General features: G+C 62.2%; 50 protein-coding genes (2 of these 50 cut by a window edge). 18 read left to right on the top strand and 32 right to left on the bottom strand.

The genetic code is table 11. From position 1 onward, the window contains the following. Both IHQ71_RS22940 and IHQ71_RS22935 read left to right on the top strand, forming a co-directional pair. Positions 1-3,533 carry the 3' portion of a hypothetical protein gene (locus tag IHQ71_RS22940; RefSeq protein WP_258158727.1) on the top strand. Its footprint begins 3,787 nt before the window's first position, so 3,533 of the gene's 7,320 nt are visible here — the last part of the coding sequence; the start codon falls outside the window, past its left edge; the stop codon is at positions 3,531-3,533. Between the two features lie 323 nt (positions 3,534-3,856). Next, complete coding sequence (locus IHQ71_RS22935; protein ID WP_258158726.1) at positions 3,857-4,792, top strand: hypothetical protein; 936 nt, start codon at positions 3,857-3,859, stop codon at positions 4,790-4,792. 260 nt (positions 4,793-5,052) lie between these two features. On the opposite strand, the gene IHQ71_RS22930 is transcribed toward IHQ71_RS22935, so the two are convergent. Then, positions 5,053-5,817, bottom strand: a complete 765-nt coding sequence (locus tag IHQ71_RS22930) for an HpcH/HpaI aldolase/citrate lyase family protein (RefSeq protein WP_258158725.1) — start codon at positions 5,815-5,817, stop codon at positions 5,053-5,055. Positions 5,818-5,947: 130 nt separating this feature from the next. Between IHQ71_RS22930 and IHQ71_RS22925 the strand changes: the two genes are divergently transcribed. The 7 genes from IHQ71_RS22925 to kynU all read left to right on the top strand — a co-directional run bounded on the left by IHQ71_RS22925 (position 5,948) and on the right by kynU (position 13,526). Beyond that, on the top strand, positions 5,948-7,033 hold the full coding sequence (locus IHQ71_RS22925) for an LLM class flavin-dependent oxidoreductase (RefSeq protein WP_258158724.1): 1,086 nt from the start codon (positions 5,948-5,950) through the stop codon (positions 7,031-7,033). Positions 7,034-7,077: 44 nt separating this feature from the next. Beyond that, on the top strand, positions 7,078-7,761 hold the full coding sequence (locus IHQ71_RS22920) for a GntR family transcriptional regulator (RefSeq protein WP_258162925.1): 684 nt from the start codon (positions 7,078-7,080) through the stop codon (positions 7,759-7,761). Positions 7,762-7,868: 107 nt separating this feature from the next. Continuing rightward, positions 7,869-9,170: a cysteine desulfurase-like protein gene (locus IHQ71_RS22915; RefSeq protein WP_258158723.1), complete on the top strand. Its 1,302-nt coding sequence runs from the start codon at positions 7,869-7,871 to the stop codon at positions 9,168-9,170. A gap of 3 nt (positions 9,171-9,173) precedes the next feature. Next, positions 9,174-10,382 carry a pyridoxal phosphate-dependent aminotransferase gene (locus IHQ71_RS22910; RefSeq protein ID WP_258158722.1) on the top strand — a complete coding sequence of 403 codons (1,209 nt, stop codon included), beginning with the start codon at positions 9,174-9,176 and terminating at the stop codon, positions 10,380-10,382. A 73-nt stretch (positions 10,383-10,455) separates the two neighbouring features. After that, the gene (locus IHQ71_RS22905) at positions 10,456-11,253 is read left to right on the top strand and encodes an ABC transporter substrate-binding protein (RefSeq protein WP_258158721.1); all 798 of its coding nucleotides are present in this window, start codon (positions 10,456-10,458) and stop codon (positions 11,251-11,253) included. A 198-nt stretch (positions 11,254-11,451) separates the two neighbouring features. Further along, a complete protein-coding gene (locus IHQ71_RS22900) occupies positions 11,452-12,126 on the top strand; it encodes an amino acid ABC transporter permease (protein ID WP_258158720.1) in 675 nt (224 codons plus the stop codon). A 152-nt stretch (positions 12,127-12,278) separates the two neighbouring features. Continuing rightward, positions 12,279-13,526, top strand: a complete 1,248-nt coding sequence (gene kynU, locus IHQ71_RS22895; protein ID WP_258158719.1) for a kynureninase — start codon at positions 12,279-12,281, stop codon at positions 13,524-13,526. A 10-nt stretch (positions 13,527-13,536) separates the two neighbouring features. On the opposite strand, the gene kynA is transcribed toward kynU, so the two are convergent. After that, positions 13,537-14,334, bottom strand: a complete 798-nt coding sequence (gene kynA / locus IHQ71_RS22890; RefSeq protein ID WP_258162924.1) for a tryptophan 2,3-dioxygenase — start codon at positions 14,332-14,334, stop codon at positions 13,537-13,539. A gap of 35 nt (positions 14,335-14,369) precedes the next feature. After that, positions 14,370-15,995, bottom strand: coding sequence for an AMP-binding protein (locus tag IHQ71_RS22885; protein WP_258158718.1), 1,626 nt, complete (start codon positions 15,993-15,995; stop codon positions 14,370-14,372). 231 nt (positions 15,996-16,226) lie between these two features. Between IHQ71_RS22885 and IHQ71_RS22880 the strand changes: the two genes are divergently transcribed. Together IHQ71_RS22880 and IHQ71_RS22875 are read left to right on the top strand one after the other, a co-directional pair. Then, positions 16,227-17,057: an alpha/beta hydrolase gene (locus IHQ71_RS22880; RefSeq protein WP_258158717.1), complete on the top strand. Its 831-nt coding sequence runs from the start codon at positions 16,227-16,229 to the stop codon at positions 17,055-17,057. A gap of 93 nt (positions 17,058-17,150) precedes the next feature. Then, positions 17,151-17,570, top strand: coding sequence for a thioesterase family protein (locus IHQ71_RS22875; protein WP_258158716.1), 420 nt, complete (start codon positions 17,151-17,153; stop codon positions 17,568-17,570). Between the two features lies 1 nt (position 17,571). On the opposite strand, the gene IHQ71_RS22870 is transcribed toward IHQ71_RS22875, so the two are convergent. From IHQ71_RS22870 to IHQ71_RS22830, 9 genes are all read right to left on the bottom strand, one after another. Further along, a complete protein-coding gene (locus IHQ71_RS22870; RefSeq protein WP_258158715.1) occupies positions 17,572-19,557 on the bottom strand; it encodes a 3-hydroxyacyl-CoA dehydrogenase NAD-binding domain-containing protein in 1,986 nt (661 codons plus the stop codon). A gap of 2 nt (positions 19,558-19,559) precedes the next feature. Continuing rightward, complete coding sequence (locus tag IHQ71_RS22865; RefSeq protein WP_258158714.1) at positions 19,560-19,958, bottom strand: RidA family protein; 399 nt, start codon at positions 19,956-19,958, stop codon at positions 19,560-19,562. Next, positions 19,936-20,364, bottom strand: a complete 429-nt coding sequence (locus IHQ71_RS22860; RefSeq protein ID WP_258158713.1) for a thioesterase family protein — start codon at positions 20,362-20,364, stop codon at positions 19,936-19,938. Before IHQ71_RS22860 ends, IHQ71_RS22865 begins: the two co-directional genes overlap by 23 nt. Positions 20,365-20,367: 3 nt before the next feature. Further along, positions 20,368-21,537: an acyl-CoA dehydrogenase family protein gene (locus IHQ71_RS22855; RefSeq protein ID WP_258158712.1), complete on the bottom strand. Its 1,170-nt coding sequence runs from the start codon at positions 21,535-21,537 to the stop codon at positions 20,368-20,370. Next, positions 21,537-22,388 (bottom strand): enoyl-CoA hydratase family protein, encoded by an 852-nt coding sequence (locus IHQ71_RS22850; RefSeq protein WP_258158711.1) that lies wholly within the window; start codon positions 22,386-22,388, stop codon positions 21,537-21,539. Before IHQ71_RS22850 ends, IHQ71_RS22855 begins: the two co-directional genes overlap by 1 nt. Further along, the gene (locus IHQ71_RS22845) at positions 22,385-23,170 is read right to left on the bottom strand and encodes an SDR family NAD(P)-dependent oxidoreductase (protein WP_258158710.1); all 786 of its coding nucleotides are present in this window, start codon (positions 23,168-23,170) and stop codon (positions 22,385-22,387) included. Before IHQ71_RS22845 ends, IHQ71_RS22850 begins: the two co-directional genes overlap by 4 nt. A gap of 3 nt (positions 23,171-23,173) precedes the next feature. Beyond that, positions 23,174-25,501, bottom strand: a complete 2,328-nt coding sequence (locus IHQ71_RS22840; RefSeq protein ID WP_258158709.1) for a bifunctional salicylyl-CoA 5-hydroxylase/oxidoreductase — start codon at positions 25,499-25,501, stop codon at positions 23,174-23,176. Positions 25,502-25,653: 152 nt separating this feature from the next. Beyond that, positions 25,654-26,175 (bottom strand): flavin reductase family protein, encoded by a 522-nt coding sequence (locus tag IHQ71_RS22835; protein WP_258158708.1) that lies wholly within the window; start codon positions 26,173-26,175, stop codon positions 25,654-25,656. Positions 26,176-26,273: 98 nt separating this feature from the next. Further along, positions 26,274-27,392, bottom strand: a complete 1,119-nt coding sequence (locus tag IHQ71_RS22830; protein WP_258158707.1) for an LLM class flavin-dependent oxidoreductase — start codon at positions 27,390-27,392, stop codon at positions 26,274-26,276. A gap of 118 nt (positions 27,393-27,510) precedes the next feature. On the opposite strand from IHQ71_RS22830, the gene IHQ71_RS22825 reads away from it, so the two are divergent. Continuing rightward, entirely contained in the window at positions 27,511-28,065 is a 555-nt protein-coding gene (locus IHQ71_RS22825) for a winged helix DNA-binding protein (protein WP_258158706.1), read from the top strand. A gap of 92 nt (positions 28,066-28,157) precedes the next feature. On the opposite strand, the gene IHQ71_RS22820 is transcribed toward IHQ71_RS22825, so the two are convergent. Genes IHQ71_RS22820 through IHQ71_RS22810 form a run of 3 tightly spaced genes read right to left on the bottom strand, consistent with a single transcriptional unit; the run spans position 28,158 to position 30,759 of the window. Beyond that, positions 28,158-29,396 (bottom strand): styrene monooxygenase/indole monooxygenase family protein, encoded by a 1,239-nt coding sequence (locus tag IHQ71_RS22820; protein ID WP_258158705.1) that lies wholly within the window; start codon positions 29,394-29,396, stop codon positions 28,158-28,160. A gap of 42 nt (positions 29,397-29,438) precedes the next feature. Beyond that, positions 29,439-30,224: an SDR family oxidoreductase gene (locus tag IHQ71_RS22815; protein ID WP_258158704.1), complete on the bottom strand. Its 786-nt coding sequence runs from the start codon at positions 30,222-30,224 to the stop codon at positions 29,439-29,441. 40 nt (positions 30,225-30,264) lie between these two features. After that, positions 30,265-30,759, bottom strand: coding sequence for a flavin reductase family protein (locus IHQ71_RS22810; RefSeq protein WP_258158703.1), 495 nt, complete (start codon positions 30,757-30,759; stop codon positions 30,265-30,267). A 189-nt stretch (positions 30,760-30,948) separates the two neighbouring features. Here IHQ71_RS22810 and IHQ71_RS22805 point away from each other — a divergent pair, with 189 nt between their 5' ends. Together IHQ71_RS22805 and IHQ71_RS22800 are read left to right on the top strand one after the other, a co-directional pair. Next, positions 30,949-31,929 carry a helix-turn-helix domain-containing protein gene (locus tag IHQ71_RS22805; protein ID WP_258158702.1) on the top strand — a complete coding sequence of 327 codons (981 nt, stop codon included), beginning with the start codon at positions 30,949-30,951 and terminating at the stop codon, positions 31,927-31,929. Between the two features lie 107 nt (positions 31,930-32,036). Beyond that, positions 32,037-32,384, top strand: a complete 348-nt coding sequence (locus IHQ71_RS22800) for a hypothetical protein (protein ID WP_258158701.1) — start codon at positions 32,037-32,039, stop codon at positions 32,382-32,384. Between the two features lie 10 nt (positions 32,385-32,394). On the opposite strand, the gene IHQ71_RS22795 is transcribed toward IHQ71_RS22800, so the two are convergent. The 5 genes from IHQ71_RS22795 to IHQ71_RS22775 all read right to left on the bottom strand — a co-directional run bounded on the left by IHQ71_RS22795 (position 32,395) and on the right by IHQ71_RS22775 (position 37,587). Beyond that, the gene (locus IHQ71_RS22795) at positions 32,395-33,228 is read right to left on the bottom strand and encodes an ABC transporter ATP-binding protein (RefSeq protein WP_258158700.1); all 834 of its coding nucleotides are present in this window, start codon (positions 33,226-33,228) and stop codon (positions 32,395-32,397) included. Beyond that, positions 33,225-34,088, bottom strand: a complete 864-nt coding sequence (locus IHQ71_RS22790) for an ABC transporter ATP-binding protein (RefSeq protein WP_258158699.1) — start codon at positions 34,086-34,088, stop codon at positions 33,225-33,227. The genes IHQ71_RS22795 and IHQ71_RS22790 overlap by 4 nt, the downstream gene beginning before the upstream one ends. Continuing rightward, positions 34,085-34,933: an ABC transporter permease gene (locus IHQ71_RS22785; RefSeq protein ID WP_258158698.1), complete on the bottom strand. Its 849-nt coding sequence runs from the start codon at positions 34,931-34,933 to the stop codon at positions 34,085-34,087. Before IHQ71_RS22785 ends, IHQ71_RS22790 begins: the two co-directional genes overlap by 4 nt. Then, positions 34,926-35,939, bottom strand: a complete 1,014-nt coding sequence (locus tag IHQ71_RS22780) for an ABC transporter permease (protein ID WP_258158697.1) — start codon at positions 35,937-35,939, stop codon at positions 34,926-34,928. Before IHQ71_RS22780 ends, IHQ71_RS22785 begins: the two co-directional genes overlap by 8 nt. Positions 35,940-36,051: 112 nt before the next feature. After that, the gene (locus tag IHQ71_RS22775; RefSeq protein ID WP_258158696.1) at positions 36,052-37,587 is read right to left on the bottom strand and encodes an ABC transporter substrate-binding protein; all 1,536 of its coding nucleotides are present in this window, start codon (positions 37,585-37,587) and stop codon (positions 36,052-36,054) included. A gap of 318 nt (positions 37,588-37,905) precedes the next feature. Between IHQ71_RS22775 and IHQ71_RS22770 the strand changes: the two genes are divergently transcribed. Beyond that, a complete protein-coding gene (locus IHQ71_RS22770; protein WP_258158695.1) occupies positions 37,906-40,059 on the top strand; it encodes an indolepyruvate ferredoxin oxidoreductase subunit alpha in 2,154 nt (717 codons plus the stop codon). Positions 40,060-40,069: 10 nt separating this feature from the next. Beyond that, positions 40,070-41,629: an indolepyruvate oxidoreductase subunit beta family protein gene (locus tag IHQ71_RS22765; RefSeq protein WP_258158694.1), complete on the top strand. Its 1,560-nt coding sequence runs from the start codon at positions 40,070-40,072 to the stop codon at positions 41,627-41,629. 14 nt (positions 41,630-41,643) lie between these two features. Here the strand turns inward: IHQ71_RS22765 and IHQ71_RS22760 are convergent, their stop codons facing one another. The 3 genes from IHQ71_RS22760 to IHQ71_RS22750 form a co-directional block, all read right to left on the bottom strand. Then, a complete protein-coding gene (locus tag IHQ71_RS22760; RefSeq protein ID WP_258158693.1) occupies positions 41,644-42,150 on the bottom strand; it encodes a MarR family winged helix-turn-helix transcriptional regulator in 507 nt (168 codons plus the stop codon). Positions 42,151-42,159: 9 nt separating this feature from the next. Then, a complete protein-coding gene (locus IHQ71_RS22755) occupies positions 42,160-43,749 on the bottom strand; it encodes an NAD(P)/FAD-dependent oxidoreductase (protein WP_258158692.1) in 1,590 nt (529 codons plus the stop codon). Between the two features lie 62 nt (positions 43,750-43,811). Next, positions 43,812-44,597: a cyclase family protein gene (locus IHQ71_RS22750; RefSeq protein WP_258158691.1), complete on the bottom strand. Its 786-nt coding sequence runs from the start codon at positions 44,595-44,597 to the stop codon at positions 43,812-43,814. A gap of 285 nt (positions 44,598-44,882) precedes the next feature. On the opposite strand from IHQ71_RS22750, the gene IHQ71_RS22745 reads away from it, so the two are divergent. Beyond that, positions 44,883-46,454, top strand: coding sequence for an NAD(P)/FAD-dependent oxidoreductase (locus tag IHQ71_RS22745; protein WP_258158690.1), 1,572 nt, complete (start codon positions 44,883-44,885; stop codon positions 46,452-46,454). 125 nt (positions 46,455-46,579) lie between these two features. Next, positions 46,580-47,035: a MarR family winged helix-turn-helix transcriptional regulator gene (locus tag IHQ71_RS22740; protein ID WP_258162923.1), complete on the top strand. Its 456-nt coding sequence runs from the start codon at positions 46,580-46,582 to the stop codon at positions 47,033-47,035. 30 nt (positions 47,036-47,065) lie between these two features. On the opposite strand, the gene IHQ71_RS22735 is transcribed toward IHQ71_RS22740, so the two are convergent. The 9 genes from IHQ71_RS22735 to IHQ71_RS22695 form a co-directional block, all read right to left on the bottom strand. Next, the gene (locus tag IHQ71_RS22735; RefSeq protein ID WP_258158689.1) at positions 47,066-48,325 is read right to left on the bottom strand and encodes an ABC transporter permease; all 1,260 of its coding nucleotides are present in this window, start codon (positions 48,323-48,325) and stop codon (positions 47,066-47,068) included. Further along, on the bottom strand, positions 48,322-49,011 hold the full coding sequence (locus IHQ71_RS22730) for an ABC transporter ATP-binding protein (protein ID WP_258158688.1): 690 nt from the start codon (positions 49,009-49,011) through the stop codon (positions 48,322-48,324). The genes IHQ71_RS22735 and IHQ71_RS22730 overlap by 4 nt, the downstream gene beginning before the upstream one ends. A 5-nt stretch (positions 49,012-49,016) precedes the next feature. Continuing rightward, entirely contained in the window at positions 49,017-49,484 is a 468-nt protein-coding gene (locus IHQ71_RS22725; RefSeq protein ID WP_374990051.1) for a hypothetical protein, read from the bottom strand. A gap of 88 nt (positions 49,485-49,572) precedes the next feature. Continuing rightward, on the bottom strand, positions 49,573-51,330 hold the full coding sequence (locus IHQ71_RS22720; protein ID WP_258158686.1) for an alkaline phosphatase: 1,758 nt from the start codon (positions 51,328-51,330) through the stop codon (positions 49,573-49,575). Between the two features lie 148 nt (positions 51,331-51,478). Continuing rightward, positions 51,479-52,984 carry a tripartite tricarboxylate transporter permease gene (locus IHQ71_RS22715; protein WP_258158685.1) on the bottom strand — a complete coding sequence of 502 codons (1,506 nt, stop codon included), beginning with the start codon at positions 52,982-52,984 and terminating at the stop codon, positions 51,479-51,481. 9 nt (positions 52,985-52,993) lie between these two features. Continuing rightward, positions 52,994-53,455 (bottom strand): tripartite tricarboxylate transporter TctB family protein, encoded by a 462-nt coding sequence (locus IHQ71_RS22710; protein ID WP_258158684.1) that lies wholly within the window; start codon positions 53,453-53,455, stop codon positions 52,994-52,996. Between the two features lie 113 nt (positions 53,456-53,568). After that, a complete protein-coding gene (locus tag IHQ71_RS22705; protein WP_258158683.1) occupies positions 53,569-54,543 on the bottom strand; it encodes a tripartite tricarboxylate transporter substrate binding protein BugD in 975 nt (324 codons plus the stop codon). Positions 54,544-54,744: 201 nt separating this feature from the next. Then, the gene (locus IHQ71_RS22700; RefSeq protein WP_258158682.1) at positions 54,745-56,103 is read right to left on the bottom strand and encodes a sigma-54 dependent transcriptional regulator; all 1,359 of its coding nucleotides are present in this window, start codon (positions 56,101-56,103) and stop codon (positions 54,745-54,747) included. Further along, positions 56,100-57,450 carry the 3' portion of an ATP-binding protein gene (locus IHQ71_RS22695; RefSeq protein ID WP_374989906.1) on the bottom strand. Its footprint extends 443 nt past the window's final position, so only the last 1,351 of its 1,794 coding nucleotides appear in the window; the start codon falls outside the window, past its right edge — the gene reads right to left on this strand; it ends in the stop codon at positions 56,100-56,102. Before IHQ71_RS22695 ends, IHQ71_RS22700 begins: the two co-directional genes overlap by 4 nt.

The raw sequence follows: 57,450 nt of genomic DNA, 5'->3' as shown, positions 1-57,450 counted from the left end.
GCAATGCGCTTGCGGTTCGAGCCTTGCTGGCGGGTTACCCCGAGGCGAAAGGGGGCGTCAAAAGCGATCTTGAGCCGATCACCCTGACGACGGCCTGGATGCGCGTCGATGGTCGAGAGGCCACGGAGCCAAATCTTGCCATTGAACACGTATTCTCCACTTCGGTGGGCAGAGCCTCAAGCACGCTTCACAGGCTTTATTTGACGGGAAAGCACGAGGTCAAAAGCCTCATCCGCTGGCCATCCGCCGGGCTTTCCCTGGCGGCGGGCGGGGGCGCCATCAATGACCTTTTCAACCCCAAATCGTCCATCAAGCCTGACGGCGTCGGAAAGCCGACAACTTTCAGCCATGACATCAGCATCGACGCGGCAGAGCAGGATCTTCTCCGGCACACGGTCACCGTGCATTTCAACCGGCACGAGATAGAAGCGCAACTACTCGCGGCGGGCGAAAAGAAGCTCATTCTTCGGAAGTCCGTGCAACTTCTCGTAACCGCATCTCACGAGCTGCGCGAAAAGGGTGACGACAAGTCGAACGGTGTACTTCGTCTGTCCTGGTCCTCGCTTGATACGGTGAATTTGACGACCCCCCAGCGATGGATCGAGGAAGCGTCCGAATTGGCTTTCGCTCCACGTTACGAACTCGGGAAATATCGAGCCACCAAGCTCGCCGACACCAAAGAAAAGGATGGGATGCTGAAACTGCGTCATGCCGTTTCCGGCTTCTTCGACGATTTGCTGATCGGGTGGTTGGAAAAGGGTGGCGGCGATGAAGCTGTCGTGGTGACGGGTGGTGCGATCATGCATTTCCCATGGGAGGACCGCGCCTTCGTCGCCGTGATCCCATGGATCGACAGTGACGCGGCCGCAGCCCTGCGGCTCGGCGACCTCACGCTTCAGTCAAAGCCTGGCCGCTGGCGGGTGGCGCTTGCCGACTTCTGGGGAGGCAGCGCGCTGCAGCAATCGGGCGCACTGGCCACGACTCCCTTGAAGCTGCGCATCGCCAGCGTGGATATTGGCAACACTTTGGGTGTAACAGCGTCGACACCATCCCTGCCGATGGAACAAGCCTTCTTCGAGAGGCTCGACCAAAATGGCAAGGTTGTTGCCATGGAGGGCGACGAGGACGAACTGCTCGCTGCCCCATTCTTCGTTCGCAGCATATTTGCCATCTACAATCTCTTGCAGACGATCGCATCGGAAAAAAGCGCCGCTTCCCAAGTCGCGGGAACGTTATTTGGCAATTTGTCTTCGGTCCCGGCTTCGCGCTTGCGCGTCGTTGTCAGCGATCCCGGCATTCCCGGGACGCCGGCGGTGGAGACTTTCGTGCCGGCCGATCTGATCGTGCTGTCGGCTGATCGCAAGTCCGAGACTGAATCCTATCGCATGATCGAGCGCACGGGCGCTGACCAGTTGTTCGAGTCGGCGAGTTCAGAAATCCGTGACCTCGCGCTCAATGAGGATCGGCAGGCTGGCGTGGCGATACGCATGGTCAGACTGCGGGAGGGGCCGGTCATGCATCTGGTGCCGTTGGAATCATCCGGCCTGTCATTTTCGGAAACTTTCTCCGGCGAACTTCTGCGAAAGGGCACGGACCTGTCGCCATCGGCGGCGCTGGGCTGGCCGTCCGCGCGCGGCGTCAATGGAATATCGGCCTTGGCACCGGTTCTTGGCGACGAGTTCCCCATCATGTCTTCGAATGCGGGCTTTTCAGCTCGAACCCAGAGTTTCGGCTGGCCAGCGCGCGCCTCCGCGCACAAGAAGGAATCGGACGACGCTCAGGATAGGGACGGCTACTATCTCTCGTTTTCGTCGCATGTCATCTATGACCGAGGCCAACTCCTCGGCTTCGATGGTCCGGCTGCGCGGCATCTGCTCGTGTCACCGGTGCGGCGGCGTCTGCCTGTCGAGGTCGCGCAAGCCGTGGCCCTCCAGAGTGAGGATGAACAGCCTACTGACAATGCGGGGCGCTTGAAGGCGGTGTTGCCGCCGGTCGTCACGCGCACCACGATCGGCAGGCGGCCGGGTGTGTTCGAAGTTCTGTCGGCAAGCGTGATCATTCCCGATATCGCGACGGCTTTCGACAGCGACAGGCCGCAGTTCGGACAGCCGGGCAATTCCTCGCCGGTGGCCTCCCATCAGCTTCGCAATCCCCGTTCACCGGTTCTACCCGCCGACGACATCGAAGACCTGACAAAGCCGATTACGCCAACCGCCCTGGCGCTGCGCCGGCGCACCTATCTCTCACTGGGCGATTTCGTCGATGTCGAGGCGGATGAAGAAGGTGAGCGATATCGTCGATTGAAGCCCTTTGGCCAGTTCAGCGGCAATGCGGACGTGTTCCGAATTTCTCAGGCGGCCAACGAATGGCGCGTGGTCGTGAGCCTGGCAAATGAGGAGCCCATTGGCAGCGCCTGGGGCGGCACGTTGGAATTCGAGCTGAAAGCCGTCTCGTCGAACGGAGGAACGATCGATCAACTTGGAGCCGTGCTTTGGCCCGGTGAAAAGCTGCCTTCCGTAAGACTCGAAATTGGTGGCAAGACATTTGACGGCCTTAAAGTGTCATTGCTCCCGGAAGACAAGGACGCCATCCAGAGAACAATTCGCGCCACGGCAAGTACGAGCCTGGCCGAAATCCGCGCGCTGCTTGTCGCAGCCAACGCTGATACGCCGATGCGGGTCGTGATCGAGTTCGATCCAGATCCCGTGGATTCCGTCAAGCTCCAAACCGGACCCAAGAAATATGTGTCCGTCCCGCTTCAACTTGCGCCGGGCGACCGGCGCGTTATGCCGGTTCTCAGCCAGACCATCGCCTTCGGTGATCCGTCCTACGACCGCCAACTCGCGAGCCTCGCCCAGCAGGACCTGCAGCGCATCGACGACAAGCCGCATCTACTGGTATGCGATCGGAAGGAGTACAATACATGGTCGGTGCTCTATCTCGCCGCCGGTGTGCTCGGTGCGGACGGCTCCTTTGACGGTGCGCAAGCTGGCTCGTTCAGTGTGCGCTTTTCGAGGCTCCCGGTGCCGGGAAGCGATGCCGACCAGCAACCGCAGCCATTGGTAATCGCAGGTCAGCCAAGTGAGAATAGCCAGTACAAGATTGAGTGGTGTAGCGCATACGAAGTCCCGCTTTCTCGCCTTGTTGCAAATAATGCCACCGCGCGATCACGCCCAGCCTTGCTGCCTGGGGAAAGGTTGGAGATCGCCACCACATTCGTCTCGAACGGAAAAACAACGATTTTCAGGTTGATTGCGGCAATCGTCGCGGGCGACGTGATTGCCCCTGCGCCATCCGTCTTCACGGTCCTGGAAGCCGCAGGCGACGGGGTCACAGTTCCTCTTCATGCGGCAGCGCCGCTCCCGCAAAGAGTGGAGTTTCCCGACTTGTTGAATGATCTCGCCAACGGGCATGTGCGACGTCAGGGGCTGTTCATCTGGCGATCGTCCCGGCCGAAGGCAGAGAAGAAGACCGGACGCGAGTTCGAACTGCTGAAGTTTGATCGCTCCGGTGGCGCGCAGTTGCCAGGATAGCCGGCTGGGCAATCTTTTGCTTGACCAACTCTGCCGCGACAGCGAGCCGCATTTGCGCGGACAAAACACGCCAACAAGAAAAGGCGAGCTGTAACGTGTAAAGAGCTTTGTATTTCGCGGCTGAACGCAACGATAGTTTCAGTAAGTAGACTCGATGCGCGGGCTTCGCCAACGCATGGTGTGCTGCGCTTCTGCCTTTCTCCAGCATATTGAGTTGTCAAGGCAGCTCATACGAGTAGAATTCAAGATAGTAACAATTCATATTGCGCTTTACAATCCCTCATTGTCCCTTTAACCTTCTTCATCAAGGCAGGGAGGATTTCATGGACAAGACGTTCAGTGTTGTTTTTGGGGGAATCTTAGCGGTTCTATTGCTGTTTCTGTATTCTGGCTCGACCATATACATGCTCAGTACGGTTGTCGGGACTTGCAGTGGTGTAGCCACTGGCTGCAGTGTGATTTTCGGGCCTGGCCTTACGTATATCACGGCAACCGTAGGCGGTTTGGTCTCCGCGCTGATAATCGCAACATTAGGCGCGTCCGACCCAGGTGGACAGGTCCGCGTTGGAAACTTTGAGCCCACTACAACGACAGCCGAATCTCGAACCAATATAGTTGTCATCGTCTATTTGTTTGCCTGGATGCTCACCGGCCTGGGTGCGCTCATTGTCGGTGTCATGATTTACTCAGGTGCAAGCGAAGTCCTTTCCACCATCGGATCGACTTGGTTGGGACTCGCGGTTTCCGCCGCTTACGCATATTTCGGCATACAGCCGAGTGACCGATCGGTTCGTGCCGCCCAGCGAGAATTTGGGATCACATCTGTAACGACCGATCTGGAGGCGCAGATTTCGGCTGGCAAGATTATTTTTGATCCTGGAAAAGAGGCGCAATTAAAGGGCGAACTGCTTGGTACCGCAGACGGAACGACAGCGACCGCCAAGCTTCAAAAGCTTGTGCTTGAGCTCTCGAAAACGTCCAATATCCGCATCAGTTCGATCGTACGCAGCGAAGGTCATCACGGCTCAGGCCGAGCGGCGGATATTGGCAACGAAGATATCGCAAAGACTTTGTTGCCGACTTTCGCGACAGATACAAAGGTAGTCGCGCTCGAGATTGACGAGATCATTTTCGACGCGACTGTGGCGAAGGAGACCGACGCCAACAAATGGAACTATGATCAAGGCGCCAAGCACAACTACGATGCCGCAACGCTCGCCCAGCACACGGATCATATCCATTTTGCAGTCAAAGCCTAGCAACTGGCGTTGTCTGCAACTACCCCGTTTCTCTTGGCCTCTGGCACAATTTGCCTATGATGCGGCGCCCGCCTTGCCGCCATGCGGACGAGGCGATCGGCGGCGAATCCGCTCGATCACCGGGCGTGGCGAGACTGCCAGCTATACAAGCATCGTACCGATTGGGCTCTATACGCGTAAAAATATGTGAACTTGCCGCGTTTTTCCCAGAGCCGCCGAATGTCTTGAACAGTGCGCCGAGCGAAGGCTCGCACGCCAAATCAATCTCGTGCGTTCCTTTGGGCTGCCTCCATGCCGGCGGCGACGCTGGCACCGAGGAACATCGTATCGCTGGCGAGGATGAAGAAACGGATGCCGGATTGCATCCAGATTCCGATATCGTCGGGTGATGGCCTGAAGATGCCCGACGTTCGGCCAGCGCGGACAGCAGCTTTTGCAATCGTCTCGATGGCCACGTTCAGCTTCTTGGCGCCAGCAGGTCCCATCGCATCGATCGACACGGAGAGATCGCCGGGGCCGATGAAGATCACATCGACGCCGTCGACGGCCGCAATCGCGTCGATATTGGCAAGCCCCTCGGCGGTTTCGACCTGGATTGCCAGCAGCAGCTTTTCGTTTGCCGACGCCAGATAATCCGGAATGCGATAGCCGTAGGCGGCCGCCCGGCCAGGCCCGACGCCGCGTGCTCCCACCGGCGGATAGCGCGTGGCCTGAACCGCTGCCCGCGCCTGCTCGGCGGTGGAGACGCGCGGCACCAGCACGCCGGCAGCCCCGGCATCGAGAGCAGCAGCAATGGACTCTGGTGCATGCCCCGGTACCCGCACCATCGCCGGCACGCTGTGCACGTCGGCGGCGCGTACCAGATCCTCGATGCGCTCGCGGCTGATCTGCGCATGCTCCCAATCGATGCAGATGAAATCGACGCCGGCGGCTGCCGTCACTTCAATCGCCACGGGATGCGGAATGGCTGCGAACGTGCCGACCGCGACCTCGCCACCGATAGATCTGCCTCGAAAATCCTGCATTCATTCCTCCACTGTCTTGCGCCGCCCAGATAAATTTAAGCTTGAAATATCCTGTCGGTGCAATACCAATATCGTGCTCAAATGATCAAACACGGAAAAACCGTGTAGCATGCATGGTAAGGGAGGCACGATGACACATCCGCTCAAGGGGGCGAACCGGCTGAAACTCGGCGTCTTCTCGGCCAATGCGGATGGCGGACTGGCCATCACCGATGTTCCCGAACGCTGGAAAGCCGGCTGGGACGACAACCTCACCGCCGCGCAGATTGCCGACCGTGCCGGGCTGGAATTCTTCCTGCCGATCGCCCGCTGGGCCGGCTTCGGCGGCAAGAACCATGTGCGTGAATGGTCGTTCGAGACCTTCACGTGGGCGGCCGCACTGGCCGCCGCGACCAAGCAAATCGGTCTTTTCATGACCGTGCACGTGCCGCTGGTCCACCCGCTCTATGCCGCCAAGGCACTGGCGACGGTCGATCATGTCAGCGGCGGCAGGGCCGGGCTCAACATCGTCTGCGGCTGGAACCCGAAGGAATTTGCGATGTTCGGCACGCCCTTGGTCGAGAAGGGCTACGACCAGGCCGCCGAATGGATCGAGATCATCGAGAAGGCTTATGCGTCCGACAATCCCTTCGATTTCGACGGCAGCTATTACAAGCTGAAGGACGTCGTCAGTCGGCCGGCAAGCGTCCAGACGCCGCGACCGGTGACGATGAACGCGGCCTTCGGCGGGCCGGGCCGCGATTTCGCCGCTGCCCATTGCGACTACCTGTTCACCACCTTCACCGATATCGATGCCGCCGGAAGCCATGTCGAGGATATCCGCACGCGCGCCGAAAAGGCCGGCCGCAATGTCGGGGTCTACACTGTGTGCCATGTGGTTTGCCGCGAGACGCAGGCCGAGGCGAATGACTATTACGAGCGCTATGCCGTCGAGATGGCCGACCATGCGGCCGTCGACATCCACATGGCAGGCAAGAAGGAATTTTCGCAGTCGCATGATGCGGACGCCTATGAGCGTTATCGCAAGCGCTTTGCCGGCGGCGCGGGCAGCTATCCGCTCGTCGGTACCCCGGAAAAGATCGTCGAGGACATGGCCGCCATATCAGCGAAGGGCTATGCCGGCATCGCGCTGTCCTTCGTCAATTACACGCAGGAACTGCCGTTCTTCTGCGGCCGGGTGCTGCCGTTGCTGCGCGAGGCCGGACTGCGCCAGTGAAGCGATAGAAGGACAGATGCAATGACAAATCGGGGAGAACGACCATATTGACCGAAACGGGACTGACAAAAGTCTCTTCGCGGGTGACGCTGCAGGACGGCGTCTACGAGCAGTTGCGCCATGCGCTGATGTGGGGCCTGTTCGAGCCTTCGCAGGTGACGACCATCTCGTCGCTGGCAGCGGAGTTCGGCACCAGCCACATGCCGGTACGTGAGGCACTTAGAAGACTGGCCGCCGAGAACGGGCTTGAGATTGCCCATAACGGCTCCGCACGCGTTCCGGCGGTCTCACGTGAACGGCTGGACGATCTCTGCCTCGTGCGCGCGACGCTGGAAGGGCTGGCCACCGAACTCGCGACAGCGCGCATGAGCCCGGATGACATCGAGCGCTGCAGGCAGTTGGCCATCGAGCACGAGGCGCTGGGCCATACCGGCAAGGTGCATGACATGCTGCGCAAGAACCACGAATTCCATTTCGCCATCTATGAGCTCTCGGGCTCGGAGACCTTGCCGCAATTGATCGCTACGCTCTGGCTGCGGTTTGGCCCCTACATGCGGCTTCTCTCGGATCTGGTCGCCCGGCAGCTCGATCAAGGCATTATCCACCCCTATTCGACCTATCACCACGAGTTGATCGACGCCTTTCGTGCCGGCGATGGGAAGCGTGCGGGCGCCCTGATGGTTGATGATATCGAGGCGACGCAAAAGCTGTTGCAGGGATTATGCTAAAAATAGTTGAACTTTAAAATATCTTGTGATCAAATAATCAAACTTGCCCGACAAGGGCTGAATGACCGACGCCAGAAGACGGGCCGGCGAGATTTGAGGGAGCGGATATGTCGGGGACTGAGCGGACGAGTGCGGGCGGCAACGGATTTCCGGTCGATGAGTTGCGCGCGCTGTTTCCCGCGCTGCGCAAGGCCAACGGTTTCATCTTTCTCGAAAATGCCGGTGGATCGCAGGTGCCGCAGTCGGTGGTCGATGCCGTCGCCAACCACCTGATCGACAACAACGTCCAGCGCATGGCGAAGTACGAGCACAGCCAGGGCGTCGACCGCAATCTCGAAGCGGCGCGCGAAAGCGTGGCTCTCCTCGTCAATGCCTATCGTCCGGAGGAAATCTCCTTCGGGCTCAATGCGACCTCGTTCATCCGGCTGGTGAGCCTCGGCATCGCCAAGCTGCTGGGCGAGCGCAACGAGATCATCATCACCGACATGGACCATGACGCCAACATCGCCACCTGGATGGCGCTCGAAGCCGATGGTGCCAAGATCGTCTGGTGGAAAATGCGCGAGGACGGCACGCTGCACACGGTCGATCTCGAGCCGCTGCTTAACGAGCGCACGCGCCTGGTGGCGGTTACGGTCACCGCCCATTCGATTGGCACCATCGTCGATGTCAAGACCGTCGGTCGCCTTGCCCACGCGGCCGGCGCCGAAGTGTTCCTCGATTCCGTCCACTTCGGTCCGCACGGGCTGATCGACGTGCAGGCATGGGATTGCGACTACCTCGTTTGCTCAGGCTACAAGAATTTCTCGCCGCATATGGGGTTCCTCTGGGGCCGCTATGATGCGCTCGTTAAGCTCCCGACTTTCAAGGAAGACTTCATTCCCGACGTTCCGCCCTACAAGATCGAGGTCGGCACGTTCACCTATGAAAACGTCGCGGGCATGAACGCGGCCGTGCACTATCTCGAAGACATCGGCCGGCGCTTCCTGGCCGGTAGCGGGCACAGCCGCCGCGAGGCGCTTGCCGCCGCCATGGGCGCCATCCGCGAATACGAACTGGTCCTGTCGCGCGAGATGATCCGTGTGCTCAAGCGGCACGGCGCCGATATCTATGGCATTTCGGACGAGGCCAAGCTTGCCGGCCGCGTGCCCACCATCTGCTTCAACGTTCCCGGTGTGACGCCGCAGCACATCGCCGCTGAAATGGGCAAGGCGCGGATCGGCGTGCGTGACGGCCATATGTTCGCGCCGCGCCTGATGAAGCGGCTGGGCCTGTCGATGGAGTCGGGCGCTCTGCGCGTGTCGCTGGTGCATTACAACAAGGTCGAGGAGATCGCCCGTTTCGACACCGTGCTTGGCGATATCATCGCGGCGGCGAAGGGCTCGCCCAAGCTGGCGAGGAGTGCCTGACCGATGTCACTGTTGCCATCAGACATCTCGACAGAAGCGATGCGGAAACGCTACGCGTTCGACGGCATTCGCGCCCAGGTCCGCGACCTGCGCACGGAGAACATTGCCGTCCTTGCTGCCCGCGCGCGTGAACTCGGCGATGTCATACCGCTCTGGTTCGGCGAAGGCGACATCGTAACCCCGGCTTTCATCCGTGATGCGGCAAAGGCGGCGATCGACGATGGCTTGACCTTCTATATTCCCAATATGCGCGGCTACGGCCCGCTGATCGAAGCGCTTGCGACCTATCAAAGCGGCATTCATGGCCGTTCGATCCCGGTGGAGCGCTCGACGATCGCGCCCGGCGGCATGCAGGCCCTCTATCTGGCGCTCAGCCTGCTGGTCGATGTCGGCACCAATGTCGTCTATGTCGCGCCGCAATGGCCCAACATCCACAACGCCATCCATCTGGTCGGTGGCGAGCCTCGACCCGTGCCGCTCGGTTTCGATACCGACTGGCGGCTGGATCTCGACAAACTGTTTGCCGCCTGCGACGCGCGGACCCGCGCCATCTTTCTCTCCACGCCCTCCAACCCGACGGGTTGGACCGCGAGCCGGGAGGAGATGCAGGCGCTTCTCGATTTCAGCCGACGGACTGGCATCTGGATCATTTCGGATGAGGTCTATAACAGGCTGTATTTCGACGGCGTGGCGGCGCCGTCGATTCTACAAATCGCCGAGGACGGCGACCGTGTGCTGGCGGTCAACAGCTTTTCCAAGGCCTGGGCGATGACCGGCTGGCGGATCGGCTGGCTGACGCATCCCTCGGGCGTCGCGGACCAACTCGCCGCGATGACGCAATATGCCAATAGCGGCACGCCGGGCATTGTCCAGGCGGCTGGCGCTGTGGCGCTCCGCGATGGCGAGCCGCTGGTCGCCGAGATTGTTGGCCGCATCAAGGCCGGCCTCGACCTCACCTATGACAGGCTTGCCGAAATTCCCGGCATCATCCTGCCCGAGAAGCCGCGCGGCGGCATGTATGCCTTCTTCGCGCTCGAGGGCCAACCGGATGCGCGCGACGCCTGCACCATGATTTTGGAGAAATCGCGGGTCGGGCTGGCGCCCGGTCACCTGTTCGGCGCATCATCGGGCGCGTTTCTGCGCATGTGTGTGTGCCGTGACATCGCCCAGATCGCCACGGCGCTCGACCGCATGGTCGACGCCTTGAAATGACGTGTCCGCCCACGCGGAACGGCAATACCTGCCGGGAAGGGACCCGGTAGTTAAAACCAGAGGGAGAATAAGAATGAGCCTTACCCGTCGCCACCTACTCGCCGTGACAGCCGCACTCGGCCTGTCCTGCACCGCCTTCGGCGCGCTTGCCGCCGATGTGCTTCAAGTCGGATCCTACCCCAACAACCCGCCGTTCGAATTCAAGAACGCGAGCGGTACCTTCGAAGGCTTCGAAGTCGATATCGTCAACGAAGCCGCCAAGCGCGCCGGCATGACAACCGAAATCGCCGATTATGGCTTCCAGGCGCTGTTCGCCGGCACGACCTCGGGCCGCATCGACGTGGCGATCTCCTCGATCACCATCACGCCGGAGCGCCTCGGTTCGCAGTCGTTCACTCAGCCCTACTACGACTCCGACATGGGTGTCGCCATCAAGGAAGACAGCCCGCTGAACGGCCTGGCCGACCTGAAGGGCAAGATCGTCGGTGTTCTCTCCGGTTCCACAGGTGAAAAGTGGGCCCAGGAACATCAGAAGGAATACGGATTTGCCGAGATCAAGGGCTATGATTCCCAGCAGAACGTGATGCTCGATCTCGGCGCAGGCCGCGTCGATGGCGTGGTCAGCGACATTCCGGGCATGGAATTCCTCTTCACCAAGATGAAGGGCTTCAAGGTCAAGGAACGCATCAAGACCGGCGAACAGTACGGCCTGATGATGACCAAGGACCATCCGAAGCTGCAGGCGCTTTCCGATGCCATCGGCTCGATGAAGAAGGACGGCACGCTGGCCGCGATCCACAAGAAGTGGTTCGGCAGCGACGCACCGGCCGGTTCCTCGACCGTCACCGAAATGCCGATCCCGAAGCCCTGATCCGGGGTCAGGTCGTTACAAGAATAAGGCTTTCGGCCGTCCCCGCACACAAGCGGGAACGGCCGGGATGCCACGCGATGGCCGCGGTCCTGAAGCAGATTTCAGTGCACTGAGGCGCATCCGCCAAATGCCCCATTTCCAATTCCGCTCATCTGCCCCTAAGCTCGGTGAGTTCTCCAGCCATACCGAGGCCCGGCCATGTCGTTGATCGATACGTTCTTCAATTATGAGGTGCTGTGGTCTGCCCTGCCCGCGCTGCTGAGAGGGTTCTGGAACACGCTGCTGCTCGGCGTCATGAGCATCGTGATCGGCGTTCCCGCCGGCATGTTTGTCGGCATTATCAGGCTTTACGCGCCAAAGCCGATACGTTTGCTGATGATCGGCTACATCGACATCATGCGCGCCATGCCGGTGCTGGTGATGCTCATTCTCATCTATTACGCGCTGCCGTTCCTCGGCATCCGGCTCTCGTCATGGGCGTCGGCCGTCATGGCATTCTCGATCGTCATGGCGGCCTATTCCGCCGAGGTCTTCCGGTCGGGCATCGAAGGCGTGCCGAAGGGCCAGTTCGAGGCGGCGGCGGCGCTCGGCCTGCCGTTTCTCCTGACGCTGCGCAAGGTCATCATGCCGCAAGCGATCCGGATCGTCATTCCGCCAACCACCAGCAACTGCGTATCGATGTTCAAGGACACGTCGTTGGCCTCGACGGTGGCGCTGCCGGAACTGCTGAAGGAAGCCACCAACGCCCAGGCGCTCTATGCAAATCCATCGCCGCTGATAGGTGCCGCGCTGGTCTACATCATCTTCCTCTGGCCGATGGTCCGGCTGGTGAGCATGCTTGAGAAGCGTTACAAGTCCGAAAATGCCCGTTGAGCGGAGGGACCGATCGCCATTCAGCTGATGCCGGTCTGCAAATCGCGATTTTCTGCGCTTCCGGTGCTCACGTACCTTAAGTCCGAAAATGCCCGTTAAGCGGCGGCTTCTGCTCCGCACGAAACAATCCTGGAATAATTGAGGACGCCTTCATGACAGTCATTCCCGATCTCGCAGCCGTCGAGGCGATGGATGCAAGCGACCCGCTGCGCGGCATGCGCGACCGCTTCATCCTGCCCGAGGGCGTAATCTATCTCGATGGCAATTCGCTCGGTGCCGCGTCCAAAGCCGCCTACGACGAGATCGACAAGGCCGCGCGGGAGGAATGGGGCCAGGATCTTATCCGCGCCTGGAACAAGGATGGCTGGTTCGAGATGCCGCTCGAGTTGGGCGACCGCATCGGCCGGCTGATCGGTGCGGCACCCGGTCAAACCGTGGTGGCGGACACGACGTCGATCAATATTTACAAGGGCCTGCATGCGGCCTTGGGCCTGCGCCCGGATCGTTCTGTCATCGTCGCCGAAGGCGGCAGTTTCCCGACCGATCTCTATATGGCCGAGGGCGTTGCCTCGACCCGTCCGGGCACCACGCTTCGCCTGGAGGGAGTCGATGCTCCTGAGATCGAGGACCTTATCGATGACAAGGTCGCGGTGATCCTCGTCAACCACGTCAATTACAAATCCGGCGAACTCCGCGACATGGCGACGCTGACCCGGAAGGCGCATGAGGCCGGGGCGCTGATCGTCTGGGATCTCTGCCACACAGCTGGCGCGCTGCCGGTCGATCTCGACGGATCCAACGCCGACTTCGCCATCGGCTGCACGTACAAGTATCTCAATGGTGGCCCGGGCGCCCCGGCCTTCATCTATGTCGCCACCAGGCATCTCACTGAAGCGCGCCAGCCATTGAGCGGCTGGTGGGCCCATGCCCGGCCCTTCGCCTTCGAGCAGAGTTTCGATGCCAGCGCCGGCATCCGTCGATTCCAATGCGGAACGCAGCCGATCCTCTCGCTGCGTGCGCTCAAGGGCGCACTCGACATCTGGGCCGAGGTCGATCTCGATGCGCTGCGTGCCAAAAGCATCTCGCTGACCGATCTCTTCATCAAGCTGGTCGAGTCGCGGTGCGAGGGTCTTGGCCTCACGCTGGAAAGCCCACGCGACGCCAGCCGCCGTGGCAGCCAGGTGTCGTTCGAGCATGACCACGCATATCCCATAATGCAGGCGCTGATCGAGCGCGGCGTGATCGGCGATTTCCGTGCACCGGCGACCATCCGCTTCGGCTTCACGCCGCTCTATACGAGCTTTGGGGATGTCTGGCGGGCGGTAGAGGTTCTGGAGGACATATTGCGCACCGGCGCATGGAAGGAAGCACGCTTCGCGGTGCGATCCGCGGTGACTTGATCGCCTATTCTCAGAGCCTAGTGCGAACGCGCCAGAGTTCCGGAAACAGTTCAACGTCCAGCATTTTCCGCAGGTAGGATGCGCCCGAGGTTCCGCCGGTGCCGCGCTTCAGGCCGATGATGCGCTCGACCGTCGTGACGTGATTGAAGCGCCAGCGGCGGAAATAATCCTCGAAATCGACCAGCTTCTCGGCCAGTTCGTAAAGCATCCAATGGCGCTCGGGGTCCTGATAGACTGTCTGCCAGGCGGTGAGCACCTCTTCGCTCTCGATACGGTTCTCGCGCCACTCCGTGCGTTGCGCGTCGGCACCGACATCGAAGCCCTGGCGGGACAGCAGCAGGATCGCCTCGTCGTAGAGCGAGGGCATGGCGAGTATTGCCTCCAGCTTCTCGGAAAATTCCGGGCGGTGGGCGTGCGGGCGCAGCATTGCGAGGTTGCGATTTCCCGCCAAATATTCCACGGCCCGATATTGCCACGACTGGAAGCCTGAGGACTGGCCGAGCGATTCTCGGAACTGGGTGTATTCGCTGGGGGTCATCGTCCGCAGCACGTCCCAGGCATTGTTGAGCTGCTCAAAAATGCGGGCGACGCGGGCCAGCATCTTGAAGCTCGGCTCCAGCTTGTCGTCGCGGATCGAGCGGATCGCGGCCGAAACTTCATGGATCGCAAGCTTCATCCAGAGTTCCGATGTCTGGTGCTGGATGATGAACAGCAGTTCGTCATGCGCCGTCGATAGTGGCGACTGCGCATTCAGCACCTCGTCGAGATGCAGGTAGTCGCTGTAGGACATGCGGTCCGCGAACGACATCTGCGCACCCTCGGTCGCGGGATCATATGGCTTGCTCAATTGATCTTCTCCGCGCGGAGCCGGAACCGCTGGATCTTGCCGGTCTGGGTCTTGGGCAGCGCATCGATGAATTTCACCGAGCGGGGATACTTGTAAGGCGCGATCGTGGCCTTCACGTGGTCCTGCAGGCGCTTGATCGTTGCCGCATCGGGCGCTGCGGATGGCACAAGCACGACATGCGCCTCGACGATCTGGCCGCGATCGACGTCTTCCGCGCCGATCACCGCGCATTCGGCCACATCGGGATGCGACAGCAGCGCCGCCTCGACCTCCGGGCCGGCGATATTGTAGCCGGAACTGACGATCATGTCGTCTGAGCGCGCCGCGAAGTGGAAGAAGCCAGCCTCATCCTGGTAGAAGGCGTCGCCGGTCAGGTTCCAGCCGTCGCAAACATATTCCTTCTGCCTGATATCCGACATGTAGCGGCATCCGGTGGGCCCGCGCACCGCCAGCTTGCCGACGGTTCCGCGCGGCACCTCGTTCATCTCGTCATCGACAATGCGCGCCTCATAACCGCCGACGGGCTTGCCAGTGGATGACGGCCGCAAATCCTCGAAGCGGTTGGAGATGAAAATGTGCAGCATCTCGGTCGCCCCGATGCCATCGAGGATCGGTTTGCCCGTCTTGGCCGTCCATTCCTCGAACACCGGACCGGGCAGGGTTTCCCCGGCCGACACCGCGACGCGCAGCGACGAGAGGTCGGCGCCGGCATCCATCGCCTTCATCATGGCTCGGTAGGCGGTCGGCGAGGTGAAGGAAATCGTCGCCTTATAGATCTCGATGATGTGGATCATGTTCGGTGGCGTCGCCTCTTCGAGGAGCGTCGCGGTGGCGCCAAAGCGCAACGGGAAGATGGCGAGGCCACCCAGGCCGAAAGTGAAGGCGAGCGGCGGCGATCCGACGAACACGTCGTCAGGGGTCACATGCAAAACGTCTTTGGCGTAGGTGTCGGCGATAAGCAGAAGATCGCGGTGGAAATGCATTGTCGCCTTGGGCACACCCGTCGTACCCGACGTGAAGCCCAACAACGCAACATCATCTTGGCTGGTTTGAATTGCCGCGAACGTCACCGGCTTGTCGAGCGCGATACGGTCGAGTTCGGCGTCGTGGTTGGCGGTGCCATCGAAACCGACGACCTTCTCGAGGAAGGCGCTGTCCTTGGCGCAGGCGACCATTTCGTCCATCAGCCGGGTATCGCAGAGTGCGAGCGAGATTTCCGCCTTATCGACGATCTTCTTGAGTTCGCCCGCCCGCAGCATGGGCATGGTGTTAACGACCACCGCTCCGGCTTTGGTGGCGGCAAGCCAGCAGGCGACCATGGCCGGATTGTTGGCGGAGCGGATGAGCACCCTGCTGCCCGGCTTGACGCCATAGGTCTCGACGAGCGCATGTGCCAGCCGGTTGGTCCAGTCCGACAGTTCCTTGTAGGTGCGGCGCCGGCCATTGCCGATCAGCGCGGTGTGATCGCCAAAGCCCTTCTCGACCAGCCTGTCCGTCAGTTCGACGCCGGCATTGATGCGGTCGGGATAGTCGAAACCGTCCAGCAGGAAATCCGGCCACTGGTCCGGCGGCGGCAGGTTGTCGCGCGTGAACGTGTCTGTATGTGCTGACGGTCCAAGCATGTCTAGCGTTTCCTGGATGTTTGCGGGCCGGCCGATCTAAGCTCAGGACTGCAAGAGCAGATGCAATTGCCATCCCGTACCAGCGAGACCTCCCATCGCTGGTAGGCTCAAGCATCGCACCAGCCCAAAATTATTTCAAGCATAAAGTTTCTTGCCGCAGATGCATTGACGCGGGTGCTACGGATGGGCTTTGCTGGGAACAATTAGTCAGGCCATCGGGGAGGATGTCGGATGCTGCCGCGCAAAATCATCAACTGGGATGACGCCTACACCAACAGTGACAACATTGCGGGCGGCGATCGCTGGCCGGATGCCTGGGTGGCGCCTGCCAAGGGGTTCCGCGACAGGCTTGCAGGGCTCGGCCGGGCGAAGTTCGGCATCGTCTATGGTCCTCGGCCTCGCAACCAGCTCGACCTTTTCATGCCTGAAGGCACGCCGAGGGGCCTCGTGGTCTTCGTCCATGGCGGCTACTGGATGGCGCTCGACAACAGCTACTGGTCCCATCTTGCGGGCGGAGCGGTGGAGCATGGCTATGCCGTGGCGATGCCGTCCTACACACTCTGCCCGGATGTCCGGATCGGTGAAATCGTCGGCGAGGTCGGTGCTGCTATCGGCAAGGCTGCCGAACTGGTCGAAGGGCCTGTCATGTTGACCGGGCACTCCGCCGGCGGTCATCTGGTCAGCCGGATGGTGTCCCAGACCGCGCCACTCGCCCCCGCCGTCTCGGCGCGCGTCCGCAATGTCGTGTCGATTTCCGGGATCCATGACCTGAGGCCGCTGATGAACACAGGCATGAAGGAAACGCTCCGCATCGACGAGGCCGAGGCGCTGGCCGAAAGCCCGGCATTGCTCAGGCCGATGGATGGCGCCCGTATCACCTGCTGGGCCGGCGGGAGCGAGCGTGCTGAATTCCTGCGCCAGAACGCGCTTCTCGCCAACATCTGGACCGGTCTGGGCGCGACGACCAGCGCGGTGGTCGAGCCTGACCGGCACCATTTCAATGTCATTGATGGCCTTGCCGACCCGGGTCATCCGTTGACGCAAACGCTGTTGGGCGCGTGAATGCTGCTCGAAGCGTCGTGGAAGGCGATGACTCGCACCCGCTAGATATGTTAGTTGCTGCTATCGCTTCAAACACGTCAGGATCAGCACACGATGCCCGCCTGCTTTTCGACCGACCGCATGCTCAATTTCGGCGACTGCGACATTTCGGGGACCGCTTATTATCCTTCCTATCTCAATCTCCTCAATGGCGTCATCGAGGAATTCTGGACCTGGATGGGCTATCCCTGGCACGAGATCATCTGGAAGGAACGCTGGGGCACACCCACCGTCCACCTCACATGCGACTTTTCAAAGCCATCGTTTTTTGGCGAGAGGCTGACGTTCGAACTCACGGTCACGCGCGTCGGGCGTTCGTCGATGACGATCGAGCACATCGTGCGCTGCGGCGAGCAGCAACGCTGGTCGGGCCATCAAGTCCTGGCGGCGAGCCGGCTCGACGAACACACCTCGATGGCCTGGCCCGATCCCGTCAAGGCGAAGCTTGAAAGCTTCCTGGCCGTGCCGGCGTAACTCAGGCTTCCGGGTCCCTCATGAACATCGGCCCGCCCTTGTGGGCGGGGAACCCGTAGCCGTTGATCAGGACGAGATCGATATCGCCGGGTCTGGCGGCGATCCTTTCATCCAGCAGCCTCTCGCCCTCCGCCGACATTGCGACGAGCAGGCGGCTGATGATCTCGGCTTTATCGAAATGGCGTGGCGTGATCGACTTTGCCGCGCGAGAGGCGGCAATGATGGCGGTCACATCCCGATCGACGGATTTCTTGCCGTCGGCATAGCTGTACCAGCCCTTGCCGGATTTCTGGCCGAAGCGGCCCACCTCGCAAAGCCGGTCCGCGATATCGACATAGCGCTCCGAGGGATCGCGGGTCGCCGCCTGGCGTTTGCGCCGTGCCCAGGCGATTTCGAGGCCGGCGAGGTCGAACACCGAAAACGGTCCCATGGCGAATCCGAAGTCTTCCATGGCGGCATCGATGTCCTGCGGTTCTGCGCCGTCCTCGACGAGGAACTCGGCTTCCCGACGATAGGCCGAGAAGATCCGGTTGCCGATGAAGCCTTCGGTGACCCCGGAGAGGATAGGCAGTTTCCGCATCTTCTTCGCGACGGCAAAGCCTGTGGCGAGGACATCAGGTTCCGTCCTGGCGCAGCGGACCACCTCGACAAGTCGCATGATGTTGGCCGGCGAAAAGAAGTGCAGACCGAGCACCCGTTCGGGAGAGTCTGTCGCGGCCGCGATCTCGTCCGGATCGAGGTAGGATGTATTGGTAGCAAGGATGGCGTCCGGCCGGACCACGCCGTCGAGTTTCCGGAACAATTCCATCTTGACGTCGAGGTCGTCAAACACCGCCTCGATCACGAGGTCGGCGTCCCCCAATGCGCCAAGTGTGCCTTCCACTGTCAGTCGCGACAGGCGATCCGCAAGCCCGGCCTCGTCAAGGCGGCCGGATTTGACATTTCGCCCCAGCATGCCTGCGATCCGCTCGCGACCCCTGCGGACCGCCTCGTCATCCTGCTCGATGCCGATGACGCGGTATCCGGCGTCCAGCGCGGCAACGGCAATGCCCGAGCCCATCAGGCCCGCGCCGACGATGCCGATGGCCTTGACCGCGCGGGGCGAGACGCTCTCGAGGCCCGCAACCTTCGCCGCCTCGCGCTCGGCAAAGAAGACATGGCGGAGCGCCGCCGCCTGGGGCGAGTCCTTGAGGCGCAGGAAGGCGGACCGTTCCTCCGCCAACCCATCCTCCAGCGTCATCGTCTGCGCAGCAGCAACAAGGCCCACCGCCACGCCGGGCGCGATCTGACCACGCGCCTTGGTGATGATCTTTTTCGATGCCGTCTCGATTCCATCGGCGGGTGCCGCCGGCACGGAAAGGTCGCCCGTCTTGCGGAACCTAGCCTCGCTTTCGGTTGCAATGGCAAGCGCCCGCGCAATAAGATCGCCATCGGCAACCTCGTCCACGATGCCCGCCGATCGCGCTTCGTTTGCTTTCAGGCTGCGGCCGCTGCCGATCAGGTCGATGGCAACGGGGATGCCCGTCAGGCGCGGGAGCCGTTGCGTACCGCCAGCGCCGGGCACGAGGCCAAGCTTGACCTCCGGAAAGGCCATGCTCGCCGTCGCCGCGGCAATCCGGTAGTGGCAGGCGAGCGCGACTTCGAGCCCGCCGCCGAGCGCCGCGCCGTTGAGTGCGGCGATGACGGGCTTGCCCGAGTCCTCAATCAACTGGCAGACGTCAGGCAGGATGGGGTCGACCGGCGGCTTGCCGAACTCTGTAAGATCGGCACCGCCGACAAATATCCTCCCCGCGCCGGTGAGGATGACACTTTCGATCTCCGCGCTGTCATTGGCGTGCGAGATGCCAGCCGCCAGGCCGGTGCGCATGGCTGCCGATGCTGCATTCACCGGCGGATTGTCGATCGTGACAACAAGTACGCCATCCAGGACGCGCCCTGAAACGCAGGCCGAGAAATCCAGTTCGTCGGCAGCTTTGGTCGCAGTCATCGTCACGATTCCGGAATGACGGCCGTTGCCTGGATCTCGATCTTAGCCCGGTCCTCGACCAGCGCCACGATCTGCATGGCCGCCATGGCCGGGAAGTGCTTGCCGATAACCTCGCGATAGGCCTGGCCGATGCCTTTGAGATTGGCGAGGTATTCCTTCTTGTTGATGAAATACCAGGTCATCGTGGTGATGTGATGTGCCTCGCCACCCGCCGCGCGCACGACGGCGACGACGTTCTCCAGCGTCTGCCTGACCTGGCCGACGAAATCGTCGGTTTCGAACTGGCACTGGCCGTTCCAGCCGATCTGTCCACCGACGAAGATGAGCCGGCCCTGCGCCTCGACACCGTTGGCGTAACCGACCGGCCGTGCCCAGCCTTCAGGTTGCAGGATCGTGTGCATTGGTCTTCTCCAGGTGCTGGGTGAGCGCGGTCCGGAGGTCGTCCGGCCAGGCCAGGGATGTGTGGGTTTCAAGCGAGGTCGCCACCAACCGGTGGGTCGCCTTGAAGAGCGTTGCGCCCCGCGCCGAGACGCTATGCGCCAGATCCACTGAGGATCGGCCCAGGCCAGCGACGCGGATGTCGATCGTCAGTTCGTCGCCCTGAAGGCCCGGCCGCTCGAAGACGAGGTTGAGCGTCACCGTCGGCGTGCCCATCCGCATCGCGGATATCATCCGGTCGCGCGTGGCGCCCAGCGAAGCAAAGAAATCCTCGATCGCCCCATCCAGGATGCGAAGATAGGACGGATAGTAGGCGATGCCTGACGGATCGCAGTCGCCGAAACGAAGAGGGAAGGTCTTCGTGAACATGGCTCACGTACCCTTCATGAGTTCGCGGGCGACGATCAGCTTCTGCACTTCCGTCGCACCCTCGTAGATGCGAAGCGCGCGGATTTCGCGGTAAAGCTTCTCGGTGATCTCGCCCGATCTTACGCCACGGCCGCCGAAGAGCTGTACCGCGCGATCGATGACGTCCTGCGCCGTTTCGGTCGCGGTCATCTTGGCCATCGCGGCTTCCTTCGTGGTCGGCAGCTGCTGAACGTCGCGGCGCCATGCGGCGCGGTAGGTGAGCAACGCCGCAGCATCGATGCCTGTCGCCATGTCGCCGAGAGCGGCCTGCGTCAGTTGCAGGTCGCCAAGCGCTGCGCCGAACATCTTGCGGGTCCTGGCATGGAGCAGTGCCTCGTCGAGCGCGCGCCGGGCAAAACCGAGCGCCGCAGCAGCTACGGAGGCGCGGAAGATGTCGAGCGTGCGCATCGCGATCTTGAAGCCTTCGCCAGGCGCGCCTAGGCGGCGGGAGGCGGGAATGCGGCAATTGTCGAAACGGATCGTCGCCAGCGGATGCGGCGCGATCACTTCGATGCGTTCCGTGATGGAAAAGCCGGGATCGTCGGCAAAGACCACGAAGGCGGAAATACCGCGCGTGCCTGGCGCTTCGCCGGTGCGGGCGAAGACCGTGTAGACATCGGCGATGCCGCCATTCGATATCCAGGTCTTCTCGCCGTCGAGCACATAGGCGTCGCCATCCGCCCGCGCCGCGCAGGCCATGGCCGCGACATCGGACCCGGCTTCCTTCTCGGACAGCGCGAAGGCCGACACCCAGTCGCCTGACGTGACCTTGGGAAGGACAGCGGCCTTCAGTTCCTCGGAGCCCGACAAACCGATGGCGCCGGTCCCCAATCCCTGCATCGCAAAGGCGAAATCCGCGAGCCCGTCATGCCAGGCCAGGGTCTCGCGTGCCAGGCACACGGAACGGGAATCGATCACCTCGCGTCCTGCCTGGCCGGTCGCCAAGCCGAGAAGGCCGGCATCGCCGAGCATCTTCACCAGATGGCGGCACGCCTTGTCGACGTCATGATGATCCACCTCGGAAAGCGCACCGGAGCGCTCGAAGGCATCGAGCCGCTCGGCCACGACGCGGTGTTCCGGGCCGAAGAACGGCCAGTCGAGATGTTCGCGGGTCGGGCCTTCAAGCGTGGTCATCAGTTGCCCTCGAATACTGGCTTTTCTTTTGCGGCGAATGCCTCGAAGGCACGGCGGAAATCGCCGGTGGCCATGCAGATCGCCTGGGCCTGGGCCTCGGATTCGATCATCTCGTCGATGCCCATCGCCCATTCCTGGTTCATCATGGTTTTGGTGATGCCATGTGCGAACCAGGGACCGTCGGCCAGCGACCGCGCCAGATTCTGGGCGGCCGCGTCGAGTTCGGCTGCCGGATGTAGCGCGTTGAAGAAGCCCCAGCGCTCGCCCTCCTCGGCCGACATGCTGCGGCCGGTATAGAGCAGTTCAGAGGCGCGGCCCTGGCCGATAATGCGGGGCAGGATGCCGCACGCGCCCATGTCCGCGCCTGCAAGGCCGACGCGGGTGAAAAGAAAGGCGGTTTTCGCTTCGGGCGTCGCAAGGCGCAGGTCCGACGCCATGGCGAGGATCGCGCCGGCGCCGACGCAGATGCCATCGATCGCAGCCACGATCTGTTGCGGGCATTTCCGCATCGCCTTGACCGCGTCGCCGGTCATGCGGGTGAAGGCCAGCAGATCCGGCATTTTCATGCGGGTCAGCGGCTCGATGATCTCGAACACGTCGCCGCCGGAGGAAAAATTGCCGCCGGCGCCGGTCAGCACGACCGAACGCACATCCGAGGCATATTGCAGGTCGCGAAACAGGTCGCGCAGTTCGGCATAGCTCTCGAAGGTCAGCGGATTTTTGCGGTCGGGCCGATTGAGGGTCAGCGTCGCCACGCGACCATCCTCACTCACCGACCAGAGGAAATTCCTGGCCTGGTAATCGCGGAAGGGCTTGAGATGCCCGCTCATCGAAGCCTGATTGTCGCTCATCCCGTCATGACCTCCCCACCGGCAATCGCTATTGCCTGTCCATTGATCGAGCCGGCATCGGGAGACGCCAGCCACAAGACCGTGTTCGCCACTTCCTCGGGCTTCACCAGCCGGCCCTGAGGGTTGTGCTTGGTGAATTCCGCCATTGCCTGCTCCTCGCTGCGTCCGGTCTTGGCGACGATCTCGGCGATCGAGCGGGCGACCATCGGCGTGTCGGTGAAACCGGGGCAAACCGCGTTGACGGTCACGCCCTTTTTCGCAAGTTCCAGTGCCAGAGACCGCGTCAGCCCCACGACGCCGTGCTTGGCGGCGACATAGGCCGAGACATAGGCGTAACCGGTCAGTCCCGCCGTCGAGGCGACATTGATGATCCGCGCGCCCCGGCCCCGCGCCTTGAGGTCGGGAAGCACGGCCTGCGTCACGTTGAAGACGCCGGTGAGATCGACCGAGATGATATGCGACCACATCTCGAGCGAAGTTTTCTCGAAGAGCGCGCTCGAGGCCTCGCCGGCATTGTTGACGAGAATGCTGAAGGGACCGAAAGCGGCCCTAGCCTTCTCCAGTCCGGAGGCGATCGCTTTGGCATCAGTCACATCGAAGCCGTCGGCGATGAAGGTCGATCCGTCTGGCAATTCCCGGCTCAGAGCTTCAAGTGGCTCGCGGCGACGGCCTGCGAGTGTCACCTTTGCCCCGGCATCCGCAAGCGCGCGTGCGATTGCTGCCCCGATGCCGCTGCCGGCGCCGGTGACCAGCGTGTGATGACCTCCTAGAATGCCTGCCATCGCCTATTTCGCTCCAGCCGCAGCCGCCTGCTTCTCGCGGGCGAGGTTGGTCTCGTATTGCGTCTTGCCGGCATAATACTGCTTCGGCCAAGGTATGGTGTTGATGCCGATCTTGGCCGCTTCGTGCAGCGTCCAGGCCGGATCGGCGAGATGCGGGCGCGCCACGGCGCAGAGGTCGGCGCGGCCGGCGGCGATGATGGAATTGGCGTGGTCCGCTTCGGAGATCGCACCAACGGCAATGGTGGGGATGCCGACTTCATTGCGGATCTTGTCGGAGAACGGGGTCTGGAACAGGCGGCCATAGACCGGCGTCTCTTCCTTCCACACCTGGCCGGACGAGCAGTCGATCACGTCGGCGCCTGCCTCCTTGAACATCGCCGCGAAGATCGCTGCGTCCTCGGGCGTGTTGCCGCCGTCGAACCAATCATGGCAGGAGAGGCGCACGGAAATCGGCTTGTCCTCCGGCCAGACGGCGCGGATCGCCCGGAAAACTTCGAGCGGGTAACGGGCGCGTGCCGCATGGTCGCCGCCATATTCGTCGGTGCGCGTATTGGTGAGCGGCGACAGGAAGCTCGACAGCAGATAGCCGTGGGCGCAATGCAGTTCGAGCCAATCGGCGCCGGTGGTCACGGCCAGTTCGGCGGCCCTGATATGGTCGGTGAGGACACGGTCGAGGTCGGCGCGATCCATCGCCTTCGGCATCTGGCTATGCTTGAGATAGGGCAGTGCCGAGGCCGAGATCAGGGGCCAGTTGCCCTCATCGAGTGGCTGGTCCGTGCCTTCCCAGGCGAGCTTCGTCGAGCCCTTGCGGCCGGCATGGCCCAACTGGATGCCAACCTTCGCGGGCGTGTTGAAATGGACGAATTCGACCAGCCGTCTCCAGGCATCGGCCTGTTCTTCGTTCCAAAGCCCGAGGCAGCCGGGCGTGATGCGACCGTCTGCTGAAACACAAGTCATCTCGCCGAAGACGAGGCCTGCGCCGCCCATGGCACGCGATCCGATATGAACGAGATGGAAATCGTCGATCAGGCCGTCCTTCGCCGAATACATCGCCATCGGCGACATGACGATCCTGTTGGGCAGCGTGACGCCACGAACCGTATAGGGTGTGAACATCGGCGGCAGGCAACGGTCATTGGTCGTCGAAACCATGCCGGCCTTTTTGGCGAACCAGCGCTCGTAGCCCTCCAGCCAGTTCGCGTCGCGCAGGCGCAGGTTTTCGTGGCTGATGCGCTGAGAACGCGTCAGCATGGAATACATGAACTGCTCGGGCTCCAGCGTGTCCGCATAGCGGCGACCGACCACTTCGAACCATTCCATGGCATTACGCGCGGCATTCTGGATGCGCGCAACATCGACGCGGCGAATTTCTTCGTAAGCCGCGAGGACGGCGGGAATCTTGTCCTTGTCGTGGCCGAGCCTGTTGAACTGGTTGGTGAGTTCGATCGCGTCATCGATCGCGAGCTTGGTGCCCGAACCGATGGCGAAATGCGCGGTATGGGCCGCATCGCCCATCAGCACGACATGCGACTGGCCATTGAAATGGCTCCACTTGCCGCAGATCAGGCGGTTGAAGTTCAGCCAGGCCGAGCCGCGCATGTGGCGCGCATTGGTCATCAGTTCGGCGCCATCGAGCACTTCGGAGAACAGGTCCTGGCAGAAATCGATCGAGCCCTGCTGGTCGAGATCCCCCAGGCCATGCTTCTCGTAGGCGTCCTCGGTGGTTTCGACGATGAAGGTCGAGGTCTGGTCGTCGAACTTGTAGATATGCGCCTGGAACCAGCCGTGATCCGTCTTTCGGAAATCGAAGGTGAAGGCATCGTAGAGCTTGTTGGTGCCGAGCCAGATATAGCGGTTCGGCCGCGTGATCAGATCGGGCTGGAAGACCTCCGGATAGCGATTGCGGATCTTAGAGTTGAAACCATCAGACGCGATGATCAGGTCGGCGTCGGGGTATTCCAGGTCGCTGTTCACATCGGTTTCGAATGTCAGTTCGACGCCGAGCGCCTCGCATCGGCGCTGCAAGATGTTGAGCAGTTTCTTCCGGCCGATGCCGACGAAGCCGTGGCCGGAGGTGCGCTGGCGCGTGCCCTTGAACCAGACCTCGATGTCATCCCAATGGTTGAAGGCATCCTGGATCTCGGTGGCGCTCTCCGGATCCCATACCTTCATCGCCTCCATGGTCGCGTCGGAGAAGACGACGCCCCAGCCGAACGTGTCATAGGGCCGGTTGCGCTCGACCACGGTGATGGCGTGTTCGGGATGGAGCTTCTTCATCAGGAGCCCGAAATAGAGGCCGGCCGGTCCGCCGCCGATGCATACGATCCGCATGTCAGTTTCCTCTGTTCCGATCGATGGCTTGTGGCTATTTATTTTAAGGTTAAAGTAAATTCGCAAACGGCTCCTGTCAATCGCTTTATGCCGTCGCAGAGATATTTTAAGGTTAAAATATCTCTGCGAGGCGCACCTGATACCGCCACGGGTCAGGGCGAGGCTGTATCGATCGGGCGATATCCGCCCTGCCAGTAGATCAGCGCACCTTTCTCCTCGCCGATCTCGATGGAGCGTACCCGACCGATGAGGATCGCGTGGGTGGATTTCTCGATCATGTCCTCGATCTCGCAGTCGAGCGCCACTGAGGCGCCGATCAGAAGCGGTGCACCGGTGGGACTGCTCCGCCACCTACCCAGCGCAAAGCGGTCGGTACCCTTGACTCCGCCCTGCCCGGTGAAGCGCTCGGCGATCGGCTGGTGTTGTGGACCGAGCGAATTCACCCCGAAGTGTCCAAAGGTCGCGAAGAGGGGCCACGAGGACGAGGTGCGGTTGACGCAGACCAGCATCAGCGGCGGATCGACGGATAACGACACGGTGGACGTGGCGACGAGGCCGGACCGGCGGTCTCCGGAGCCGACCGTTATGACGCTGACATTGCCGGCAAAGTGGCGCATGGCCAAGCGATAGTCGGCCGCGTCAGGCGCTGGTGCCGTCATCAATTGCATTTCCATTCTGCTCTCCTTCGGTTGACACCGCCGAGATTCGCGACGTGGGATAGGTGGAGTTCCGCCGCGACGCCACCCCAGCGGCGTCGCGGCGGGGACGCCGGTCAGGCTGCGGCCGCCGCCGCGGACACTGCCCGGCGAATGCCGCGTGCTTCCAGGATCGGCAGGACGTGATCGCGGAAATAGGGGAATTCCTCGGCGTAATCGACAAAGGACAAGGTGGTGCCGCCGAAACCGGCGACATGCAGCGACAGGATGCCCTCCGCCACCTGTTCGGGCGTGCCGACCAGCGGGAAACCGCCATGGCCGGCGGCCATCCGGTCGCGGATCAGCGCCAGCAGATCATGCGGGAATGATTGCGCATGGGCGAACTGCAGCCGGACGAGATTGTCCACGGCCTCCCAATCGGCATTGGTCTGGCCGAAATGCTGGAGGTAGTCCTTTGCCTCCTTCTCGGTCGGGCGGCAGACGACATGGCTGAAGGTCAGCACGCCGACCTTGCGGCCTTCATGCACGGCCTGCTGCTTGAGTGCAGCGACTTCTTCCCTGGAGCGTTCGAGATCTATCGCCGGGGTGAACAGGAAGTCGGCATTCTTCACGGCAAAGGCCCGGCCCTGGCCGGAACCCGCCGCGTTCAGGATGGGTGCCTTGCGCGACGGGCGTGGATCGCCGAGAACGTTCTTGAGCTTGAAGTGCTTGCTATCCCAGTCGAAGGTCTCGGTTTTCGTCCAGAGCGCCTTGACGACGTCGAACCACTCTTGTGCATAGCCGTAGCGATCTTCGTGACCCGACGGCAGTTCGAGACCGAGCGCCTCGTATTCCGGCTGATTCCAGCCTGCGACGATGTTGAGGCCGATGCGGCCTCGGCTGATCTGGTCGATCGTCGCGATCTGCTTTGCGACCACCGCCGGATGATTGGCGGCGACGTGGATCGTCGCGAAGACATTGATGTTCCTTGTATGGGCCAGCAAGCCCGTCGCCCAGGTCATCGTCTCAAGTACGTTGCCGTGGAAGTTGGTCTCGCCGCCATAGCCGATCCAGCGGGCGATCGGCAGCATGAAGTCGATGCCGGCGTCGTCGAGCATCTTCCCGAGGCGCAGATTGTTGTCCCAGGAATTGACCCAGCGCTCCGGCACTTTGGTCACCGACATGCCGCCGGAGCAATTTGTAGAGAAGGTTCCGAGCAAGAATTGCCCATCCGCGAACATGCTGTTCTCAGTCATTGTTGTTCCCCGATTTTTTAACAGAAATTACGATAGAAAATCTATTTTAAATTTAAAGCTTGTCAACAGGAAAACGATGACGGATGTCTAGGCAGCACAATCTGTTGGGAAATCAGGCATGAAAACGAAGGGCAACCCGCCGGAGGGCGGATCGGCGGCGGTGGACCGGAGCTGGCATCTGGCGCGCAATCCGCTCGAGGTCGATGTCGCGGAGCTGGAATATGCGCTGATGCGTGCCTTCGAGGCCTTCGGGCGCTGGCAGGGCGAGTGCCTGGCTTCGGTGATCGATCTGGTGGCGAGCGGTCCGGAAAACGCCATGCTGCACATCATCCGGATGCATGAACGGCCGAAGACGATCAAGGATCTCGCCCGGCTCGCCAATCGCGAGGACATTCCCAACATGCAGTATAGCCTGCGTAAGCTGATAGCCGCCGGCCTCGTGGTGCGCAGCGGCAGCGGCCGATCCGGCGTGACCTATTCGGTGACCGACAAGGGCAGAGACGTGACCGACCGCTATGCCGATGTCCGTGCCTCGCTGTTGATCAAGGCCGTGCAATCGGTGCCGAATTTCCCGAGCCGTTTGCGGGAAGCGGCCAATACGCTCGATCTGCTGACGGGCATTTACGAACAGGCATCGCGTACGGCGGCGACCCATCGCCGCTATCATGGCTGAAAGTCCCGCTATCTGTCGGTGATGAAATCTTCAAATAGGAAGGCCATGCGCGATGATTTCGCACATGGCCAATTGTGTTCGATCCCAGTTGATCAGGCTGCCAGCCGCCCCAGGTAGGCATCCGCTTCTTCCGGCACCGCGAACCAGGGGAAGAAATCGCGCGGGTCGTTGAAGCCGTTGGCGATGCGCTTGGCGAGAACCGGGAAGGCCTGGGCCGAGCCCATGATGTTGAGCACATGCGGCGGTGGCGGCTGGAGAAGCGCGTTGGTCCAGCCAGTGACGAACTGGGCATAATTCCAATAGGAGTCGAAAGTCGCCTGCATGAAGGCCGCGTCATAGGGGCGGTCGCCATGGGCGAGGATCGCGTCCATGTAGGCCTTGGCGGACTTCGATGCGTTGTTAGAGCCCTGGCCCGTGATCGGGTCGTTGAGGCAGACGGCGTCGGCCATGCCGAGGACCACGGCGCCCGATGGCAGCCTGCCGACGGGCCTGCGAACTGTGGGGGCAAAAGCACCGGCGAGGATGCCGTTGTCGTCGGTCAGCGAGATGTTGCGATTGCGATCCGCCTCCCAGGGCAAGAAAGTGTCGAGAATCCATTTCGATTTGGCGAGGTGTTCCTCCGGCGTCTTCACGTCCTTCCAGCAGTCCATCGGGCCGCCGGGAATGCCCTCGAAGACCATGATCTCGCAGGGGCCGTTCACCGTCAGTGCCGGAAAGACGAAATACTCGCCGACCGTTGGGATCAGGTTGAAGTTGACGGCTGAGTGATCCGGACGCGGTAGCATGCCGTTGACATAGGTCAGCGCCAGCGCCCGCTGCGGCTTGTCGAAGGGGGACTTTTCCGCATCGCGCTCGAAGAGCTTTGCGATATCGCCCTTACCCGCCGCCACGATCACCAGTTCCGACTGTTTCGCGTAGCGTTCGAGGTCGTCGATGCCGGCGTCGTGGATGGTGATCGTGCCGCCGCGGCGCTCGAACTCCTCCATCCAGCGCGGGACCTTGATCCGCTGGTCGACGCTCTGGCCCGGTCTGTCGAGCTTGCCGTTCCAGTCGATCGCCTTGTTACCCGAACCATCGGGCGCCGGTACGACGAAGTTGATCGAGTCGACGGTCGGGCATTCGCCGTCCCAGTAGTTCAGTCCGAGGTCACGCTCGTTCTGTAGCGCCGCGTCGAACATGCACTGGCTGGACAGCACCTTGCCGCTGCGTACCTGTTCGGCCGTGCGGTTCTGGATGATATCGACCTCGTAGCCATTGGAAAGAAGGCCGCAGCCGAGCTGGAGGCCGGATTGTCCGCCCCCAACGATGGTGATCCTGCGTGATGTGCTCATTGTTTCAGTTCCCGGTTTTGCTTGTTGCTTGAAGTCCGTCATTCATTCCATGAGCTTCGGGATCGCCGGCACGTTCTGCTCGGGACCCATGGCGGTGTAGCCGCCATCGACCCGGATATCGGTGCCGGTGATGAAGCTCGCATTGTCGGATAGGAGGAAGGCGACGGCTTCGCCGACTTCCTCGGGATTGCCTGTGCGGCCCAGGAGATGGAAGGGTGCCGCGACCTTGTCGGTCTTCTCCCGGTTGTCGTTGGTGAGCTGGACCATGATGTTGCTCCAGGTCCAGCCCGGGGAGACGGCGTTGACGCGAATGCCATCGGGCGCGAGGTCCATCGCCTGGTTGCGGGTCAGTTGCAGGATTGCCGCTTTCGACACCGGGTAGACCCAGCGGCCCGTCTGAGCGACGCGCGACGAGATCGAGCCGAAATTGACGATCGCCCCCTTGTTGGCCTTGAGATGAGGATGGGCGGCCTGCATCAGCATCACCGAGCCGACGATGTTGACGTCAAGCGCCTTCAGCCAGTCGGAGCGGTTGGTTTCGACGCCGTTGTCGAGATAGGTGCAGGCGACGTTGACGAGGAAATCGAGCCGGCCGGTCGTTTCGACCGTCTTCGCAACCAGCGCGGCTATGTCGTCGTCACTGGTGATGTCGGTGCGGATGAAGCTGGCATTGTCCCCAAGCTTCTCTGCCGCCGCCACACCATCCACCTCGTTGATATCGGCGATGACAGCCTTGGCGCCGTAGCCGATCAGCGTCGCCGCCACTGCCTGGCCGATCAGGGTGGCGCCGCCCGAGATGATGGCCGTCTTTCCATTCAATCCACGCATGATGTTCCCCATTCCAGTTCTCGGATATTGCTTTTGCGGATCAGCTTGCCGGTTGCGTCGTGGTGAAGCCGCCGCCGACATAGACGAGCGGCTCGGCGCCGCTGGTGTCACTGACCGTCTTGCGGACTCGGCCGATCAGGATCACGTGGGTGGCGAAATCGACCGCCTGTTCGAGGTCGCAGTCGAAGCTGGCGATCGCGCCATCGAGAACCGGAGCGCCGGTATCGGCATCCTGCCAGTCGCCCACCGTAAACCGTTCGGCACCGGCAAGCGTGGTGCGACCGGCGAAGGTCTCGGCGACGGGTTGCTGCGCCCGGGTCAGGACGTTGACGCAGAAATTGCCGCTCTCCGGAGCGATCTGCCCGACCCAGGTGTCGCGGTTGATGCAGGCGACCACCGAGGGCGGTTCGACGGTCAGCGAGCAGACCGCGGTTGCCGTGACGCCGCGCGGTTCTCCGTTCAGGCCGCGCGTGGTTACCACGGTGACGGCGCCGGCGACCTGGCGCATCGCTGCACGGAACGTGTCCTTGTCCATGGCGCCTTACTCCTCATATCAGGGCGAGCGGATAGTCCGGGACTTTCATTCACTTTAAATCTAAAGTATCCTCATGATCCGCCGGTCTGGCATGGAGGACAATCCGGATCGCGCAGACGAATATCCAGATCCGGCAAGCCGTTTAGGAATCGTCAGTTGCCGCCCTGCTATCCGGGCTGGAGAAAGCCGATGGTGCGAGAAGACACGCCGCTCTCCCGTTATGCCGCCGTCGATACGCGCGCGCCCGACGACGCGCGGGAGGCGATCGGACGGATCTTCTGTCCGCACTTCCTCAATCCCCTCGGCGCTTCAGCCGGTTCATTCCATGCCCGCCACCATACGGTACAGCAGATCGACTATTCGGTAAACTTCGTTGCCTATGGCTCGACGGTCGAAATCGATCCCGGCGAGCTTTCGCGCTTCTTCCTGCTGCAACTGCCGATCAAGGGTAGCGCGAAGGTGCGATGCGGCACCGTCGCCGCCGATGTGCAAGCGGGTATGGGCGGTTCGATCCTGTCACCGACGCTCGGCACCCGTATGACCTGGAACGAGGGTTGCGAGAAGCTCATTGTCCTTCTCCGGCGCGAGGCCGTCGAAGCTCAGTTCGAGGTCCTCACACATGAAAGAATGCGCACGATCGAGTTCGACACTGGCGTCGACCTCACTGGCCTGGTCGGCAGCGCCATATGGCAACACGCGCAGCTGATGCTCGGTGCCGCCGAAGCGGGCGACAGCGTGCCAGATGCTTACCGCATGTTGCTCAGGGATGGGTTGACCACGCTCCTGCTCTCGAGCCTTGCGAGCAGTGTCGCATCGGCATTCCAACGGCCCGCCCCACCGGCTGGTCCGATCGCGGTGCGGCGGGCGCAGGAGTTCATGGCGGCCAATGCGGAGCGGGCGATTTCGATGGCTGAGATCGCCGCTGCATCCGGCGTTTCGCTGCGATCGCTGCAGGATGCCTACCGCAAATCGCGCAACAGGACACTGGGCGAAGGATTGCTGGCCCTTCGGCTGGAGCGGTTCCGGGCGGCACTCGTCGCACTGGATGGGATGCCTTCAGTTTCCGCCGCTGCCTTCGCCGCCGGGTTCGGTCATCTCGGCCGCGCCGCCGCGGCCTATCGCGAGCGTTATGGCGAAACACCGTTTGAAACGCTCAAGCGACGAATGTGACGTCCGCGTCGTTTTCCCGATCGCATCGAATAGACAAAGCCGTACAGCCGTTTCGCTATCCAAATGGGCGTGAACCAACCGCCGCTATTTGGAGAAGGCGAATGAGAATGTCAATCGACATGCTCCTGGGCGCAGTCGGCGGAACCTGCCTGTTTGCATCGCAGGCGATGGCAGGCCCCGCCTTCGCCTATTCGTGGCTCACGACCGACAAGTCGTTTGATCGATGCATGGGTGTCGCAAAAGGCATCATGTCGGAGAGAAACTATCCGCATGTGCGAACGACCCGCTTTGGCGTTACGGGCGAGACGGTTGAGGAGACGCTCTACATTAATTGCGAAGACAGCCGGCACGTTTCACTCGTGCTGATGCTGCGTACAGGCCGTCCAGGTTACGGCGATATCGATGCTGTGGTTGCCCTCATGCAGAAGCAATTGAATGCGGTCGGCGCCCAGTGAGCCGCATGGGCTATTGGATCCCTTCGACCAACGTCTCGCGGCCCAGCCAGTCCGGATCGATCTCAGGGAGCGGGATCGCGTCGAGCAGTGCGCGGGTATAGCTGGATTTCGGTGCGGCGAAGACTTGGTCGCATCGACCTTCCTCGACCACCTTGCCGAAGCGCATGACATAGACGCGATCGCAGATGGCACGGATGACCGAGAGATCGTGGCTGATGAATGCCATGGCGAGGCCGAGGTCGCGCGACAGGTCCTTGAGCAGGTTGAGCACCTGCGCCTGCGTGGAGACATCCAGACCCGAAACGATTTCGTCTGCCAGCACGAAATCCGGCTCCAGCAGGGCCGCGCGGGCGATGCCGATGCGCTGGCGCTGGCCGCCCGAGAGTTCGTGCGGATTGCGGTCTAGCACCACATCAAGCAGCGCGAAGCGGTCGAGGATGCGCCGGACGCGGGCCTCCGCATCGATGGCATTTTTTTCGAGTCTGTGCAGAAGCAACGGCTCGACGAGGATGCGCCGCACCGAATGGCGCGGGTTGAGCGAGGCCATCGGGTCCTGGAAGATCATCTGCATGCGGCGCCTGAGCGGTCGCATACTGTTGTCGGGTAGATGCGTTATGTCCACGCCGTCGAAGGAGATCTCTCCCGAGGAGACATCGACCAGCCTCAGGAGCGCGCGGCCGAGCGTCGTCTTGCCGGAACCGGATTCGCCGACGATGCCGACGGTCTCCCCACGCTTGATCGAGAGATCGACGCCGTGCAGCACCTTGTGGCCCGTGCCGCCGAACAGGCCCCCACCGCCATAGGTAACCTCGATGCCTTTTGCGACGAGCAGCTCTCCGGTCATTTGTTGATCCCGATCTCGGCGCGAAGTTGGTCGAACACCGCCTGCGGCACGGGCTCCAGTCCGGCATCGGGCCTGTCGTAGCGCGGACCGGCCGCGATCAGTGCCTTGGTGTAGTTGTGACGCGGTGCGCTCAGCACATCCGCCGTGCGGCCTTCTTCGATCACCTTGCCGGCATAGAGCAACGTGACGCTGTCGCAGATCTGGGCGACGACGCCGAGGTCATGGGTCACGAAGATCACGCCGGTGCCATACGCCTGCTGCATGCCGCGGATCAACCGCAGGATCTGCTTCTGCACGGTCACGTCGAGTGCGGTCGTCGGTTCGTCCGCCACCACCAGCTTCGGTTCCAATGCGAAGGCAGCGGCGATCAGCACGCGCTGGCGCATGCCGCCCGAGAGCTCGTGCGGATAAGCGCGCAGGACGCGCTCGGGGTCACGGATCTGAACTTCGTCGAGCAGTTTGAGTGCCCTGACATGGGCCTCGCGGGCGGAGAGGCCACGGCGCATGCGCAAGCCATCCGTCAGCTGCGCCTCGATCCGGCGCCCGGGATTGAGCGCTGTCTGGGGATCCTGCGGTATCAGCGAGATCTCGCTGCCCATGATGTCGCGCAATTCGCGTTGCGGAAGCGTGAGCAGATCCTTGCCCTCGAAGCGGATGGCACCCGATGTCACGCGCACGGTGCGTGGCAGGATGCCGAGCAGCGCCTTGGCGATGGTCGACTTGCCCGCGCCGCTCTCGCCGACGAGGCCGCGTACTTCGCCGCGCTCCAGCGTCAGCCCCACGTTCCGTAGGATAGCCGCGCCATTCTCGCGATCGGAAACGGCGGACAGTCCGGTGATGGAAAGAAGCAGTTCGGTCATCGGCGCATCATCGGGTCGAGTGCCCGGCGCAATCCATCGCCGAGCTGGTTGAAGGCGAGAACGGTGAGGAAGAGCATGGCGAGCGGCGCCACCAGCACCCACCAGCCCTGGTAGATGATGGCGCGGCCCTGGGCGATCATGCCGCCCCAGGTGGGCGTGTCCGACGACACCGACAGGCCGACGAAGGAGAGGATCGCCTCGACAATCACCGCGATGCCCATTTCGAGGCTGACGAGTGCGACGAGCACCGGCGCGACATTGGGCAGAATCTCGCTGATCAGAATCCGGAAGCGCGAAAAGCCGACGGTGCGCGCCGCGGTGACATAATCGTTCTGGGCCTGCGCCATTGTCTCAGAGCGTACGACGCGACAGAAGCGCGTCCAGTCGATGATGACGATGGCCGCGATCACCGAATGCACGCCCGAGCCGAGCACGGCGACAAGCAGGATCGACAGCAGGACCGGCGGAAACGCCATCCAGATATCGACCAGACGCGAGATCACCACATCGACCCAGCCGCGATACCATCCGGCGAGCAGGCCCAATGTGGTGCCGACCAGCGCGGCAAGCCCGGCGGCGACGAAGGCGACGATCAGCGCGATCCGTGTCCCGTGGATCAGGCGCGAGAGCACGTCGCGGCCGAGATCGTCGGTGCCGAACCAATAGCCGGGCTCGGAGCCGCTGTAATTGGCGGGCGGCAGCGTGCCCAGCATCAGGTCCTGTTCGAGCGGGTCCTTGGGCGCGATCCACGGCGCGAAAAGCGCCATCAGGATCAGCAGAAGGATGAAACCACCTGATATGATTACCTTGGGTTCGGAAAGCATGGCGCGGAGCGACTTACGCATGGCGGAGCCTGGGGTTGAAGGCAGCCACGAGCAGGTCGACGCCGAGATTGATGAGGATGAACAGCGCGCCGAACACCAGAACGAGACCCTGGATGAGCGGCAGGTCGCGATTGATGACAGCATCGATCGCCATGTTGCCGATGCCAGGATAGGCGAAGATGCGTTCGACGATGACGGTGCCGCCGATCAGGAAGGTGAACTGTACGCCGGTCAGGGCGATCGTCGGACCGACGGCGTTGCGGAGCGCTTCCTGGAGGATGAGGCGCAGCGTCGATTTGCCCTTGAGCTTGGCGAGCAGGATATAGTCCTGCACCATGGCTTCGAGCAGCGCCTCCTTGAGTACGCGGGCGATGATCGCCGCAAGCGGCAGGCCGAGCGCCAGCACCGGCATGATCATATGCGAGGAGATGTCGGCGAATTCGGTGAACCGGAACGTGGCGAGGCTTTCGAGCAGATAGAAGGGCGTGGCAAAGTCGTTCTGAACGCTGGGATCGATCCGGCCCGACAGGGGTAAGATCGGGAAGAACACGCCGAACACGAGAACGAGCGCCAGCGCCCACACGAAGTCGGGTACGGCGAGTACGGTGCCGTTGCCGGTATCCACGATAGGTTCGAGGAACGTCCTCCGAACCAGCGTGCCTGTTATCGCGACCGCGCCGCCGACAACAATTGCGAATACCAGCGCGGCGGCGGCGAGTTCAAGCGTGGCCGGCAGGCGTTCGCCAAGCAGTTCCAGCACGCTGCGTCTCAGTGAGATGGATGTACCGAAATCGCCGGCGAGGATCGCCTTCAGCCATATCCAGAACTGCGACAGGATCGAGCCGTCGAGACCGTAATGCGCGCGCATCTGCGCGATCTGCTCGGGTGTCGAGCCGGGCGAAATCATCATCGCGATCGGATCACCTGGCACGACGCGCAGGAGCACGAAGACCACGACGCCGACCCCGAGCAGAGTGATTGCCGCAAGGCCAAGACGACTGAGAATGGAGAGTGCAAGAGCGGGCATAAAAAGGTGCCTTACGCAGCCGGGGCTTGAAAGCTATCCGAGCGCATCCAACCGGGCAAGCCAGCGAGAGATAAAGGGAGGACCGGGTCTTGGCGACCCGGTCCGGAGAGTGTCATGCCTTGGAGACAAGCGTCGGCTGGAGAGCGCCGGACACGTTCGGCGTCACCTTGAGCGCGGACTTGTAGACAACAGGCTGGGCATATTGCAGCAGCGGGATCACATAGCCCTGCTCGGCGATATACTTGCTGACGGCCTTCCAGCCGGCGATGCGCTTGGCTTCGTCCTTCTCGCCCCAGAGCGGGCCGATCATGCCGTCGAGGTCGTCGGTGTTCCAGACCGAGTGCGGCGAGGGGCCGAACATCGCAAAACCAGTGGATGTCGTCGGGTCACCGATCGCATTGCCCCAGTTGTAGAAGGCGGCCGGTGCGAGTTGGTCGGCGGCGCGAAGCTCGTAATGCTTGGCGATTTCGTAGACCTCGATCTCGGCCTCGATGCCCACCTTGCGCCACATGCCGACGATCGCCTGGACCATTTCGTAGTCCTTCGGCTTCAGGCCGCGCGTCGACTGGATCTTGAACTTGACCGGCTTGTCGGTCGAGAAGCCGGAGTCGGCGAGCAGCTTCTTGGCGAGTTCGGGATCATACGGGACCTTGATCGACGCATCGTAGGCCGAATATTCCGGGGCTTCGAGCGTGTCGAGCGGCACGCCGTAGCCGCGGAGCAGACGCTCGACGATCGCCTTCTTGTCGATGGCGTGATTTGCAGCAAGACGGACATTCTTGTCGTTCATCACATCGATATTGTTGAGGAAGATCATGCCGATATCGGAAATCGGGGTGGCGACGCCGGCGAGCCCTTCCTTCTCCTTGAGGCGGTCGAAATCCTCATAGGAGATTTCCAGCGTGATGTCCGAGGAGCCGGATTCGATTTCGGCGACGCGACTCGTGCCATCGGGCACGAACTTGAAGATCACCGTCTCGAAGGCGGGCTTGTCGCCCCAATAGTTCGGATTGGCCCTGAGGCGCAGGAAAGCGTTGCCTTCATAGGCATCGACCATATAGGGACCGGTGCCGACCGGCTTCTTCTCGAAGCCTTCAGCGCCGACCTTCTCGTAATAGGCCTTGGGCAGGATATAGCCGGTCAGGAACGCCATCCACATGAAGAATGTGGGCTCGAAGCGAACCACATCGCCGGTGATCTTGTTGCCTTCAATCTTGTAGTTGCCGGCAGTGGACCAGATGAACTGGATCGGGTTGCCGGTCTTTTCGTTGGCGGCGCGTTCCAGCGACCAGACGACATCTTCCGGGCTGAAGGGCGAACCGTCGTGCCAGGTCACGCCCTCGCGGACATCCATCCAGACCTTGGTCTTGTCGTCGTTCCAGCCCCAGGCAGTCAGAAGTCCCGGCTGGAACTTCAGGTCGGGAGCCTGGCCGACATATTGGTCGAAGATCGAGCGATAGATGGCCTGGATCGTCGGGTTGACGGCGGAGGGACCGACCGTCGGGTCGAATGAAGGCAGGTTGACGTTGAAGGCGATCGTCAGCGTGCCGGGCTCGGCGGCCTGCACCGGCATCCGGCCGGCCAGAACGCTCGTCAAGAAGGCGGCAGCACCCAGACCTAGCGTCTGGCGGCGTGTAATATCAATCATGTCTGAACTCCGTCGTTCCCCTGTACGGCGGCATCCGCAATGCGTTTGCTCGTGCCGTCAATTTTTGTTGATCGGAATGTTTTAATCTTAAAATAAGCGTCTGGAATTTTGCAAGCGGATTCTTTCGCTTGTTTCGATGATTTTGGCACGCATTATATGCTGACGCATATTAATGTCGTCCCGAGGCGCCAAACGCGTCCGCTCTCACTTGGTAAGGCACATGGGGCCATTTGTTGTTTGACAATTGCGCATATGAAGAAATATGATTTTGCATGTTTCAGAGACGGCGCCTCTAAACGAGGTCAGGGAGGTCAGGCAGTGGCTGAGAGATCATTTGCGAGAGAGGTCGAGGACCTCAAGCTCGGTGACGGTGAAATCTTCCGTGGCGAGGGCATTCTCGCCATCACCAAGGCGCTTCTGCAATCGGGTGTCTCCTATGTCGGCGGCTATCAGGGCTCGCCGATTTCGCACCTGATGGATGTGCTGGCCGATGCCAAGGACGTGATGGAAGATCTCGGCGTTCATTTCGAGACGTCGGCGTCGGAAGCTGCGGCGGCGGCGATGCTGTCGGCCTCCGTGATGTATCCGGTGCGCGGTGCGGTCACCTGGAAATCGACGGCCGGCACCAATGTCGCCTCGGACGCGCTTTCGAACCTTTCCTCGGGCGGGGTGACCGGCGGCGCGATGATCATCATCGGCGAAGATTATGGCGAAGGCTCCTCGATCATGCAGGAGCGGAGCCATGCCTTTGCGATGAAATCGCAGCTCTGGCTGCTGACGCCGCGCCCCAACCTGCCCTCCATCGTCGATATCGTGGAGCAGGGCTTCCAGCTTTCGGAAGCGTCGAACACGCCCGTCATGCTGCAGGTCGGCATTCGTAGTTGCCACGTGCACGGCCAGTTCGTCGCCAAGGACAACAGGCGGCCGGATTTCACGCTCCGGCAGGCACTCGAAAACCCGGTGCGCGATGTCAACCGCATCGTGCTGCCGCCGGCATCCTTCATGCACGAGAAGGAAAAGCTCGAGAAGCGCTGGCCGGCGGCCGTCAATTTCATCCGCGAGCGCAAGCTCAACGAATATTTCGGGCCGTCCGAAGGCGCGGTCGGCATCATCCTCCAGGGCGGGCTCTATAATGGCGTGATGCGGGCGCTCCAACAACTCGGGCTAGCCGACGTCTATGGCGAATCCTCGGTACCGCTCTATGTGATGAACGTATCCTATCCGCTCATAGACGAGGAGATCGCGGATTTCTGCATCGGCAAGCAAGCCGTGCTGATGGTCGAGGAAGGCGCCCCCGAATATATCGAGCAGTCGCTCAACACGCTGCTGCGCCGCCGCGATATCCAGACAAAGCTGTCGGGCAAGGATGTCCTGCCGATGGGCGGCGAATATACCGCGCCGGTCCTCGTCAAAGGCATCAAGAGCTTCCTGGAAACCTATCAGCGCGTTCTGCTCGGCAACCAGCCGCCGATACCGGATCCGACAAATGTGCTGAACGATCCAAAAGTAAAGGCACTTGCCGAAGTCGTGCCGCCACGTCCGCCGGGTTTCTGCATCGGCTGTCCTGAGCGTCCGATCTTCGCCGCTATGAAGCTGGTAGAGAGCGAGCTTGGCCAGCACCATGTGTCGGGCGATATCGGCTGCCACCTGTTTTCGATCCTGCCGCCTTTCAATATCGGCTCGACCACCATGGGCTACGGCCTGTCGCCGGCGGCCGCCTCGGCCTTCAACGTCAAGGCCGACAAGCGTGTGATCTCCGTCATGGGCGACGGCGGCTTCTGGCACAACGGGCTTGCCACATCGATCGGCAATGCCGTGTTCAACAAGCAGGACGGCGTCATCCTCGTCGTCGACAATTTCTATTCGGCGGCGACGGGTGGCCAGGACATCCTGTCCTCGCGCGCCGAAAACCCCCGGCGCAAAACCAACAATTCGATTGTCAATGCCGTGAAAGGCGTGGGCGCAACCTGGGTTCGCCAGATCGACCATACCTATGACGTCACCAAGATGCGCGACACGCTGCGCGAGGCGCTGACCACCAAGGAGGAAGGCCCGAAGATCATCGTGGCCTCCTCCGAATGCATGCTCAACAAGCAGCGCCGGGTGAAGCCGCAATTCGCCAAGGCGGTGAAGGACGGCAAGCGCATGGTCAAGGAGCGCTTCGGCGTCGACGAGGATGTCTGCACCGGCGATCACGCCTGTATCCGCCTCTCCGGCTGCCCGTCGCTGTCGGTCAAGCACACCGACGATCCGCTGAAGGATGACCCGGTCGCGGCAATCGACAACAATTGCGTTGGCTGCGGCAATTGCGGCGAGGTATCCGAAGCCGCCGTTCTCTGTCCGTCCTTCTATCGCGCCGACATCATCCACAATCCGACCGGCTGGGATCGCTTTGTCGCCCGAGTCCGTGGCGCTGTGATCGGCTGGCTCCAGGCCCGCCGCCAGTCGCGCCGCGTGTTGTTTGCCGACTAAGGATCGCATCATGAACGAGCATGTTTCTATCGATCCGGCGGCCCCGATCCGCCAATCCACCGACAAGCCGCTTGCCATCGCCGTGCTCGCCATGGGTGGCCAGGGCGGCGGGGTGCTCGCCGACTGGATCGTCAGCATGGCCGAAGCACAGGGCTGGATGGCGCAGACGACGTCCGTGCCGGGTGTCGCCCAGCGCACCGGCGCGACCATCTATTACATCGAGATGCTGCCGGAGAAGGATGGCCACGCGCCGATCTTCTCGCTGATGCCGACGCCCGGCGATGTCGATGTCGTCATGGCGGCGGAACTGATGGAGGCCGGACGCTCGGTGCTGCGCGGCCTCGTGACACCCGACAAGACCACGCTGATCGCCTCGACCCATCGCTCCTTCGCGGTCGCCGAGAAGCAGACGCCTGGCGACGGCATCGGCAATCCCGAGGTCGTGGTCGACGCGACGGATTTTGCCGCCAAACGCACCATCGCCTTCGACATGGAAGCGCTCGCGGTGAAGAACGGCAGCGTCATATCGGCCTCGATGTTCGGCGCTCTGGCGGGTTCGGGAGCTCTTCCATTCCCGCGCGAGGCCTTCGAAGCAACGGTTCGCGCCGGCGGCAAGGGCATCGAGCCGTCGATCAAGGCGTTTGGCGCGGCGTTCGACCGCGCGCAGAACAAGCCGCGCGATCCCGTCTCGGCCAAACCGGTGAAACGGCTCGACCCACTGCCATCATCGGCCGGCCATCCCGCGCTCGACCAGTTGCTGGCCCGTATCCGCACGGCGTTTCCGGCGGAAGTGCATGCCATGCTCTATGCCGGCGCGAAGAAGCTGACCGATTTCCAGGATCCCGCCTATGCTGGCGAATATCTCGATCGTGTCGCCACGCTTCTAGCGCTCGACCGGTCCAATGACGGCGAGGCCAAGGGTTTCGCCTTCACGCTGCAAGCGGCAAAGTATGTCGCCGTGGCCATGGCTTATGATGACGTGATCCGCGTTGCCGACCTCAAGGTGCGCGAGTCGCGCTTCGAACGCGTCCGCAAGGAAGTCGGCGCCAGGGATGACCAAGTGGTCTACATGACGGAATACATGCATCCGCGCATGGAAGAGGTCTGCGGAACGCTGCCGAAGAAGCTGGGTCTCTGGATCGAGAACCACCCCAAGGTTTTCGCTTTCCTCGATCGGCGGGTCAACAAGGGCAGGCGCGTGAGGACGGCCACCCTCTTCTGGTTCATGGGACTCTATCTGGTCTCCGCCATGCGCAGCCGCCGGCGCGGCACGCTGCGGCACAGCCGCGAGATGGAACACATGGAAACCTGGCTGAAGACGGCGACCGAACTGCTGCCCCGGAATTACGATCTCGCGACCGAGGTGCTCGCCGCCCGCCGTCTGGTCAAGGGCTATTCGGACACTCATTCGCGCGGTCTGTCGAAGTTCGACCGGGTGCTCTCGGCGCTGCCTATGCTGCTCGACCGCGAGGACGGTGCCGACTGGCTGCGGCGGTTGAAGCAGGCGGCGTTGCTCGACGAGGGTGGTATTGCGCTGGATGGAGCGCTCAAGACGGTAGCGACGCTTTAGGCCTCGCGCCGCCCTCAAATGTCATGCAGCCGAATATTCTGCAGCACCCGGTGAAGCACCGCCACGAAGGTCTTGTACTCCTCCTCCTCGATGCCCTGGAACATCTTGAGGAAGTCGTCATACATGGTCGGCCAGATTTTTTCGAAGGCGGCGCGGCCGTCCTCGGTGATCGTCACGTCGCGGATGCGCATGTCCTCCGGTCGCGGCTGGCGGCGGATGTAGCCCTGGTCCTCAAGGGAATCCAGCGTGCGGCTCATGGTCGATTGCTCGGTCACCGCGAAGACGGAGAGCTCGTTGATCGTCACCGATGGCGTGATCGACAGGATGGCCAGCGCCCGCATCTTCGCCGTCGTCATGTCGAGCGACTTGAGGTCGTCAGCGAGATTGGCGTTCCAGCGCGAGATCACCCGGTTCATCAGATAGGGCGCGAAGTTGTTGAGGCCGATCTCGCCCATTGTCGGACGCTTGGCTTCGGGGCCGTCAAGCGGCCGGAGCACTGTGCCGGAGAAGCGTTCGATCATGCCAATGCTCTATTTCAGGGATGAGGCGAGCAGGAAGCCCGAGCCGCCGCCGAGGCCGGGGCCGGGATGGGTCGATGCACCAATGTGGTAGAGGCCCGGCACATGCGTGCGGTGGTTCACCGACGACTTGAACGGACGCCAGACGAAGAACTGGTCGACGCCGCAGAAGCCGCCATAGGGATCTCCGCCGACGAGGTTCATGTTCATCTTTTCGAGATCAGCCGGCGAATAGGCCTTGCGGGCGATGACATTCTCCGACCAGCCGTCGATATGGCGTTCAAGGATGCGCTCGACGCGATCGGCATACTGCTCGCGGAGTTCCTCGGTCCATTGCCCGTCCTGCGGGATCGGTAGATGCGCTGCCGCATCGCCCTTGATGTGGCGTGGCGTTTCGGGAAGCTGCAGCCACAGGATCGCCTTGCCATCCGGCGCCCGGCTCGGGTCGAAGGCGGTCGGCTGGCCGACGCAGATGGTGGGGACATCGGGCAGCAGGCCGCGCTCGCATTCGTTGGCGGCACGAGAGACACCGTCGAGGCCGGGCGTGAGGTGGAGCAGCGCGACCTTTGAAAGTTCCTCGCCGGCCTTCCAGCGCGGCGGCGACTTCAGGGCGTAGTGGATCTGCATATTGCCCTTGCCGTAGCGGTAGCTGCGCAGGCCTTCACTGACATCGGCAGGCGGCGACTTGGCCGAGCCCTTGAGCAGACGGTCGTAGAGCTGGGTGGGTGTCACGGAGGCAATGACACCCTGGCTTGCCTGCAGTACTTCGCCGCCTGCGAGTCGGACGCCCGTTGCCTTGCCGCCCACGCCTTCGAGAATGGCCTCGACATCGGCGCCGGTGCGGATCGCGCCGCCATTGTCCGTAATCAGTCGTTCGAAGGCCTTGATCAGGTTCTCCGCGCCGCCCTTCACCACCGGGCAGCCGGCAAGTTCGATGGCGAAGCCGATGACCTTCAGCATTTCTCCGGAATAGGCGCTTTCGGGGCCAAGGCCGCAATGCAGCACCCAGGGCGCGAACAGCGCCTGCATGACATCGGACTTGTAGGTGGTTTCGAGATGGGCGCGGCCGCTGACCAGCGCATCGCCGAACCAGGCCGCGAGACCGCGGGGCCCGCGCTTCCATGCTTCCTTGAGAACCGTCTTGAAAATACTGCCGGACCAGAGCGCGCCGCCGAGCAGCGAGAACAGGAACGGTGCATCGCCGCCCAGCTTGTCCATCTCGCGGGAGAAGGCTTGTCCGTCGCCCACCGCCAACGCTTCGAAGGCGGCGATGTTCTTCTGCCTGTCCTTCGACAGGATGGCGTGGCGACCGTCCGGCATCAGCACGCCGGTCGGCAGGTCCGCATGGGCGAATTCGAGACCGCGCGCCTCCAGATCCTTGCCGAGCGCGCCATAGGCGGGCGAGGTCAGGAACAGCACCATGGTCGTCGCCATGACGTCGTGCTTGAAGCCGGGCTCGGTGATTTCCTCGGTGCGCAGGCAGCCGCCGATGCGGTCGTTGCGCTCGAGGACGAGAACCTTCCTGCCCTTCTTGCCGAGCAGGGCGGCGGCCACCAATGCATTGATGCCGCTGCCGACGACGATATAGTCAAAGCTGCTCATGGCGCCTCATCCCCGAGGATATGAAAAGGCCGGCGGGGATGTTCCGCGCCGGCCGGATGGCCTTACTTGGAGACCAGCGCCAGCGCGCGGATCGGCGAACCGGTGCCCTTGACGAATTTCAGCGGCGCGGCGATCAGGATAGCGCCCTTGGCGGGCAGTTCGTCCAGATGGCAGAGGCTGGCGAGGCCATAGCGGCCGGCCTTGTGCATCAGGTTGTGCGCCGGGAAGGGCGGGTTCATGCCGCCTGCGGAACCGGCATCGGTGCCGATCGTTTCCTGGCCCCAGCCCATGATCTTCTTCGAGACGAGATATTCGATCGCCTCAGCGGTCGGGCCGGGCGAATGCGGGCCGTTTTCGTCGGCGTTGAGGAAGGTCTCGGTCGAGCCATTGCGCTTGTACCAGTCGGTGCGCATCACCACCCAGCTGTTCTCCTCGATCGCGCCGTGCTGTCCTTCCCATTCCTTGATGCTCTCGACAGTGAGCAGATAATCCGGATTGGCAGCCGACTCCTTGGAGCGGTCGATGACGTTCAACGGGCCGACAAAGGCCTGTGGCGGGATCGTATCGGTGGTGTTATCAGGCAGATCCTTGCCGGTGATCCAATGGCACGGGGCGTCGAAATGGGTGCCGGTATGCTCACCGAGTTCCAGCCAGTTCCAGGCCCAGAACGGACCGTTGGCGTCATATTGCGAAATCTCGTGGACCTTGACGCTGGGTGTGTTCTTTCCGAACTGCGGCGGCAGGTAGAGCACGGGTGTGTTCGGTCCGAGCGGTGCGGTCAGGTCCACCACCTTGATGGAACCGGAAAGAAGCGCTTTCGCGACATCGTTGAGAATGTTGGCTGACATGGTGTGTTCCCTTGTTTTCGGGTCTACGCACGGCCGATCCTCCGTGCCGTAGCTGCTCCCTGCCGGCAACGCTAAGACAGCAAATATGAAAATGCAAGTATCGTAGCTGAGCCGAGTCGAGGCGCGTGCGACAGTGAGGATGTCCACTATTGCATTGAATTATATCAATTAAATCTTCATCCGAATGGTGCAAAATAAACCTTTAGGTTTCAAATATTTTCGCTTGCGGCGGCTTTTGCAAAATGTTTGCATATGAAACCAGCGACAATAAGGGGAAACGGGGCCATGAATTACGATGCCATTGTCATCGGTGCCGGCCATAACGGCCTTGCCGCAGCTATCGAGCTCGCCTCAAAGGGCTGGTCGGTCGCTGTGGTCGAGGCGAATGCCGAGCCCGGTGGCGCCGTCAAGACTCGTGAGGTGACGCAGCCCGGCTTCCGGCACGATCTCTGCGCCATGAACCTCTCTATGTTTGCGGGATCGGCATTCCTCAACAAGAACAAGGATGACCTCTTTGCCCATGGTCTCGGTTTCGTCGCGGCGGCGGATTGCTTCGCCAGCGTGTTCCGCGACCAGACCTGGCTCGGCGTTAGCACCGATCTCGAAAAGACGGCCGGCCGCATCGCTGCGTTTTCCGAGAAGGACGCTGCGGCATGGCGGGCGATGCTCGCGGAATTCGGGGCGGATGCGCCGTATATTTTCGGATTGCTCGGTTCGCCCATGCCGTCGTTCGCCGCGGCGAAGGTCGCGTGGAAGGCATGGCGCGGACGCGGCACGCGGTGGCTCTATGACACGCTGAAGCTTCTCCTGTCCTCGCCGCGCGACTTCCTCGATGCACGTTTCGAAGATCCCAAGGTCAAGACGATGATGGCGGCCTGGGGACTGCATCTCGATTTTGCGCCCGATGTCGCCGGTGGTGCGCTGTTTCCCTATCTCGAATCCATGGCCAACCAGGCCTTCGGCATGGTGATCGGGCAGGGCGGCGCCGATACCATCATCAAGGCGATGACCTCGCTACTGAAATCGAGGGGTGGCGAGCTTATTCTCGGCAATGCCGTCGAACGGATCGAAACCACTGGCGGCAAGGCGACGGGCGTGCGGCTGGCCGACGGCCGGGTGCTGACGGCACGCAAGGCGGTAATCGCCAACGCCCATCCGCAACTGGTGTTCGGCAAATTGTTGCCACCCGATCCCGCGCGCGCCGAATTCGATGCACGGATTGCCAAGTTCCGCGCCGGGCCGGGAACGATGATGATCCATCTCGCGCTCGATGGGCTGCCCGACTGGAAGGCGGGCGAGGAGCTCAAGCGCTTTGCCTATGTCCATGTGGCGCCCGATCTCGAAATGATGAGCCGGGTCTATGCCGAGGCCGTCGGTGGCCTGCTGCCGGTGGAGCCGGCGCTCGTCGTCGGCCAGCCCACCGCGCTCGATCCGGGCCGGGCGCCCGATGGCAAGCACGTTCTCTGGGTCCAGGTCCGGGTCCTGCCGGCAACCATTCGCGGCGATGCCAAGGGCGAGATCTCAGGCACCGACTGGGATGAGGTCAAGGAGAGCTATGCCGACCGGGTGATCGGTATTCTCGAGGGCTATGCGCCAGGTATCGGCACGAAAATCCTCGGACGCTCGGTGTTCTCGCCTGTCGATCTTGAGCGAGAGAATCCGAATCTCGTCGGCGGCGATAATCTGTCGGGCTCGCACCATCTCGACCAGAATTTTCTCTTCCGCCCGGTCGCCGGTTACTCCCGCTACAAGACACCGGTCCCGTCGCTCTATATGTGCGGCGCATCGACCTGGCCGGGGGCGGGGACAGGCGCAGGATCGGGTTTCATGCTGGCAAAGATGCTGGCCAGAAAATGAGGGCCTCATGCCGAGATTGAAACAGGTGCGGCAGCGTGGCATTACTTTAAGCTCAAACGAATCTCGGGATAGAGCCAAGGTGCAGCAGCGTGGCGGTTGATCTGGAAATAGCTGTTCATGATCCGATGGATAGCAAGAAGCAGGAGCTGAGGGTTTGGCTCCGCATGCTGTCGACGACAAAGCTGATCTCGCAGGAGATTCGCCGCCGGCTGCGTGTGGAGTTCGGCGCGACGCTCCCGCAATTCGATCTGCTCGCGCAGCTTTATCGGGAGCCCGAGGGCTTGCGGCTGGGGGAAATCTCCAAGCGGACGATGGTGACGAACGGTAACATCACCGGCCTTGTTGCGCGGCTTGAAGAGGATGGCCTCATATTCCGGGAAACACCAGGGGATGACCGGCGGGTAACCGTGGCCCGTCTGACAGAGGCGGGGCGCCTGGCATTCGCCGAAATGGCCAGAGCTCACGAGTTGTGGATCCACGAGCTGATGGCGGACATCGACCAGAGTGCGGTTTCCACGCTTATCCGCACTATGGATCAACTACAGAGGTCGGTTCGGAACCATCTTTCAGACGACGAGTGACATGACCACCATCACGCGGAAACGCGGACCTCATGCCCGGAGCGCGGCGGCGGGCGACTGGCGATAGGCGAGAATCGCTGGCAGGGCTGAAATCAATGCAGCGAAAAGGGTGAGGACGATGAGGAACGTCATATCCTCGCCGGAGAAGCCGACCGGCATGCTGACGCCGCTGCCCTCGGAGACGAGGTTGGAAATGGCACGGGCGGCCGCGTAGCCGAGAGCGAAGCCGAGGGCGATGCCAACAAGCACCAGGGCGAAGAGTTCGAGCCAGACAATGGCGAACAATGCGTGTCTGGGCGCGCCGAAAGCCCGGAGCGCGCCGATCTGCCGCCGGCGCTGGCCGACATGCATGACGGTAACAAGGAGCAGCGAGGCGGCGACCAAAACCTGCGATCCGGCGGCCACCGCAAATAGCACCCGCTTGGCATCGCCGAGCGTCGCATAAAGCCGGGTCAGAACTTCCCCGGGGAAGACGGCCACGGTTGCATCGGCGCGATATTCCTGCCGCAGTTTATAGGCATCGGCGATCGTCTTCGGCTTCACAAGGATCGCGGGCAGGCCGGGCACATCCGCGTCCCAATGCTCGTCGAGCGGCGCGTCCGCATGCGACTCGCCGTGGTGTTGATGTTCGTCATGATCTGCTTCCGGTGCTTTGCCGGCTTCATTTTTGTGCTCGTGCTCTTCATGCCCCATGCCATGGATGTGCCAGACCGCCTGGATCGGCACCAGGATTGCGCGATCCCAGGCCGTGCCGGTGGGCTTCAACCGACCCGAGACATGATAGGCGAGTTCCGTGTGGGTTTGGCCACCCTCTTCCATCGTGCCATGCATGGGCTTGATCTCGTCGCCGAGTGCGAGATCGACATTGGCGCCGATGACCGCCTCACCCTCTTGGGTGAAGACCTTGCCCTCGGCCAGTCCGTCGGCGAGATTGGCGACCAGCACCGTCGTGGTGCCGACGATCGGGTAGCCCTCGAAGGAATCGCCGAAGCCGATGGGTGCCGCCCAGGCAACACGCGGATCTGCGGCGAGCTTGGCGAGTACCGCGCCGTCCATCAGCGGCAGGGGCGAGGCCTGCAGGAAGACCGATGAAAGAACCAACTGGTTTTCGCTGCCCGCCGCGCCGATCACCAGATCGAACTTGTCGGCGGCACGTGCGCTGCCAAGGCGGAGCGCGCGTTCCTGCAAAGTGACGGCAACGCCGAGTGCGACGGCCAGCGCCACGATCAGCACGACGACGGCCGAGCCGATCCAGTATTTGCGGAGATCGGCGATGATGAAACGGATCACGCTGCGGCCTCCAGAGCGGCGCTATCGCTGACAATGCGGCCGGCATTGAAGGTGATCCTGCGCGACAGGCGATCGGTCAGCCTTACGTCGTGGGAGACGATAATGAGTGTGCTGTTTTCCTGATCCGCGAGTTCGATCAGCAGTGAGCCGACGGCTTTGCCGCTCTCGACGTCAAGGCTGGCCGTAGGTTCATCGGCGACGATGACGCCGGGTTTGCGCAGCAATGCGCGGGCGACGGCGACGCGCTGCATCTCGCCGCGCGACATGGTCTCGATCGGCTGGTCGGGACGGGAAAGGCCGGTGCGGTTCAGGAGTTCGTGCGCGCGTTTGACAATATCAGACGATGCGGCACCGGCGAGCCGGGCGGGGAGCAAAATATTGTCGAGTGCCGAGAGGCCGGGGAAAAGATGGAAATCCTGCATGATCAGGCCAACATTTGTTGCGCGCCAGCGGTCGCGCCGGCTCTCGGACAGCGCGGCAATATCGGTCCCGTTCCAATCGACCGCTCCCTGCCGTGCACGTTCGAGGCCGGTGATGACGTTGACGAACGTGCTCTTGCCGGATCCCGACGCGCCGGTGATAGCCACGCGGCCGCCGGCGGAAATTGCCAGCGCATCGATGGCGAGAACCGGGGCTGGAAGGCCCGGATAGGATACTGAAATATCGGCGAGGCGAAGCGACAGCATGGGGCTCAGACGGTCCAGTAATTGGCGCCGCGCAGGCGCAAGCGGCTGAGGAAGCCTGTCTCGGGATCAGTCCATGAGCCGACCTCCAGCGTACCGGCGACGTCAATGCGGGTGCCGGGCTGCACGAATGTCTGTTTCTCATCGAGATAGATGACGACGATATTGTCGGGCCAGTCGGAATCGGTCGAGCAGAACGGGCAGATCGACATCGGAATTTCGGTCAGCACGAAGAATTTCGCTTCGGCCTTGAGCGGCGGCGCCATGAAGCCGCTCATCTGGACATGGCTGCCGGCAAGGGCCTTGACCTTGGCGGAATATTCGAGGCCGAGGACGCTGATCCTGCCATAGAGATCGTCGAAGGTCAGCGGTGTCGGTGCAGCACGCAAAGCTCCTGCGGATACCACGAGCGGGGCGGCGACAAGAGTGGCGAGGAAGCCACGACGGCCGAGCCGCGCATCGAGAATTGCGTTTATCCCCGCGCCAATCGACATGGTCATCTCCTTGGTCTGAAATACGAATTCCGGGCGGCTCGCGCCGCCCGGAAAGGTGTCTTGGAATGGATTACATATTCTTGTCAGAGCCGAGCGCGAAGACGTCGGCGAGAACCTTGTAGACGTCGCTCTCTTCCATATAGCCCTTGAACAGTTCGGCACCCGGGCCCGTGGCCTGCAGCACGACGTCGTCCACGGAGTGAACGGCGCTGTCGGCAGAACGCGGCATGTTGCCAATGCGAAGCACGGCGCCGGGGACGTCCTTATAGGCCGGGTTGGCGACGTATTCGTCCTTCTCGTTCTTGATGGCCGGCTCGAAGGGGCCATCCATCTTCGGGCGGAAGGTCTCGTAATAGTCCGGGAAGTTGCCCGAGAAGGCGGCGAGGCGGCGGGTCACGTCGACCTTGTCAGGGAAGCCGTCGCCGTTCTTGTCTTCATAGTTCGGGAAGCCGGCTTCGGCATAGGTGCCGACCTTTTCGCGCATTTCGGTGCCCGGCTTTTCGTCATCGACGGTGCCGATAATCGAGACGCCGTGGGTGTGGTCGCCGGTGACGACGATCAGCGTGTCCGGATGGGTCTTGGCGAATTCGCGGGCCATGCCGACGACCTGGTCGAACTCGATGGTATCATAGAAGGCACGATCCCAATCCATCGGGTGGGACATCTTGTCGATCGAAGAACCCTCGATCATCAGGAAGAAGCCTTCCGGATTCTTGGAGAGTTCGTCGAGCGCGACCTTGGTCATGTCCTTGAGGCCCGGCTGGTTCGGGAACTTTTCGACGGTGCCCTTCTTGAGGAATTCACGGTCGAGCGTCACGTCCATGTTGCCGGTGTGGAAGAGGCCGAGAATCTTGCTGGTATTGGTCTTGGCAGCGGCTTCAAGCTCGGTCTTGTCGGTCGCCAGCGCATAGCCGGCATCCTTGAAGAGAGCGATATAATCCTTGTCGTCCTTGCGCTTGGAACCGGGGACGTCCTTGCCGAGGAAGTAGGCGGAACCACCGCCCAAGATCACGTCCGGCTTGACGTCGTAGAACATGCCGACGATGTCAGCCTTGTCGCCGCGCTTGCGGGTATGGGAGACGACGGCGGCCGGGGTCGCGTCTTCGATTTCAGAGGTGGCGACGACGCCGATCGACTTCTTGGTCGTGCGGCGGAGCGCTTCGGCGATATTTTCGACGCGCGGATCGTCCAGGGTGGCCGGGGTGCGGTCGGCATAGACGCCGAGCGCGTTGATCGCGGTCTTGTGACCGGTCATGTAGGCCGACATGGTGTTGGCGGAGTCGGTGGCGATCGAGTCGGTGGCGGAGGTGCCGATGAAAGCCATGTGGTCGAGATCGTCCATATTGAGGCGGCCATTGGCCTTGCCTTCGGTCATGCCCTTGGACATGATGCGGGCGCCGGTGCGGTGCGCGACCGAGAGACCATCGGCGAGCAGGAAGATCACGTTCTTGGCCTTCGGCGTGGCCGAGGTGCCGTATACATCCCAAGTCACGATCTTGGTCTGGGCACCAGCAGTCACTTCGACCTTGTAGGCGCCAGCCGTGGCGATCTTGGCGCCGCGCAGGATGACGGCGGAACCGAGGCTCTTGTCTTCCTTGCCCTTTTCGTCGGCGATGAACTCATAGTCTGCGCCGAAAGCGGTCTTCGCATCCTGGCCATTGATGGTGATCTTCACATCTTCCGGCTTGACGGTGCCTTCGAGCTCGACCTTGAAGTCGAACGGCGAGCCGACGAGGATCGTCGCGCGATCCAGCGGATAGACGGTGGTGGCGTGAGCAGCGCCAGCCAGCATGGTGGCGGCGGCAAGGGCGGCTAAAAATGTGCGCATGGGAATCCTCGCGGGTTCGGAAGTTCACTTTACGGGCCGTGATTAGCGATCCGCCATGACACATGGATGACACGCGGATGACAAGAAATGAATGAGCCCGGCAGTGATGTCGGGCTCATTCATGATGACCTACGCGCCGGCCAGGCGATCATTCCTCCTCCTGGAACACCTCTTCGCGCTTGGACCTGATGCTCGGCAGGAACACGATGATCAGGATCAACGCTGCGAGCAGCAGCAGGCCGGCGCTGATCGGGCGCGTCACGAAGGTCGCGGCGTTTCCATGCGAAAGAATCATCGCCCGGCGGAGGTTTTCCTCGAGCAGCGGCCCCAGCACGAAGCCGAGCAGCAGCGGCGCCGGCTCGCAGCGGAGTTTCACCAGCACATAGCCGATGAAGCCGAAGAAGGCGACCGAGTAGAGATCGAAGACGTTGGATTTGACGCTGTAGACCCCGATCGAGCAGAAGGCCATGATGATCGGGAAAAGCACGAAGTAGGGCACTTTGAGCAACCTCACCCAAAGCCCGATCAGGGGCAGGTTGAGGATGACGAGCATCAGGTTGCCGATCCACATCGAGGCGATGATGCCCCAGAAGAGTGACGGCTGTTCAACCGCAACATTGGGGCCGGGCACGATGCCCTTGATGATCATCGCGCCGATCATCAGCGCCATGACGGGGTTGGCCGGGATGCCGAGTGTAAGCAGCGGGATGAACGAGGTCTGCGCGCCGGCATTGTTGGCCGATTCAGGTCCGGCGACGCCTTCGATGGCGCCGTGGCCGAATTCGTTCGGGTTTTTCGACAGCTTCTTCTCGACAGTATAGGAGGCGAAGGCCGCGAGGATCGCACCGCCCCCAGGCAGGATGCCGAGGATCGAGCCGATGCCGGTGCCGCGCAGGATGGGCCATGCCATCCGCCGGAAATCCTCCCGCGTCGGCATCAGGCCTTCGACCTTGCTGAGCAGCACCGAGCGGCCCTTCTCGTTTTCGAGATTGCGCAGGATTTCGGCGACACCGAAGACACCCACCGCGACGGCGACGAAGTTCAGCCCATCGGCGAATTCGTTGATGCCGAGCGTGAAACGAGGGGCGCCGGTATAGATGTCGCTGCCGGCGAGGCCGAGCAGCAGGCCGAGGATCAGCATGGCGAGCGCCTTGATGATCGAACCGTGCGCAAGTGCGACCGACATGACGAGGCCGACGACCATCAGCGAGAAATATTCGGCGGCGCCGAATTCCAGCGCCACCGCCGTCAGCGGCGGCGCGAAGATGGCAACGAGAAAGGTCGACACGGTGCCGGCGAAGAACGAGCCGAGTGCCGCCGTGGCGAGCGCCACGCCGGCGCGGCCCTTGCGTGCCATCTGGTAGCCGTCGATGGCGGTCACGGCGGATGATGATTCCCCCGGCATGTTGATCAGGATGGCCGTGGTCGAGCCGCCATATTGCGCGCCGTAATAGATGCCGGCGAGCATGATCAGCGAGGAGACCGGAGACAGCTGGAAGGTGATCGGCAGCAACATGGCGATGGTCGCCGTGGCGCCGATACCGGGCAGCACGCCGATCAGCGTGCCGAGCAGGACGCCGATCAGGCAGAACAACAGGTTCTCGGGCGACATCGCAGTCGCAAAGCCGAGCCAGAGATTGTCAAAGAGTTCCATGATCGCCTCCTAAAACCTGACCCAGGGGCCGAAGCGCTCGAATGGCAGGCCGAGCGCATAGCTGAAGACGGCGACGGAGAAGATGGTGACCGCGGTCGAGAGGATCAGCGCACCGAGCGGAGTCATCCGTTCGGAGGCGAAGCAGGCGATGAAGGCCGTGATGAACAGGGATGGCACGAAACCGAGCCCGCGTACCGTCAGGCCGAAGAACACTGGCGCCGGCAGGATGAACAGCATGCCGCGCCACGCGAGATGGCCGATGGGTTCGCCTTCCCCGCGGAACGACTGGACGAGGATGACCATGCCGAGAAGAACCAGCAATCCGCCGAGCAGCAGCGGAAAATAGCCGGGTCCCATGCGGAAAGCCGTGCCCAGTTCGAGGCCCAGCGACTGTATCACGAAGAAAAGGCCGGCGCCGATGAAGACGATGCCGCAAAGCGCATTCGTCCGGTCGAATGAAAGGTTGTTCATGATGTCCCCAGCGATTATCCCGGCGCGATGCGGCGGGACGCGTTGCACCTCACCGGCGGCCTTCCCCGCTTTCGGAGCGGTGAAGGCGCCGGAGACGAAGCTGCTATCGATGCTTAGTCGGCATACTGGCCGGCAGCTTCGATGATCGGCTTCCAGCGGGTGATTTCGCTTTCGAGCTTGGCCTTGAGGGCTTCAGGTGTCACATCGGCATCGGGAGAGGGCGCGGTGCCAAGTTCGGCGAAGCGAGCGGCGACGCTGGGATCCTTCAGCGCCTTCTTGAGCGAGGCGTTGAGCTTGTCGATCGCTTCCTTGGGCGTGCCCTTCGGCACATAGACGCCGTGCCAGATGCCGACCTGGAAGTCCTTCAGGCCGCCCTCGACCGCGGTGGGCAGATCGGGGAAGATGTCGAGACGCTTGGCAGAGGTCACGGCATAGGCCTTGATCGTGCCGCCCTGGATCTGCTTGGCGGTGTTGGTCGTCTGGTCGCACATGACATCGACCTGGCCGCCGAGAAGGTCGGTCATCGCCGGGCCCGTACCCTTATAGGGAACGGTGACGAGCGAGGTCTGGATGGCGCTCATGAACATCATGCCGCAGAGGTGGGAGGCGGCGCCGAGGCCGGCATTTGCGACGGTGATCTTGTCGGCGTTGGCTTTCACATAATCGACCAGGCCTTTGAGGTCGGTCGGCTCGAAATCCTTGCGGGCGACGATGGTCATCGGCACATCGGTGACGAGACCGACATAGTCGAAGGCTTCGAGCGGCTTGTAGGCCAGATTGCGATAGAGCGTGGCTGATGTCGCCATGCCGATATGGTGGAGCAGAACCGTGTAGCCATCCGGATCAGCGCTTGCGACACGGCCGGCACCGAGCGTTCCGCCGGCACCGCCGACATTTTCGACGATCACCTGCTGGCCGAGGTCCTTGGACATGGATTCGGCGACCAACCGCGCGACCGTATCGGTCGGCCCGCCTGCCGCGAAGGGTACGACCATGGTGATGGTGCGTTCAGGATATTCGGCATTGGCTGCGCCCGCGATGAGGGTTGCAGCGAGTGCGGTGGCGGCGAAGAGAGATTTGAAAAGCATCTATGGGTTCCTCCCGTCAAGATGTCTGCCAGCCGGCAAGGCTCCTCCCATGCCGATCGTGGATGGCTCATTGTTTCGTAAGCGGGGGATTGCGCAACGGCGGAAGCCACAAAAAGCGCAGGCGGGCTGATGTTTGCGTGTCGCCATGGGTGGAAATGGCCTCAATGGGCAAGGAGCATGTGTGGAAATCCACCCATCATGCTAGCCGTCTTCCGGCTCGCCGATGCCAAGCCGCTTGTCGAGGCCGTATTTCTGCATCTTCTCGTAAAGCGTCTTGCGCGATATGCCGAGCTGTTCGTAGACGGGTTTCAGGCTGCCGCCATGGGCGGCGATGGTGCTGGCGATGATCTGGCGTTCGAACGCGCCGACCTTGTCGGCGAGGCGGATGTTTTCCCTCTCGTCGTCCGACGCGGCGGAGCCCATTCGCATATCGAGTCCCAGCACCAGCCGGTCGGCCGCATTGCGCAGCTCCCGGACGTTGCCGGGCCAATCCCGCTCGGCAATGTCGGATATCACCTCCGGTGGCACATCCATCGGCTCCCGGCCGTAGCGGGCGGATGCCTCCCGGACGAGCTGAAGGAAGAGCAGGGGGACGTCCGCCAGTCGCTGGGCGAGAGATGGCACGCGTAAGGTAGCGACGTTGAGGCGATAGAACAGGTCCGGCCGGAAACGCCCGGCAGCGACTTCGGCCTCCAGATCGACCTTGCTCGTGGCGATGAAGCGCACGTCAAGCGCAACGCTCTCGTTCGAGCCGAGGCGGGTGATGGTACGCTCCTGCAGGACGCGCAGGAATTTGGCCTGCAGGTCGATCGGCAGCGAGCCGATCTCGTCGAGCAGGATGGTGCCGCCCCGGCCGTGCTCGAACTTGCCGTAGCGTGGCCGCATGGCGCCGGGAAAGGCACCGGCTTCGTGGCCGAAGAGCTCGCTTTCGATCAGCGTTTCGGGCAGCGCCGCGCAATTGATGGCGATAAACGGCCGGCCGGCGCGGGCGCTGATATCGTGCAATGCCAGCGCCACGACTTCCTTGCCGGCTCCGGTATCGCCGATGATCAGCGTATCGGCATCGGTGGCGCCGATCGCGCGGAGCCGGTAGCGCAGATCGACCATGATGGGCGTACGACCGGGAAGCCGTACCTCGATGTCGTCGCGTTTGCCTGCCGCAGCCCGCAGGCGGCGGTTCTCCAGCACCAGCGCGCGCCGGTCCATCGCGCGGCCGATAATGCTGGCAAGTGTCGGAACCGCGAAGGGCTTTTCGAGGAAATCATAAGCGCCCTCGCGCATTGCCTTGACGGCAAGCTGGACATCACCGTGGCCGGTGACGAGGATGACGGGGATGTCATGGTCGATCTCGCGGATGCGCTGGAGAAGCGTCATCCCGTCCATGCCCTCCATGCGGATATCGCTGACCACGACGCCGGAAAAGCCGTAGCTGATGCGGGTCAGCACATCCTCGGCGGTGGCGAAGGGCTCAACCTTCAGGTCCTGCAATTCCAGAGCCTGGGCGGTCGCCAGACGCAGTTCCTCTTCGTCGTCGACGAGCAGGACGGCCGCCTCGCTCATTCCGCCGCCTCGCGGGCTTCTGTTGCCGGATCGAGCTGGATGCGGAACACCGCGCCGCCCTCCGGGTGGTTCGAGACGACCAGATGGCCGCCGAAATCCTTGATGATGTTGTAGGAGATCGAGAGGCCGAGCCCCAGTCCCGCGCCGACCTTCTTGGTGGTGAAGAAAGGATCGAAGATGCGCTCGACGATTGCCGGTGGCACGCCGGGCCCGTGATCCCTGATCTCGATCACCACCCGGTCGCCCACGCGTTCCGCGGAGACATGGATGCGGCGGTCATCGAGGCCTTCGACGGCATCGGCGGCGTTGGAGATGATATTGACCAGCACCTGCTGCAGCCGGACCGATCCCGCCTTGACCATCAGCGACGGGGCAAGCTGGCTGACGAGCTCGGCCTTCGCGGAGGCAAGGCGCGTCGAGACGATTTCGAGCGTGTCGTGCAGCACGTCTTCAACCGCGACCGCGCCGAGCTTCTCGTTGGGTTTGCGGGCGAAATTGCGCAGGTGCCGGCTGATCGATGCCATGCGATCGATGAGGTTGGAGATGCGGCGCAGATTGTCCTGCGCCTCGTCGGTTCGCTTGCGGTCGATGAGCAGCGCGGCGCTGTCGGCATAGGTCTTGGCGGCCGCGAGCGGCTGGTTCAGTTCGTGGGAGAGCGCCGCCGACATCTGCCCGAGGCCGGCGAGCTTGCCGGCCTGCACGAGATCGGCCTGGGTCTTGTGTAGTTGGCGGTTGACGCGGGCGAGGTCGGCGGTGCGCTCCTCGACGCGCCGTTCGAGTTCGGCCTTAGCGCTGATGTCGGATTGCATCTGCTCCTTCAGCCGCGCTCGCCGCTGCAGCATCACGGTCAGGACGACGCCTGCGAGGGTAAGAAACAACAGCAGCGCGACGATGGTGGTGCGCGCTTGGGAATGGACGGAACGGGTGTCGAGAAGCACACTGACGGTCCAGTCGGCCTCGCGCATGTATTGCGATAGCACGAGATATTCCGCGCCGTTCTCCGCGCTATCGATCGTCATCAGGGCATGGTCGGCCATTTGCGAGCGACGGACCGGCAATTCCTTCAACACCGCATCGGAGTAGCGGCGGGAGGCGGCCGTGCGCTCAAGCCGCTCTTTCGTCAGCGGCATGATGCCGGAATAGAGCCAGGCGGGACTGCCCGACATGAAGACGATGCCTTCGGGATCATGGACGATGATCTTGTATTCGCCGCCACGCCAGGAGGTTTCGATCGCGTCGATATCGACCTTGAAGACGATGACGCCGGCGACCCTGCCGGCAAGCTTGACCGGCGAGGCGAAGTAATAGCCGCGCTTGGCCGAGGTCGTGCCGAGCGCATAGAAGCGC

Source organism: Rhizobium sp. TH2, from assembly GCF_024707525.1.
GTDB lineage: Bacteria > Pseudomonadota > Alphaproteobacteria > Rhizobiales > Rhizobiaceae > Rhizobium_E.
Note: the sequence above shows the minus strand (reverse complement) of the source record. Positions and strands in the feature narration are given on the sequence as shown.

Coding starts and splice junctions, on each gene's coding strand:
- IHQ71_RS22820 (WP_258158705.1), bottom strand. CDS start 29,396: ATGAGCACATCACGCAGGATCACCATCGTTGGGGGCGGACAATCCGGC.
- IHQ71_RS22840 (WP_258158709.1), bottom strand. CDS start 25,501: ATGCGGATCGTATGCATCGGCGGCGGACCGGCCGGCCTCTATTTCGGG.
- IHQ71_RS22810 (WP_258158703.1), bottom strand. CDS start 30,759: ATGGACAAGGACACGTTCCGTGCAGCGATGCGCCAGGTCGCCGGCGCC.
- IHQ71_RS22910 (WP_258158722.1), top strand. CDS start 9,174: ATGTCACTGTTGCCATCAGACATCTCGACAGAAGCGATGCGGAAACGC.
- IHQ71_RS22795 (WP_258158700.1), bottom strand. CDS start 33,228: ATGACCGGAGAGCTGCTCGTCGCAAAAGGCATCGAGGTTACCTATGGC.
- kynU (WP_258158719.1), top strand. CDS start 12,279: ATGACAGTCATTCCCGATCTCGCAGCCGTCGAGGCGATGGATGCAAGC.
- IHQ71_RS22805 (WP_258158702.1), top strand. CDS start 30,949: ATGGTGCGAGAAGACACGCCGCTCTCCCGTTATGCCGCCGTCGATACG.
- IHQ71_RS22700 (WP_258158682.1), bottom strand. CDS start 56,103: ATGAGCGAGGCGGCCGTCCTGCTCGTCGACGACGAAGAGGAACTGCGT.
- IHQ71_RS22765 (WP_258158694.1), top strand. CDS start 40,070: ATGAACGAGCATGTTTCTATCGATCCGGCGGCCCCGATCCGCCAATCC.
- IHQ71_RS22830 (WP_258158707.1), bottom strand. CDS start 27,392: ATGACTGAGAACAGCATGTTCGCGGATGGGCAATTCTTGCTCGGAACC.
- IHQ71_RS22855 (WP_258158712.1), bottom strand. CDS start 21,537: ATGACCACGCTTGAAGGCCCGACCCGCGAACATCTCGACTGGCCGTTC.
- IHQ71_RS22715 (WP_258158685.1), bottom strand. CDS start 52,984: ATGGAACTCTTTGACAATCTCTGGCTCGGCTTTGCGACTGCGATGTCG.
- IHQ71_RS22860 (WP_258158713.1), bottom strand. CDS start 20,364: ATGTTCACGAAGACCTTCCCTCTTCGTTTCGGCGACTGCGATCCGTCA.
- IHQ71_RS22780 (WP_258158697.1), bottom strand. CDS start 35,939: ATGCCCGCTCTTGCACTCTCCATTCTCAGTCGTCTTGGCCTTGCGGCA.
- IHQ71_RS22720 (WP_258158686.1), bottom strand. CDS start 51,330: ATGCGCACATTTTTAGCCGCCCTTGCCGCCGCCACCATGCTGGCTGGC.
- IHQ71_RS22850 (WP_258158711.1), bottom strand. CDS start 22,388: ATGAGCGACAATCAGGCTTCGATGAGCGGGCATCTCAAGCCCTTCCGC.
- IHQ71_RS22845 (WP_258158710.1), bottom strand. CDS start 23,170: ATGGCAGGCATTCTAGGAGGTCATCACACGCTGGTCACCGGCGCCGGC.
- IHQ71_RS22880 (WP_258158717.1), top strand. CDS start 16,227: ATGCTGCCGCGCAAAATCATCAACTGGGATGACGCCTACACCAACAGT.
- IHQ71_RS22835 (WP_258158708.1), bottom strand. CDS start 26,175: ATGGAAATGCAATTGATGACGGCACCAGCGCCTGACGCGGCCGACTAT.
- IHQ71_RS22925 (WP_258158724.1), top strand. CDS start 5,948: ATGACACATCCGCTCAAGGGGGCGAACCGGCTGAAACTCGGCGTCTTC.
- kynA (WP_258162924.1), bottom strand. CDS start 14,334: ATGTCGTTCGCGGACCGCATGTCCTACAGCGACTACCTGCATCTCGAC.
- IHQ71_RS22705 (WP_258158683.1), bottom strand. CDS start 54,543: ATGCTTTTCAAATCTCTCTTCGCCGCCACCGCACTCGCTGCAACCCTC.
- IHQ71_RS22815 (WP_258158704.1), bottom strand. CDS start 30,224: ATGCGTGGATTGAATGGAAAGACGGCCATCATCTCGGGCGGCGCCACC.
- IHQ71_RS22885 (WP_258158718.1), bottom strand. CDS start 15,995: ATGCTTGGACCGTCAGCACATACAGACACGTTCACGCGCGACAACCTG.
- IHQ71_RS22775 (WP_258158696.1), bottom strand. CDS start 37,587: ATGATTGATATTACACGCCGCCAGACGCTAGGTCTGGGTGCTGCCGCC.
- IHQ71_RS22710 (WP_258158684.1), bottom strand. CDS start 53,455: ATGAACAACCTTTCATTCGACCGGACGAATGCGCTTTGCGGCATCGTC.
- IHQ71_RS22740 (WP_258162923.1), top strand. CDS start 46,580: ATGGATAGCAAGAAGCAGGAGCTGAGGGTTTGGCTCCGCATGCTGTCG.
- IHQ71_RS22755 (WP_258158692.1), bottom strand. CDS start 43,749: ATGAGCAGCTTTGACTATATCGTCGTCGGCAGCGGCATCAATGCATTG.
- IHQ71_RS22935 (WP_258158726.1), top strand. CDS start 3,857: ATGGACAAGACGTTCAGTGTTGTTTTTGGGGGAATCTTAGCGGTTCTA.
- IHQ71_RS22800 (WP_258158701.1), top strand. CDS start 32,037: ATGTCAATCGACATGCTCCTGGGCGCAGTCGGCGGAACCTGCCTGTTT.
- IHQ71_RS22875 (WP_258158716.1), top strand. CDS start 17,151: ATGCCCGCCTGCTTTTCGACCGACCGCATGCTCAATTTCGGCGACTGC.
- IHQ71_RS22785 (WP_258158698.1), bottom strand. CDS start 34,933: ATGCGTAAGTCGCTCCGCGCCATGCTTTCCGAACCCAAGGTAATCATA.
- IHQ71_RS22900 (WP_258158720.1), top strand. CDS start 11,452: ATGTCGTTGATCGATACGTTCTTCAATTATGAGGTGCTGTGGTCTGCC.
- IHQ71_RS22745 (WP_258158690.1), top strand. CDS start 44,883: ATGAATTACGATGCCATTGTCATCGGTGCCGGCCATAACGGCCTTGCC.
- IHQ71_RS22930 (WP_258158725.1), bottom strand. CDS start 5,817: ATGCAGGATTTTCGAGGCAGATCTATCGGTGGCGAGGTCGCGGTCGGC.
- IHQ71_RS22905 (WP_258158721.1), top strand. CDS start 10,456: ATGAGCCTTACCCGTCGCCACCTACTCGCCGTGACAGCCGCACTCGGC.
- IHQ71_RS22825 (WP_258158706.1), top strand. CDS start 27,511: ATGAAAACGAAGGGCAACCCGCCGGAGGGCGGATCGGCGGCGGTGGAC.
- IHQ71_RS22790 (WP_258158699.1), bottom strand. CDS start 34,088: ATGACCGAACTGCTTCTTTCCATCACCGGACTGTCCGCCGTTTCCGAT.
- IHQ71_RS22760 (WP_258158693.1), bottom strand. CDS start 42,150: ATGATCGAACGCTTCTCCGGCACAGTGCTCCGGCCGCTTGACGGCCCC.
- IHQ71_RS22865 (WP_258158714.1), bottom strand. CDS start 19,958: ATGCACACGATCCTGCAACCTGAAGGCTGGGCACGGCCGGTCGGTTAC.
- IHQ71_RS22730 (WP_258158688.1), bottom strand. CDS start 49,011: ATGCTGTCGCTTCGCCTCGCCGATATTTCAGTATCCTATCCGGGCCTT.
- IHQ71_RS22870 (WP_258158715.1), bottom strand. CDS start 19,557: ATGACTGCGACCAAAGCTGCCGACGAACTGGATTTCTCGGCCTGCGTT.
- IHQ71_RS22750 (WP_258158691.1), bottom strand. CDS start 44,597: ATGTCAGCCAACATTCTCAACGATGTCGCGAAAGCGCTTCTTTCCGGT.
- IHQ71_RS22915 (WP_258158723.1), top strand. CDS start 7,869: ATGTCGGGGACTGAGCGGACGAGTGCGGGCGGCAACGGATTTCCGGTC.